This window comes from Kitasatospora sp. NPDC001159, assembly GCF_053598235.1.
This window is the reverse complement of the sequence record NZ_JBSFJV010000022.1, coordinates 1-57671: the sequence shown is the minus strand read 5'-3', so window position 1 is coordinate 57671 and position 57671 is coordinate 1. Positions and strand designations below refer to the sequence as shown.

Annotated in this window: 50 protein-coding genes and 4 pseudogenes (1 of these 54 running past the window's edge); 36 read left to right on the top strand and 18 right to left on the bottom strand. The window is 69.5% G+C overall.

Features of this window, described 5'->3' with window-relative positions:
* From ACWC9T_RS14385 to ACWC9T_RS14360, 6 genes are all read left to right on the top strand, one after another.
* Window positions 1–1610 carry the 3' portion of a Z1 domain-containing protein gene (locus tag ACWC9T_RS14385; RefSeq protein WP_449821348.1) on the top strand. 961 nt of this gene lie to the left of the window's left edge, so the window shows 1610 of its 2571 coding nt (coding positions 962–2571); its start codon lies off the left edge, out of view; the stop codon is at window positions 1608–1610.
* Complete coding sequence (locus tag ACWC9T_RS14380; RefSeq protein ID WP_449821347.1) at window positions 1607–2626, top strand: PD-(D/E)XK motif protein; 1020 nt, start codon at window positions 1607–1609, stop codon at window positions 2624–2626. Before ACWC9T_RS14385 ends, ACWC9T_RS14380 begins: the two co-directional genes overlap by 4 nt.
* Window positions 2623–4617: a hypothetical protein gene (locus tag ACWC9T_RS14375; RefSeq protein WP_449821346.1), complete on the top strand. Its 1995-nt coding sequence runs from the start codon at window positions 2623–2625 to the stop codon at window positions 4615–4617. The genes ACWC9T_RS14380 and ACWC9T_RS14375 overlap by 4 nt, the downstream gene beginning before the upstream one ends.
* Window positions 4614–5513 (top strand): hypothetical protein, encoded by a 900-nt coding sequence (locus ACWC9T_RS14370; RefSeq protein WP_449821345.1) that lies wholly within the window; start codon window positions 4614–4616, stop codon window positions 5511–5513. Before ACWC9T_RS14375 ends, ACWC9T_RS14370 begins: the two co-directional genes overlap by 4 nt.
* Window positions 5510–7399: a DUF6339 family protein gene (locus ACWC9T_RS14365; protein ID WP_449821344.1), complete on the top strand. Its 1890-nt coding sequence runs from the start codon at window positions 5510–5512 to the stop codon at window positions 7397–7399. Before ACWC9T_RS14370 ends, ACWC9T_RS14365 begins: the two co-directional genes overlap by 4 nt.
* Window positions 7400–7483: 84 nt before the next feature.
* The gene (locus ACWC9T_RS14360) at window positions 7484–8593 is read left to right on the top strand and encodes a DNA cytosine methyltransferase (protein ID WP_449821343.1); all 1110 of its coding nucleotides are present in this window, start codon (window positions 7484–7486) and stop codon (window positions 8591–8593) included.
* A 292-nt stretch (window positions 8594–8885) separates the two neighbouring features.
* Here the strand turns inward: ACWC9T_RS14360 and drmB are convergent, their stop codons facing one another.
* The 4 genes from drmB to ACWC9T_RS14340 are packed head-to-tail and all read right to left on the bottom strand — an operon-like array spanning window position 8886 to window position 20089.
* Complete coding sequence (gene drmB / locus ACWC9T_RS14355) at window positions 8886–10697, bottom strand: DrmB family protein (protein ID WP_449821342.1); 1812 nt, start codon at window positions 10695–10697, stop codon at window positions 8886–8888.
* Complete coding sequence (locus tag ACWC9T_RS14350; protein ID WP_449821341.1) at window positions 10678–13860, bottom strand: helicase-related protein; 3183 nt, start codon at window positions 13858–13860, stop codon at window positions 10678–10680. Before ACWC9T_RS14350 ends, drmB begins: the two co-directional genes overlap by 20 nt.
* 2 nt (window positions 13861–13862) lie before the next feature.
* Window positions 13863–15383 carry an NERD domain-containing protein gene (locus ACWC9T_RS14345; RefSeq protein WP_449821340.1) on the bottom strand — a complete coding sequence of 507 codons (1521 nt, stop codon included), beginning with the start codon at window positions 15381–15383 and terminating at the stop codon, window positions 13863–13865.
* Window positions 15380–20089: a sacsin N-terminal ATP-binding-like domain-containing protein gene (locus tag ACWC9T_RS14340; RefSeq protein WP_449821339.1), complete on the bottom strand. Its 4710-nt coding sequence runs from the start codon at window positions 20087–20089 to the stop codon at window positions 15380–15382. Before ACWC9T_RS14340 ends, ACWC9T_RS14345 begins: the two co-directional genes overlap by 4 nt.
* Before the next feature lie 739 nt (window positions 20090–20828).
* Between ACWC9T_RS14340 and ACWC9T_RS14335 the strand changes: the two genes are divergently transcribed.
* The 4 genes from ACWC9T_RS14335 to ACWC9T_RS14320 all read left to right on the top strand — a co-directional run bounded on the left by ACWC9T_RS14335 (window position 20829) and on the right by ACWC9T_RS14320 (window position 24784).
* Entirely contained in the window at window positions 20829–21539 is a 711-nt protein-coding gene (locus ACWC9T_RS14335) for a nucleotidyltransferase domain-containing protein (RefSeq protein WP_449821338.1), read from the top strand.
* A 956-nt stretch (window positions 21540–22495) separates the two neighbouring features.
* On the top strand, window positions 22496–23614 hold the full coding sequence (locus ACWC9T_RS14330) for a hypothetical protein (RefSeq protein ID WP_449821337.1): 1119 nt from the start codon (window positions 22496–22498) through the stop codon (window positions 23612–23614).
* A 243-nt stretch (window positions 23615–23857) separates the two neighbouring features.
* On the top strand, window positions 23858–24085 hold the full coding sequence (locus tag ACWC9T_RS14325; RefSeq protein ID WP_449821336.1) for a hypothetical protein: 228 nt from the start codon (window positions 23858–23860) through the stop codon (window positions 24083–24085).
* Between the two features lie 432 nt (window positions 24086–24517).
* Entirely contained in the window at window positions 24518–24784 is a 267-nt protein-coding gene (locus ACWC9T_RS14320; RefSeq protein ID WP_449821335.1) for a transposase domain-containing protein, read from the top strand.
* A gap of 236 nt (window positions 24785–25020) precedes the next feature.
* Here the strand turns inward: ACWC9T_RS14320 and ACWC9T_RS14315 are convergent, their stop codons facing one another.
* Window positions 25021–25473 carry a hypothetical protein gene (locus tag ACWC9T_RS14315; RefSeq protein WP_449821334.1) on the bottom strand — a complete coding sequence of 151 codons (453 nt, stop codon included), beginning with the start codon at window positions 25471–25473 and terminating at the stop codon, window positions 25021–25023.
* A gap of 888 nt (window positions 25474–26361) precedes the next feature.
* On the opposite strand from ACWC9T_RS14315, the gene ACWC9T_RS14310 reads away from it, so the two are divergent.
* Window positions 26362–27546, top strand: coding sequence for a nitric oxide synthase oxygenase (locus ACWC9T_RS14310; RefSeq protein WP_449821333.1), 1185 nt, complete (start codon window positions 26362–26364; stop codon window positions 27544–27546).
* Here ACWC9T_RS14310 and ACWC9T_RS14305 read toward each other — a convergent pair.
* Complete coding sequence (locus tag ACWC9T_RS14305; protein ID WP_449821332.1) at window positions 27517–27915, bottom strand: hypothetical protein; 399 nt, start codon at window positions 27913–27915, stop codon at window positions 27517–27519. The two genes, ACWC9T_RS14310 and ACWC9T_RS14305, sit on opposite strands and share 30 nt — an antisense overlap.
* A 61-nt stretch (window positions 27916–27976) precedes the next feature.
* Here ACWC9T_RS14305 and ACWC9T_RS14300 point away from each other — a divergent pair, with 61 nt between their 5' ends.
* On the top strand, window positions 27977–28291 hold the full coding sequence (locus ACWC9T_RS14300) for a hypothetical protein (RefSeq protein WP_449821331.1): 315 nt from the start codon (window positions 27977–27979) through the stop codon (window positions 28289–28291).
* Window positions 28292–28340: 49 nt separating this feature from the next.
* On the opposite strand, the gene ACWC9T_RS14295 is transcribed toward ACWC9T_RS14300, so the two are convergent.
* Complete coding sequence (locus ACWC9T_RS14295; RefSeq protein ID WP_449821330.1) at window positions 28341–29543, bottom strand: RICIN domain-containing protein; 1203 nt, start codon at window positions 29541–29543, stop codon at window positions 28341–28343.
* A 231-nt stretch (window positions 29544–29774) separates the two neighbouring features.
* Between ACWC9T_RS14295 and ACWC9T_RS14290 the strand changes: the two are divergent.
* From ACWC9T_RS14290 to ACWC9T_RS14200, 19 genes and pseudogenes are all read left to right on the top strand, one after another.
* A pseudogene (locus ACWC9T_RS14290) lies at window positions 29775–30423 on the top strand (response regulator).
* Between the two features lie 320 nt (window positions 30424–30743).
* Window positions 30744–30947: a hypothetical protein gene (locus ACWC9T_RS14285; protein ID WP_449821329.1), complete on the top strand. Its 204-nt coding sequence runs from the start codon at window positions 30744–30746 to the stop codon at window positions 30945–30947.
* Window positions 30948–31452: 505 nt separating this feature from the next.
* Window positions 31453–31704 (top strand): hypothetical protein, encoded by a 252-nt coding sequence (locus ACWC9T_RS14280; RefSeq protein ID WP_449821328.1) that lies wholly within the window; start codon window positions 31453–31455, stop codon window positions 31702–31704.
* Window positions 31705–31857: 153 nt separating this feature from the next.
* A complete protein-coding gene (locus tag ACWC9T_RS14275; protein ID WP_449821327.1) occupies window positions 31858–33219 on the top strand; it encodes a YcaO-like family protein in 1362 nt (453 codons plus the stop codon).
* A 36-nt stretch (window positions 33220–33255) separates the two neighbouring features.
* Window positions 33256–33918 (top strand): TOMM precursor leader peptide-binding protein, encoded by a 663-nt coding sequence (locus ACWC9T_RS14270; protein ID WP_449821326.1) that lies wholly within the window; start codon window positions 33256–33258, stop codon window positions 33916–33918.
* A 4-nt stretch (window positions 33919–33922) separates the two neighbouring features.
* Window positions 33923–35563 carry a hypothetical protein gene (locus tag ACWC9T_RS14265; protein WP_449821325.1) on the top strand — a complete coding sequence of 547 codons (1641 nt, stop codon included), beginning with the start codon at window positions 33923–33925 and terminating at the stop codon, window positions 35561–35563.
* Window positions 35560–36276 (top strand): nitroreductase family protein, encoded by a 717-nt coding sequence (locus tag ACWC9T_RS14260; protein WP_449821324.1) that lies wholly within the window; start codon window positions 35560–35562, stop codon window positions 36274–36276. Before ACWC9T_RS14265 ends, ACWC9T_RS14260 begins: the two co-directional genes overlap by 4 nt.
* A 43-nt stretch (window positions 36277–36319) precedes the next feature.
* Window positions 36320–36493: a thiocillin family RiPP gene (locus tag ACWC9T_RS14255; RefSeq protein WP_449821323.1), complete on the top strand. Its 174-nt coding sequence runs from the start codon at window positions 36320–36322 to the stop codon at window positions 36491–36493.
* A gap of 47 nt (window positions 36494–36540) precedes the next feature.
* A complete protein-coding gene (locus tag ACWC9T_RS14250; RefSeq protein ID WP_449821322.1) occupies window positions 36541–36711 on the top strand; it encodes a thiocillin family RiPP in 171 nt (56 codons plus the stop codon).
* 46 nt (window positions 36712–36757) lie between these two features.
* The gene (locus ACWC9T_RS14245; RefSeq protein WP_360427149.1) at window positions 36758–36928 is read left to right on the top strand and encodes a thiocillin family RiPP; all 171 of its coding nucleotides are present in this window, start codon (window positions 36758–36760) and stop codon (window positions 36926–36928) included.
* Between the two features lie 55 nt (window positions 36929–36983).
* Window positions 36984–37151, top strand: a complete 168-nt coding sequence (locus ACWC9T_RS14240) for a thiocillin family RiPP (protein ID WP_360261953.1) — start codon at window positions 36984–36986, stop codon at window positions 37149–37151.
* A 59-nt stretch (window positions 37152–37210) separates the two neighbouring features.
* Window positions 37211–37378 (top strand): hypothetical protein, encoded by a 168-nt coding sequence (locus ACWC9T_RS14235; RefSeq protein ID WP_449821321.1) that lies wholly within the window; start codon window positions 37211–37213, stop codon window positions 37376–37378.
* Between the two features lie 167 nt (window positions 37379–37545).
* Window positions 37546–38670: a PqqD family peptide modification chaperone gene (locus ACWC9T_RS14230; protein WP_449821320.1), complete on the top strand. Its 1125-nt coding sequence runs from the start codon at window positions 37546–37548 to the stop codon at window positions 38668–38670.
* Window positions 38667–41105 carry a lantibiotic dehydratase gene (locus tag ACWC9T_RS14225; protein ID WP_449821319.1) on the top strand — a complete coding sequence of 813 codons (2439 nt, stop codon included), beginning with the start codon at window positions 38667–38669 and terminating at the stop codon, window positions 41103–41105. The genes ACWC9T_RS14230 and ACWC9T_RS14225 overlap by 4 nt, the downstream gene beginning before the upstream one ends.
* Window positions 41102–42040, top strand: coding sequence for a thiopeptide-type bacteriocin biosynthesis protein (locus tag ACWC9T_RS14220; protein WP_449821318.1), 939 nt, complete (start codon window positions 41102–41104; stop codon window positions 42038–42040). Before ACWC9T_RS14225 ends, ACWC9T_RS14220 begins: the two co-directional genes overlap by 4 nt.
* Window positions 42041–42922, top strand: a complete 882-nt coding sequence (locus ACWC9T_RS14215; RefSeq protein ID WP_449821317.1) for an ABC transporter ATP-binding protein — start codon at window positions 42041–42043, stop codon at window positions 42920–42922.
* A complete protein-coding gene (locus ACWC9T_RS14210; protein ID WP_449821316.1) occupies window positions 42919–44136 on the top strand; it encodes an ABC transporter permease in 1218 nt (405 codons plus the stop codon). Before ACWC9T_RS14215 ends, ACWC9T_RS14210 begins: the two co-directional genes overlap by 4 nt.
* Before the next feature lie 78 nt (window positions 44137–44214).
* Window positions 44215–44484: a hypothetical protein gene (locus ACWC9T_RS14205; protein WP_449821315.1), complete on the top strand. Its 270-nt coding sequence runs from the start codon at window positions 44215–44217 to the stop codon at window positions 44482–44484.
* Between the two features lie 229 nt (window positions 44485–44713).
* Window positions 44714–44962, top strand: coding sequence for a hypothetical protein (locus ACWC9T_RS14200; protein ID WP_449821314.1), 249 nt, complete (start codon window positions 44714–44716; stop codon window positions 44960–44962).
* 37 nt (window positions 44963–44999) lie between these two features.
* On the opposite strand, the gene ACWC9T_RS14195 is transcribed toward ACWC9T_RS14200, so the two are convergent.
* The 3 genes and pseudogenes from ACWC9T_RS14195 to ACWC9T_RS14185 all read right to left on the bottom strand — a co-directional run.
* A complete protein-coding gene (locus tag ACWC9T_RS14195) occupies window positions 45000–45752 on the bottom strand; it encodes a LuxR C-terminal-related transcriptional regulator (RefSeq protein ID WP_449821313.1) in 753 nt (250 codons plus the stop codon).
* A gap of 138 nt (window positions 45753–45890) precedes the next feature.
* Entirely contained in the window at window positions 45891–47141 is a 1251-nt protein-coding gene (locus tag ACWC9T_RS14190) for a site-specific integrase (RefSeq protein WP_449821398.1), read from the bottom strand.
* Window positions 47142–47543: 402 nt separating this feature from the next.
* A pseudogene (locus ACWC9T_RS14185) lies at window positions 47544–48316 on the bottom strand (SDR family NAD(P)-dependent oxidoreductase); the annotation flags it as partial.
* An 85-nt stretch (window positions 48317–48401) separates the two neighbouring features.
* Between ACWC9T_RS14185 and ACWC9T_RS14180 the strand changes: the two are divergent.
* Window positions 48402–49250 (top strand): helix-turn-helix transcriptional regulator, encoded by an 849-nt coding sequence (locus ACWC9T_RS14180; protein WP_449821397.1) that lies wholly within the window; start codon window positions 48402–48404, stop codon window positions 49248–49250.
* A gap of 35 nt (window positions 49251–49285) precedes the next feature.
* Here ACWC9T_RS14180 and ACWC9T_RS14175 read toward each other — a convergent pair whose 3' ends face one another.
* On the bottom strand, window positions 49286–50083 hold the full coding sequence (locus ACWC9T_RS14175; RefSeq protein WP_449821312.1) for an alpha/beta fold hydrolase: 798 nt from the start codon (window positions 50081–50083) through the stop codon (window positions 49286–49288).
* A 94-nt stretch (window positions 50084–50177) separates the two neighbouring features.
* Between ACWC9T_RS14175 and ACWC9T_RS14170 the strand changes: the two genes are divergently transcribed.
* Window positions 50178–50615: a MarR family winged helix-turn-helix transcriptional regulator gene (locus ACWC9T_RS14170; protein WP_449821311.1), complete on the top strand. Its 438-nt coding sequence runs from the start codon at window positions 50178–50180 to the stop codon at window positions 50613–50615.
* 321 nt (window positions 50616–50936) lie between these two features.
* Window positions 50937–51365: an ABC transporter ATP-binding protein gene (locus tag ACWC9T_RS14165; protein WP_449821396.1), complete on the top strand. Its 429-nt coding sequence runs from the start codon at window positions 50937–50939 to the stop codon at window positions 51363–51365.
* A gap of 328 nt (window positions 51366–51693) precedes the next feature.
* Here the strand turns inward: ACWC9T_RS14165 and ACWC9T_RS14160 are convergent, their stop codons facing one another.
* A complete protein-coding gene (locus tag ACWC9T_RS14160; RefSeq protein ID WP_449821310.1) occupies window positions 51694–51948 on the bottom strand; it encodes a hypothetical protein in 255 nt (84 codons plus the stop codon).
* Between the two features lie 595 nt (window positions 51949–52543).
* Between ACWC9T_RS14160 and ACWC9T_RS14155 the strand changes: the two are divergent.
* Window positions 52544–53146, top strand: a pseudogene (locus ACWC9T_RS14155) (cation:proton antiporter domain-containing protein); the annotation flags it as partial.
* A 196-nt stretch (window positions 53147–53342) separates the two neighbouring features.
* Here the strand turns inward: ACWC9T_RS14155 and ACWC9T_RS14150 are convergent.
* The 3 genes from ACWC9T_RS14150 to ACWC9T_RS14140 form a co-directional block, all read right to left on the bottom strand.
* On the bottom strand, window positions 53343–54095 hold the full coding sequence (locus tag ACWC9T_RS14150) for a polysaccharide deacetylase family protein (RefSeq protein WP_449821309.1): 753 nt from the start codon (window positions 54093–54095) through the stop codon (window positions 53343–53345).
* On the bottom strand, window positions 54092–55252 hold the full coding sequence (locus ACWC9T_RS14145; protein WP_449821308.1) for a glycosyltransferase: 1161 nt from the start codon (window positions 55250–55252) through the stop codon (window positions 54092–54094). Before ACWC9T_RS14145 ends, ACWC9T_RS14150 begins: the two co-directional genes overlap by 4 nt.
* A 149-nt stretch (window positions 55253–55401) precedes the next feature.
* Window positions 55402–55569 (bottom strand): hypothetical protein, encoded by a 168-nt coding sequence (locus ACWC9T_RS14140; protein WP_449821307.1) that lies wholly within the window; start codon window positions 55567–55569, stop codon window positions 55402–55404.
* Window positions 55570–55573: 4 nt separating this feature from the next.
* Between ACWC9T_RS14140 and ACWC9T_RS14135 the strand changes: the two are divergent.
* Window positions 55574–55831: pseudogene (locus ACWC9T_RS14135) on the top strand (ornithine carbamoyltransferase); the annotation flags it as partial.
* Between the two features lie 27 nt (window positions 55832–55858).
* Here the strand turns inward: ACWC9T_RS14135 and ACWC9T_RS14130 are convergent.
* From ACWC9T_RS14130 to ACWC9T_RS14120, 3 genes are read right to left on the bottom strand one after another with little or no spacing between them, the layout of a single operon-like run.
* Entirely contained in the window at window positions 55859–56563 is a 705-nt protein-coding gene (locus ACWC9T_RS14130; protein WP_449821306.1) for a hypothetical protein, read from the bottom strand.
* A gap of 19 nt (window positions 56564–56582) precedes the next feature.
* Window positions 56583–57293, bottom strand: a complete 711-nt coding sequence (locus ACWC9T_RS14125) for a class I SAM-dependent methyltransferase (protein WP_449821305.1) — start codon at window positions 57291–57293, stop codon at window positions 56583–56585.
* Window positions 57294–57339: 46 nt separating this feature from the next.
* Complete coding sequence (locus ACWC9T_RS14120; RefSeq protein WP_181799220.1) at window positions 57340–57507, bottom strand: hypothetical protein; 168 nt, start codon at window positions 57505–57507, stop codon at window positions 57340–57342.
* Window positions 57508–57671: the final 164 nt, after the last annotated feature.

Genomic DNA, 57671 nt, shown 5'->3' with positions numbered 1-57671 from the left:
TGGACGGCGAAGACCCGGAGCAGGTCGACGACGGCTTCGACATGATCCGGCTGATCCCGGCTAGTGACGAGAAGCGCGTACGGCCGCTGTCGCGTCTCGACGTCGACGGCTTCGTGCCGGTCATCACCGACACCCTACGTAATGCCGTCCGGTACTTCTGGATGGTGACGGCCGCCCGACGAGTGCGCGGTACGGGCAATCCCCACAACACCATGCTCATTCACACGAGCGTCAACACCGCAGTGCACAACAGCTTCAAAGTGCCGTTGGAACACCTCTGCAGGAGTGCGAAGGAGAACCTAGGCGATCCGGTCTTCGTTACCGAGCTGCGGGCGTTGTGGGAAGCGGAGACCGCACGAGTTCCGGCGGAGGATCTCGACGAGACGAAGGTAGAGTTCGACGAGCTGCTGCCGGAAGTCCGCGGAGTGCTGGACAGCTGCCGTGTCATCATGGACAATTCCAGCAGCGAGGACCGGCTCGACTACGAGAACGGCCCTATCGTGGCCATTGCGGTGGGCGGCAACACGCTTTCGCGAGGGTTGACCCTGGAAGGCCTCTCAGTCAGCTACTTCGTCCGCGCCGTTTCCGCCTACGACACCCTGCTGCAGATGGGACGCTGGTTCGGGTTCCGGCGCGGTTACGCCGACCTTCCCCGGATCTGGATGACGGCTGAACTGGCCAAGTGGTTCCGACACTTGGCGACCGTAGAGGCGGAGATGCGCCTCGATATCGACCGTTACATGACCGAAGACGAGACACCACTCACCTTCGCCGTCCGGCTGCGCACCCACCCGGCACTACGAGTTACCGCAGCGGCCAAGATGCGGGACGCGGTTACGGCCGCCTCCTCGTACGGTGGGAAGCGTGTGCAGACACACTACTTCCACACCAATGCCGAGTGGCTGCGAGCGAACCTCTCCGCGGCACGTAGGCTCGTCGACCAGGCCTCAGCGAACGCCGTTCGGCGAGAGGAGCGACCCACGGAGGGCCGGTACATCTTCCGAGACGTTCCGCACGAACTGGTGCTGGAATTCCTGCGCGACTACCGGTTCCACGAAAAGTCACCCGAGAACGACGGCGGACTGATCAGCGATTACATCCGGAAACGCGTCCGCACCGCCGGTTCGCTGGGCCGGTGGAACGTCGCCATCGTCGGCACCCCGGTCGACTCCGAGGGCTCGAACCTCTTCGAGTTCACTCCCGGCATTGCCGTCGGACGAGTCAATCGTGCCCGACTCGACCCCGAGCAGGGCGCCTCGGAGGCCGACTTCGCGGACATCAAGACGTTGATGAGCCGGCGAGATGCCACGATCGACCTGAGCGGGGACACGTCCAAGCTCCCGGAGAAGGAAATCATGGCCGAGCGCCGGCGCCAGTTCCCGGACACCGGACTGCTAGTGCTGTACCCGATCGACAAGACGTCCGAGCCCGATCCCTCGAAGGATCGTCGCGCGGCGTTGAACGCCGAGGAGCACGTCATCGGCGTCGGCATGGTCTTCCCCGATCCGAGGGGCAACGACAGTGAGGTCGTGAAGTACGTCTCCGCCGACCTGTCCGGGGTCGACATCGAGGAGGAAGACTTCAGTCTGCTCGATGGCGAGGAAGCGTGAGGGAAACCGTCCTGCGTGACGTCGTCGACGAACACTGGTCTGCCCTTTCGGCCGAGCCGGCCTCCGGTGAGCGTCGCCTGCGTGTGTCCGAGCTCCCCGTCACCACCGTCAACGGTCCACTGGCCGCGGCGATCGACCACGACGGGCATCGCCATGTGTTGGTGCCGATCGCCTCGCAACAAAGAGTTCGACGAGGCCTGGACGGACCGGTACTCCGACTCAGTAAGCGTGCCCTGGAGGACGAGGACAGTTACCGGACGTACGCGGACCTATGTTGCCTGCGCAGCGATCTCGAGGACCTGTTCACCGTTTTGTGTGGGGACGTGCTCGCCGCAACGGCTGCTCTCCCGGACAATCCCCTGAAGGCGCTCTATCGCGTACTCGACCGCTGGAAGGCGCTGTTCCAGACGAACGGTGCGCCCCTTGGGACCGAGCAACTTGCCGGTTTGTTCGGTGAGTTGACGGTTCTTAACCGTCTACTCGAACAAGACCCGAGCGCACATCGGTCCTGGCGGGGCCCCCACGGGCACCGTCACGACTTCTCGTCTTCGCTCACCGCGATTGAAGTTAAGTCCTCCATAAGAGGCGGAGGCCGCCGCCCTCGCATCCACGGCCTTGACCAGCTCGAAGCCCCAACCGGAGGGGCGCTCCATCTCGTCTGGTATCGCCTGGAACGCGTGACTGAAACGGGCACCGCGTTCGCGGACCTGGTCAACCGCGCGCTGCGACTCTGCGACGACGAGAGTGCCCTTCTGGCTTTGCTCGCCGGGGCAGGGTACCGCTCTTCCGACCTCGATCACTATCACGACGTCCGATTCGTCATAGCCGAAGAACGCTGGCACGAAGTGGACGCCGACTTCCCGAAGCTGACGAGTCGGGATCTGGCTCGAGCGGGGATTCCCGTCGCCGCCCTCGACGTCGAGTACACCATCGACCTCTCCGGCGAAGTGCCAGCCCCGATGGATGCCGACAAGGTCACGGAGGTTCTGCGCGCTGTGATAGAGGAGTCCGCATGACCGAGCCGCGCTGGTTCTCCCAGCCTTACCCCCCGGAAGGCGCGAGCGCCGCCGAAGGCATCCGCAATCAGCTCGGCCGCCCGGAGCTCGACCTGCTCACCATCCTGGTGCGTGAATCCGCGCAGAACAGCTGGGACGCGCGGCAGACGGACTCGTCGGAACCGGTCGACTATCGCATCGACCTTCGGACGGTCGGTCCTGCCCACATAGGTGCATGGCGCGAACTGGTTCTGAACGGCGCACCCGTCACGGCACACCTGCCGCTGCGGGACTCCCTCAAGCACGGCACGGTCTGGATGATGGCGATCTCCGACCGCGGTACCAACGGCCTCGGCGGACCCACCCGAGCCGACAGCGCGATCGGCGAGGATCGCGACTTCGTCTCCTTCGTCCGCAACATCGGCGAGCCACGCAACACAGTCCTCGGCGGCGGTACCTACGGCTTCGGCAAAGGCATCTTCTACCTTCTCTCCAAGTGCGGCACGATCTTGGTACACACCCGTTGCCGCACGGGGGACGGGACTTATGAGAGCCGGCTCATCGGTTGTGCCCTATGGAAGAGCTACGTCGCCGACGAACCGACCGGAGAGCGTCGGTACACCGGTAGGCACTGGTGGGGCGACGCTTCGGGAGAGGTCATCGAACCGCTCGTCGGTGCCGAAGCCGAGTCGATGGCCCGACGTCTTGGCCTCAGGCCGTTCGGCCCACAGGAGACCGGCACCACCATCGTGGTCATCGACCCTCTACTCGAGGATCTCCAGCCGGCCCAAGCAGCGGACTATCTCGCGGAGACCGCTGCCTGGCATCTATGGCCCAAGATGATCGCCACCGGCTCGGGACAGCCCGCGATGCGCTTCACCGTCAGTTGCGACGGCAGGGACCATCCCGTCCCGGATCCGCGGCAGACCCGCCCGCTCGACATGTTCGTCGCCGCCTACGAAGCCATGATCGGACCAGACGGCACCGACGTCGAGTGCGGCAGACCCAGGAGGTTTCTCGGCAGGATGGGGCTGGTCACCCGCATCATGCTGCCTCTAGAGCCCACTCGCGCCTCTCGTATGCTCGGCATCGAGGACCTCATTCATCACGTCTGCCTCATGCGACCGGCCGAACTGGTCGTCACCTACCACCTGGGCCCCAAACCGCCGAGCGTAAACCAGGGATACGCCGGAGTGTTCCGGGGAGACCCGGGCATGGACGACGTCTATGCGAAAGCCGAGCCACCGACCCACGACGCCTGGAACCCTCAGTCGCTCGAGCACCCCGAGAGCACGTTCGTCCGGACCACGTTCCGGCGCATCCACGAGGCAATTGACGGGCTGCTCTCACTCGGCGGGACCGCCCGGTCCGGTGCAGCCAAGGTGGCGCTAGGCGCAGCCAGTTCGCTCTTCTCGGGTCTTGTCGGAGGCGCCTGGGGAATCGGCGGAGCCACCGACTACGGCAGACCCGGCAGCACGGCGACCACTTCCTCACGCGCCTCGGAGGCCGACGAACGGGAGGCACCGGAGCCGACAGGCAAGGAGCACATCCCGACCGGCACCGCCTCCGTGGCTAATCGCCCGGCGGCGGATCACGGATCGGGAGGCGGCCAAGACGTCGGTACCGTAGGCAGCACGGATACACCTGCCTACGGCGCGGGATCGACGGCTCGCCGCCGCCCACGCGTGCAGTACGTGGGCGAGCCCTATTACGACGACCTCACCGAGACGACCGTACTAGTGCAGGAGTTCAGGCTGCCCGTACCCGGACGCCAACGCGTCCGCGCTGATCTGGCCGTCACACTGCCGGGCAGCGGTGGACGCGAAATCGATCCCCCGCTCGGCGCACAGATGCCTGAGCTTCTCGGCTGGCAGGACGCCGACGGACGACTGCACGCTGGCCCGTCCTGCGAGATGGACGGAAGCGACGTCGTATGGCGAGCCGTGGTCCGTCCCGCCCCGGACACCATGACCGAGATCGACATCAAGGTTGCGGCGGTGACGACCCTGTGAGCCGCCGAGCACTCCCGTACCGGATCCCCTCCGAGAGCGTCGTCCACACCGACCCCTGGGTTCTGGTCACCGACGACGGCCAGGTTCCCATACCCGAGGCGCTGCTCGACTGGGACTACCAGATGGACCTTCGGCTACGCCGGACTGTCCGGATCGACCAAGGCCAGGCACGTACCCAGGCCGGGCTGCCACCGAGCGCCGCGCTCATGGTCGCCGCCGTTTGGACAGCCACCGGCTCCAACCTCAGCGGGCCGGCCCAGCACGTCCGCTTGACGGGCAGCGGCCAGGCCACGATCTCGCTCGACGTCCTGCTCCGAGGGGCGGACCTAGGCGGTCTGCTTCTACTGGACACGGCTCTCGTTCTCGCAGAACGTCGAGGCGACGGGCGGCCCTCATCTCCGCGCCGGGCCGGATCGGTCTTGTGGAGCGACCGCGCGTCGTTGCGCCTTCAGGGCGATGCACCGCAATTTCCCATGGCAGTGATCGACTTCGCGCGGACCTCCTTCCCTGACCGCGCGGCCTGGCACCTTCAGATCAGCGGCAACCTGGAGAGCGCCACCATGGGCTCACTCCTTTTGCTCGTCAACGAGCGGAATACGGTAGTCGCCACTGCCTTCGAGAACGCCGGCAAGCCGCGCGACGTCGACAGGATCGTGCTGTCCGCGGTGTATGCGGACACGGCGCGGACCATGATCGAATACGCGCTGTCCCATGAGGAGTTCGTCGAGAGCGCCGACTTCCCCGACGACTCACTCGGGGCAACTTTGACGGTCCTGTTCAACCAACTCTTCCCCGGGCGTGCGATCAACGACATGCGGCTACGCCGGCAACAGTCGCCCAGCCTGTTCGCCTCGGAAATCCAGGAAGCCGTCAAGATCTTCGAGGTGTCGAAATGAGCTTCCTCTACCCCCGGCTGCTCTCCGGTCAGGCTCGCCCGCTCTTCGAGGAGTATCGCCACCTCTCGCCTGCCGAACTCGCGGAGCGTGTGGCCATCACCCACTCCTCCGCCGTGTACGTCGCGACCGGCGGCGACCGGATCTCCGAAACCCGACTCAAGCGACTGCGCGGCCTGGTGGTAGACCTCGCCACAGAGGCCGGATTCCCGAACCGATCCAGTCGCACGTCGAACGCCGAGTTCGATATCCGACTGGCGGCGTTGCTGCACTCCGAGATGGGCCTGGTCCCTGCGGAGGCCGCTTCGCGGGACGTATGGGCTTTCCTGGCCCTGGTCCTGCTACCGGACGTCGCTTATTGGCGCTACCCAGACCCGCCCAGAGACCGCATCCTCGGCAGCGACCTTACCCGGCACGTCTTCGGTCGCCTGTGGTGGAGGGCCCAGCTCGTCCACTCCTCCGATGACCCCGATCCCTATGGCGCGCTCAGGATTCTCGGAGAGGCCGCTTTCGACCAGATCTATGCCCGCCGGGCTGCGCTCGGTGGAAGCCCGTACACGGTCAAGGCCATCCTGCGGGTCTGGAACGGTCTCGACCTGCGCGGCCTGAGTGAGCGCGACGCCTTGCGCGACTTCCTTAAGAGGCTGCTCCGGCTTGCCCCTTTCGTCCTGTTCGACGGCATCGAGGAGCAAGCTCTCGATGAGGAGCTCCAGGCCGTGGCACAGGAGTCGGTGACGGCGCTTTTGCAGGCGGTTTCCGCGGAGAAGGTCGAGCCGGAGCCCAAGCCGAGCGCGGTGTCGGGTTTGATCCCTGCACCGGCCCCACCACCGGCACAGTTCACGCCCCCGGCGACGGACGAAGCCCGACACGCAAGGCGACGCTTCACCTTCCTGGAAATTTGCGCCGGAGCCGGTGCCCAAGCACTCGGACTCGAGCGGGCGGGGTTCGACCCCGTCATGCTGCTCGACCACAACCGCAAGGCCTGCGCCACCATCAGCCTCAACCGCCCGCACTGGGACGTACGCTGCGAAGACATCGTCGAATTCGACCCGCTGGAGTACCCGAATCTGCTCAACGTGGACTTGATCAGCGGGGGCCTACCGCGGATCAAGTCGGCAGCCGCAGTCCGGCGGGCCGACGACACCGAGGCGCGCAAGGTGCTCGCCGCAGCCCTTCGGTTGTTGACCCTCGTCCGGCCGAAGGCACTCCTGCTGGAGAACCTCCCGGACCTCTTCGACAGCCCCGATTTCGCCGCCGACCGATCCTCGATCGAATCGGAGCTGACACAGGCCGGATACCACCCCAGCTGGACGGTCCTTAACGCTGCCGACTTCGGCGTCCCCCAGAACCGGCGAAGCGCGTTTCTCGTGGCTCTGCTCGAGCCTTATAACTCGGCCTTCTCCTGGCCGGAGCCGACCGGCAAGCCCACGCCCACGGTCGGCGAGGTGCTCCGCACTTCCATGGCCGCCAACGGCTGGCCCGGTGCCGAGCTGTGGTGCACGCGCGCCGATCAAGCGGCACCCGCGCTCGTGGGTGGGTCGGAGAACCGAGGTGGGGCGGACCTCGGCCCCACCGGCAGCAAGCGCGCCTGGGCCAACCTCGGCGTCGACGGCAACAGCCTCGCCAATGATCCCCCGGATGCCGGGTTCCCGATCGACGGGAATCCCAAGATCACGGTGCGGCAGGCGGCGATGATCCAGGCAATCCCCGACGACTGGCAACTGGCCGGCGGCAAGACCGCCGAGTACCGCCAGGTCGGCCATGCTCTGCCGCCACCGCTAGCCGAGGCCATCGGCCGCGCGCTCGCCCGCTCCCTCAGCACAGGCGAGGCGGTCCTGGGGCACCTCACGCCGGTCCCCACCCGGTCCAGCGACAGTCTCGCCGGCTAGCATAGGGGCCGACCCGAGTCCGCGACGTGGGAGAGCGGAGGGAAACCGAAGCTCTCCTCTCCCTGAGCCCCGCAAGGAAACCGCGTGTCCACGCCCTTCAAGATCATCGACCTGTTCGCCGGCCCGGGAGGACTGGATATGGCGGCGAAGGCGTTGGGAATCCCGGTTGTCACGGGCATCGAATGGGATGAGGATGCCTGTGCTACACGCCAAGCAGCCGGTCTGCCAACGGAGCCTGTCGACGTACGCAAGTACAAGCCGGCCCGGTTCCAGGACGCCAACGTGCTCGTCGGCGGGCCGCCGTGCCAGACCTTCACAGTCGCCGGTAACGGCGAGGGCAGGGCGGCGCTAGACCAGGTTTTCGAGTTCGCGAAGCGCTACGCTGCGGTGCAGCCGGGTCGGCACGACGAGGAGTTCGAGGCGATTCGGCGTGATCTCAAGCAACTCAGCGACGAGCGCACCGGGCTGGTCCTGGAACCGCTGCGATGGGCGCTTGAAGCTCTCATCGACGGAAGGCCCTATCAAGCGATCGTCCTCGAGCAGGTTCCGGCGGTACTCCCGGTCTGGGAGGCGTTCGGGGAAATTCTGAAGAGCAAGGGCTACGCGGTGGCCAAACCGGGCATTCTCCACACCGAGGAATTCGGGGTGCCTCAAACCCGTCGGCGTGCCATTCTGATCGCCCGTTGGGCGGGCGACGGCGCTCAGCTAAAGGGGGACCCGGAGCTTCCTCCCCCTTCGCATCGCCGCTACCGCAAGGGGGTTGAGCGACACGCTGGGGACTCGTGCCGTCTTCCCTGGGTGACAATGCAGGAGGCCCTCGGACGCGGTGACAGCTTCGAGGTGGTGTCCAACTATGGCACCGGCGGCGACCCCAAAGCGAGAGGCCGACGCCGGTACAACGAGCCGTCGGCGACTGTGACCGGCAAAGCTTCGCGCAACAAACTGGTGTGGGGCGAGCGGCCTCTCGGAACGTTCTGCCTGACGGAGTTGGGTGTGCTCCAGACCTTCCCCCGTGACTACCCTTGGCGACGGCACAATGGCGATGACGTCCAATCTCCAGGCGCCCGGAGCGTCATCGGCCAGCAGATCGGCAACGCCGTACCTCCGCGGCTTGGTATGCACGTCCTTGCCGCAGCGCTCAACATCTGCCGCGAAGAGCTAGAAGCCGCTGTCAAGCTCCACTACGACTACTGAGTCCGCGGGTATCGGCGACAGGCGAAACGAGGAGCACGGGGGGCGGATCAAAAGCGGGTCACTGCGTGATCTCTCGATCATCCTGATTTCACGGGTACTGGAGTCAGGAGCCGTTGTCTTGCCGATCATGCCGGTCATCGGTTCGAATGCCGACAGCAGCTCGGTCGGGTGATTTCCGGCTGGTACGCGCATGAAGGCAGGGCCTCCTGATCGGCTCGGGGTTGTCGACGTCCGAAGCCCAGGAGGCCGCGGTATCCCCTGAGCGGCTTGCAGGGGATACCGGGCCCGTCGTCTACACGATCGCCCCGCGTCGGACCTCGTCCAGGACGGTGTCGAGGAAGCCGGGCACGTTTCCTCCGCCGAGGACGAGTTGGCGGTCCAAGAGGCGGTTCGCGGTCTCGCAGGAGGTCTCGCTGACGAGGGCGCAGCCGTGGCAGGCCGACAGGTTGAGGGAGGAGGAGCCCTGGTGGTCGCTTTCGATACAGACTGGGTCGTTGGAGCAGACGTCGGCGTCGTTGAGGGCGGCGAGTAGCAGCGGGATGAGTTTGTCCGGTGCGCCGAGTCGGACGAGTCCGCCGAGGGTGCCCTGGGCGTCGCCAGCGGCGGTGTAGATGAGGATGCCGGCGGTGTGGTCGGGTCGGTCGGAGTTGGCGTAGATGCGTTCCTGGAGGGCAGCCGATGCGTAGCCGCTGGCGAAGGCGAGGCGGCGGATGAGCAGGTGGGCGATCGTGTGCAGGGCGATGAAGCGGGGCTCGGGTGCGTCGAGTCGGTGGGCCCACTGGCTTGCCTTGCGCCGTTGCACCAGGATGTCGGCCCGGCTGCGGACCTCTGGCAGGTTCTCCCATTCGGAGATCCGGTTCTCGTCGAACCGGAGGAAGATCCCTTCGCCGAACAGCTCGACGGCCGGGTGGATCGGCAGTCGCTTTCGGTCGGTTCCCAGGTGGGCGGGGATGAGGTCGGCCTCGGCGTCGTGACGCCGGAAGCCGCGTAGGGCTCTCACTTCACGGACGCGCCGGACCTGGCCCACGCCGACGAGTCGGTCGGTTAGCGCCGAGGGCCATGTGGTATGGGCGGGCATCTTCCAACCGTCGACGACGAAGTCGCCGACGCCGTGGTCCCTGCCGCCGTCGAGCTTCTTGAGGAACGCGGCCCACTCGCCGTCCTTCAGGTCGAGGAGCGGGGTGTCCGCGGGGTCGTCGCCGGCGGTTGCGATGGCGAGGACGTCCTCGGGCGTGACCCCGAGGTCGTCCGCGATCATTTCGGCGAGCATTTCCGCCTTGGGGCCGCCGTTGTCGTCGACGACCCTGGCGAACAGTTCGTGGCCGCGGATGCGGTCGGCGTTCTGCTCGGACTGTGGGCGTTCTTCTGGGATGTCGAGTGCGGAGAGGCGGTCGGCGATGTAGTTGCCGGTGGCGCCGCGTTGGACGGCGACGAGCCGGTGGTCGCAGGCGTGGTCGGGTTTCGGTTCCTCCCACGGTTGCGTGGCGGTGCAGCGGATGTTGTCGCGGTGGAGCGACTCCTTGCCGACGAGGTCGGAGAGGGGGCGGGAGCGCTTGCAGCCGTTGCATTGGACGCGGAGGGAGGACAGGCCCTCGCCGTGTTGCGAGGAGCGGACGAATTTCAGTTCCTTGTACGCGCGGCAGAAGCGAACGGTCTCTGTGACGCCCGCGTCGTGGCCGCGGTGCGCCCAGGTGAACCAGGGGATGTCCTGGATGTGGCTGCCCTTCTGGCAGACGGCGACGTAGCGCATCGGCACGAGCGCCCCGCCGCACTTGCACTTGTTGTTCCAGCGGCCCTTGTAGGTGCCGGTGATCTTCGAGAGGGTCGTGCACTGCTCGCAGAACCGCCAGGCGGGGAAGCGCCAGTAGAGCAGGTGCGCGGTGTCCTTGGCCGCCCGTCCCGAATGGGAGGGAGGCTGCCGTAGGACGCCGCCGGGGCCCAGTCGTGCGAGGAGTCGGTCGCAGCTGATCTCGGGAGCGGACTTGCGGTCCCACCACGAGGTGTCGGGCGCGATCAGCGACTCGCCGAGGACGTCGACGACGGCCCCCACGCCGAAGGGTGTGATCGTCTCCGAGAGGCGCAGATCATGCAGGATTCGTTCCACGGCCAGCTCCTTCCAAGGGCTCGCGTACCTGGACGGCGACGTTCGGTTCGACGGACCGCATCGAGTCGCCGACGAGCCATCCCTCCCTGCGCTGGCCGAACCGCTTCAGCAGCGCCTGGTCCTCCGCCTTCCGGTAGTCGTACAGCAGGGGGGTTGCGTCCTCGCGGGCGCGTTTTGCGCGGCGATCCCAGTCGCGTAGGAGCAGCCACACCTGCTCTTCGGTGTCCTCGGCCTCGATGTGCTCGGCGCGGCTCACGAGGTCGACGAAGGTCGCGACGATTCTCTCGATCGCGCCGCGCATCCGGTCGTCGTCCAGGTCGAGGCCGGCCGCGGCGTCGTTGGCAGCGAGGGTCGACAAGGAGTGGCGCAGCAGCGCCACGAGGGCGCCCGCGAGCGACCGGTCGCGGGAGGCCATTGACCACGGTGTGACGCTGGTCGGTTCGACACTGCGGTAGAGCGCCTCGTGGTAGCCGCGGAAGGTCTCGAAGTGCGAGCGGTCGCGGGCCCGGTTCGATCGGAACAGCGTCGTGACGATGCCGTTGTTCGCGCCGCGGCCGACCCGGCTGGTGGCCTGGATGTACTCGGAGGTCGTCTTCGGCTGGCCGACCATCAGCATCAGGGCGAGGCGGGGGATGTCGATGCCGACCGACAGCATGTTGGAGGAGAGGACGACGTCGACGGCGTCGTCGGTCTGGTCGGCGCTTCGGGCGAGTTCGCGTAGGTGATTGGGGAGTTCCTCGGGGCCGCGGCGGCTGGTGAGTTCCAGGACGCGGTCGGCCCGGACGCTGCGCAGCGGCAGCTCCAGTCGCTGGGCGCGGGGTTCCAGGCGGCCCTTGACGTCGTCGACCATGAGTGTTCCGGTGCGGCCGAGTTCGCGGAGGCTGTTGTGGTACATCACGGTCGTCCAGTAGGAGTCGCGTGTCGCGCCCGAGTCGGGGTGTTTGGCGAGCACCTCGGGGATCTCGATGAGGGGCGCGACCGCGGAGATGACCGCGGACACCTGTGAGAGGGACTGCGGCATCAGTCCGACGTACAGGCGGCCTTCGCCGTTTTCGACGGGGCGGGAGAAGAAGGTGCGGTCGCCGTCGAGGCCTGCCGGCGGGTACAGGGCGACGGCTCGGCCGTACAGTCCTTGGACCTGTTCCGAGGAGGCGCGGATCGTGGCGGTCGAGGCGATGATCTTGGGTGATGTTCCGCCTCTGCGTAGGAGCAGTTGGATGACGGCGTCGAAGACGGCGACGGTCGTGCCGAGGGGGCCCGACAGCAGGTGCAGCTCGTCCTGGACGATCATCGAGGGCTGTCGGTAGGCCGTGCCAAGGCCGAGGAGGCTGCCCGCCTTGGTGTTGAACTGGAGGCGGGCGAACTTGTCGACGGTCGCGAGGAGGATCGTCGGCGGCTCCTCGTAGAGGACCTCGTCGACCACGGCGACGGGGAGCTCGTCGCGGAACGGGCAGTCGCCGTCGGTGCAGTGGACGACGACGTCGTGGCCGAGGGGACGGAAGCCGTACCGGCCCCGGTCGTGGGAGGCGGCGTCGGGTACGAGCGCTGCGCCGCACCAGGGACAGCCCTCGATCTGGAACGCGTTCGCCTCCTTGGGCCTCGCGGCCTTGTGCAGGCGCTCGAGGGCCTTCTTAGCGTCCGCCCTCGTCCCCGGGGTGACCTCGTTGCCGACCCACAGGCCGATGGAGAAAGGGGCCATGCCCTTCGCCCGCCGGTCGTCGTTCCGCAGGATCTCCATCGCGCACACGAGCGAGGCGGCGCGTTGGAACTGCTGCGACGTCAGAAGGCGGAGCGTGTAGCGGGTGATCACCGCGGTGCCGGCGCCTTCCGCGCCGTGGACGAGTCGACGGCGGAAGATCTCGACGGCCGCCAGGCCGAGGTAGGCCTCCGTCTTGCCGCCACCGGTGGGGAACCAGATCAGGTCGACGAGTTCCCGGTCGTCGTGCTTCTCGTCGACCGTGGACGCCAACGCCACCAGGAGGAAACCGAGCTGGAAGGGGCGCCAGCGGGGCTCCTTCACGTTCTCCGGGGCCTGGCCGTGCCTGATCGAGCTCTGGCGCATCTGCAGTCGCATCGCGGTCATGCCCAGCGCGAACGCGGTTCGCAGCTTCTCCTGCTCAGGGTCGCGCAGCAGGTCGACGCCGGCCTCCATGCGTTCGACGGCCGTGCGCGCCCGCCTGGTGATCGATCGGGCGACCGGCGTGTCGGTCCCGAAGTCCTCGGCGCGGTCCTCCTGTTCCGCGACCCAGGCGGAGAACGCCTCGACGAACGCGTCGAGCATCGGCACGACCTCGTCTGGCCGCGTGTCGATCCGCGACAGGTTGTCGAGCAGAAGCGCCTTTGCCGGTTCGGACGCGTCGTCGAACCCGACGGTCTCGACGGCGGGGACGACGTACGACGGCACGGGGTCGAGGAGGACGCGCGTGCACGCGCCGTCCTCGACCTCCCAGTCGGCCGCCATGCCGTGGCCCACCGCGTAGACCTTCTTGTCCCGGTAGCGAAGTCGCAGCTCTGCGGACTCGTCGTCCAGGTCGAAGGACCTCGAGGCGTCGTACTCCAGGATCCGGCCGCCGGGGGCCGGCGTCACGCCGAGCGCGACCTGGAAGAGCATGCGGGCGATGTCCTGCCGGTCGACTCCCGTCGACTCGGATCGCACGCGCGCGTGAACCGTCACGAGATGGGCGTCGCCATAAGGGCGCCACCTGGATCCGATCTCGAGCGCGACGTCGCCGGCTTCGAGCGAATGCGGGGGGAGCTTCCGGGCGAGTTCCAGGCCCTTGAAGCCGAACGGGCGACGCCGCCAGCGCGGGGGCCCGTCGTCGGTGATCGGCTCGTAGGTGCCTCCCGAGAGGTCGCAGAGGACGGTGTCCTGGTCCGTGACGAAGGAGATCGCGACGGACGAGGGACGCCAATCCTCGGCGAGGGGCACGGCCGCGCCGCCCTCTTCGACGTCCCCCGGTATCACGTCCGCCTCGACGTCGTCGTCGATTCCGGTCGCGAGTTCCTGCCCGGCGTCCGGAAGGACGGGTGTGGGCGGAGGGAACAGCATGCCGACGGCGTACTGACGGTCCGGCAGGTTGAGCAGCACCTCTTCGTCCCCGCCGTCCGGTCCGACGTAGGCCGCTCGAAGATGCTTCAGGGCGCGCTTCTGCGCCTTGGTCATGCTCATTCCGTCACCAACCGCTGTCGTACGAGTTGCTGAAGACGTCGCTTGTCGTCCTTGGACGCGACGATGTGCAACGAGACGCGGGCACGGGTCACGGCGACGTAGAACGCCGCCGTCCCGGCCTCGTCGAACACCGTCGGAAGGTCGCAGACGACGACGTGCTCCGCCTCCAGGCCCTTTGCGTACCGCGGGCTCGTCACGACGACCCCGTCCGCAGTCTCGACGGGGGCGGCGTCCGACGTCGCGCTGACGATCCAGACGTCCTCCCCGCGCACCCCGTCGGCTATCAACCGCCTGGCCACGGACTCGCCCTGCTCGACGCCGGCGGCCCCGTCGAGCATGTGCCACTGGACCCTCTCCCCGTGGACGATGCCCGGGTCCCCGACGTCCGCGCCGAGGTACTCCTGCACCATGTGCACCATCGCCCGGGTGTTGCGGACGTTGAGGCTCAGGTCCACCGAGAGCGCCTCGGGCTCGACGAGGTCGAAGACGTCCCGGTCGAAGCCTCCGTCGACGTGCGCCTGGTTGTTCATGTCGAGGAACATGCGCCACCGGCCCGCGGCCCGCCCGCCCGCGACGACCGAGTCGAGCGTGTCCATCGCCTCGGCGGCCATCAGGTCCTGCGCCTCGTCGACGAACACGGCGTCGTAGACCCTGTCGGGCCCGAGCCGGTCGAACGGGACTACGTCGATGTCGCGGTCGACCACGTGGGGGGCGAAGAAGCGCAGCAGCTCGGGGGAGTGGAACGTGATCAGGACGGACCGTCCCTGGCTCTCCTCCTGCTTGGCCGCCTCGACCAGGACGAGCGACTTGCCCGTGCCCGCGCCGCCGAACACCATGACGCGGGGGTTGCGCGCCAACGAGGCGAGGACCCTGGACTGGCCCGCCGTGGCGCGGTTCTGCTCCTCGATGACCGCTCCGCGCTGGGCGTCGATCACGGGCATGCGCGTGAACTCTCCGAACAGGCGTGCCCGCAGCTCTTCCGTCCGGGCGAGCCTCCGGCCGGACGGAGGCGTCGCCGCGCCCTTCGCCACGGCATCGAGGGCGGCGGTCAGCCCGGTGACGCTCATGTCGTCCTTCGCCAGCCAGTGGGTCGGCTGCCAGTCGAGCGCGTGCGGGGGAGTCTCGGTGTCGGGAGTGACGACGAGGGCCTCGTGCGCGAACCAGCCCACCCCCTCCTCGTGGAGGATGTCCCTCAGCGAGTACATAGCGGACCGGGCCTGATCCATCGGCGACTCGGACAACGGATGCCAGTCGTCGCGCCGGTCGATGCTGTACCAGGTTCCGTTGTGCTTGCTGACCCCTCCCCCCTTCACCTCGACGACGATCACGACCTTCTTCCACAGGATGACGAAATCCGCTTCCGCCTGGCGCTTGTAGGCGTGCGAGCGCAGCTTCACCGAGTAGAAGGCGACGGCGTCGGGATCGCCCTCCACCTCCCACAGCAGGCGGGCGACCCTGCGCTCGGCGGCGCTGCCAGCGTTGCGCTCGATGTCCTTCAAATCGGGAACGATGATCACGCGCGGTGCTCCTGCCACAGGTCCTCGTACTCGCGGTACCCGAGCATTTCGGTCACGTCTCCGAAGTTGTCGGCCATGTCCACGATCAGGCACTCCTCCTTTCCACCGTTGGCGAGGCCGCGCAAGCCGCGGCCGGCCATCTGGATGTACGCGTTCGGGCTGAAGGTCGGGCGAGCGATGTAGAGCGCGCGCACGCCGGGCGCGTCGAAGCCCTGGATCAGCAGATCGCAGTTGGCCAGGACGCGGATCTTGTTGTCCTTGAACCTCTCGATGATGTCGCGGCGCTCCTGCCGGCCGGTCTGTCCGCTCACCGCGGCCGCCTCGACCTCGCGGTACCGCAGCGTGGCGGCGAGCACCTGGGCGGAGAGGACGCTCGGAGTGAACACGAGCACCGGCCAGGTCTCGTCGAGGCCCATGATGTGCTCGACGAGGGTCTTCATGCGGGCGTGACTTTGACCGATGCGGTCCATGACGGTCGGACTCAGCCTGCGCTGGCTCGTGGCCTCCGCGCGTTCGTTCGGCCGGAGCTCGACGTTGATACCGGGCAGCACCTTGTGCCGGACCCGTGCCAGCACTCCGCGTTCCACGAGCCGCTCGTAGGCGTTCTCCTCGAAGGCCTTGATCTTGTGCTTGCCGAAGCGGCTCGCGAGCGCGGCGGTGGCAGTCTCGGACCTGCCCTTGAAGGGCGTCGCGGAGAGGCCGACCAGAGGGCGTTCCCACCCGCGGCCGGCCACACCCAGCCACGTCAGGATCTCCGTGTACCGTTCGGAGTCGCCTGCGCGGTGCCCCTCGTCGACGATGACCGCCGAGGCCCTGCTCAGCCACTCGTATTCGGGCTTGTCGACGACCTTGGAGAGTTTGGCGTCCGTCGCCACGATCACGCTGAACTCGGTGTCCGGCCTGTGGACGGTGTTGCTCTCCCACAGACGCCCGATCGTCAGAGGCCGCTCGTCCCCGAGCCCCCGCCACACCGTGCTCCAGGTCTGTACGGCCTGTTCGCACAGCTCCAGCGACTGCGCGATCCACAGGACGGGGCCGCGCAGGCGTCCCTCGACGAAGAGCCTGAGCACGGTCTCCGACGCGACGCGCGTCTTCCCCGCTCCGGTCGGGAGTTCCACCATCGCCTTTCGATGACGACCGTCCTCGTCGCGCTGCGTGAGCACGTCTCCGAGCTGCCGACGGATGTCCTCCTGGAAGTCGTGCAGGGGACTGAGCCTCACCGCGCCGGGGACGACGAACTCGTCGGGCTGGTGCTCGGTACGACGGCCCGCGTATTCGGCCGGGAACCCCATCCTCCGTAGCCACGACACGGTCGCCGCGCCGCCCGCCCAGGTCGACGGAACGTCGGGGAAGCCCTGCTGCCGGAACAGGTCGGCGAGCAGTTTGACGGAGTCCGAGCCGTAGACCTTGAGGTAGAGGTCGGCGACGGAGGTCTCGCGGTTCACCAGCCCCTGCGCCGCGAGCGCCTGCCACAGTCTCTTGGGTAGGGCGTCGCGCAGGTCGTCCGAGCCGAAGTAGACGCCGAGCCGGTCCGCGTCGGTCGAGGCCGCCTTGGCCTCTTGCCGAAGCCGTTCGAGCTGATGGTCGAGGCCCGTCTTCAGTACCCCGTCGAGATCGTTGTTCGAGAGGCCCAGGTCGAAGGCCCTGTTGACGATCCGGAGGAGCTGGCGCTCGTCGGTGTCGCCGCACGCCACCAGGTCGAGCCCGTCGAGGTGCCAGTCGAGGGACTGGTCCTCGACACCGTCCTCCGTGGTCACGCGCTTGACCACCTGGACCGCCCGGGCGACCGTCGCGTTGACCAGCCTGTCGGCGACGAGCGAGTTGCGAAGTCCGGTGAAGACGTCGAGCACCTTCTCGCTCTCCTGGACCCCCTCGACGATCACCGAGAACGCGAAACTGTCCTCGAACCGGCGGCAACCCGCCAGCGCGACGAGTCCGTCGGCCTGCTCCTCTGTCACCCTCAGACAGGGGCGCTGGCGCGTCGACAGGTAGTTCTCCTGCTCGTCCGTCGTGGCGAGGTACACCGATGACGGGGAACGAGGCTCTACCATGCGCCCCACCCTGGCCGGGATGGCCGGGGGCTGGGCGTCCGGGTGAGCGATGCGGCACGCCGTCAAGATGAAGTCGACGAGTACGACGTCCGGGACGCGCGGGTTGAACACCGGTGCTTCGAGTGCCTCCCTGAGAACGCGAGCGGGCACCGCGTCGAGCTCGTCCGGAAGTTCCAGGACGTCGGCCACCTGCCGCGGCCCCTTGAACAGTGGGAGAAGGTGCTCGTACCGTACGAGAGACGGTGCGACCACGTCCGTCGGCGCGTGGAACGACCCCTTGTTCGACCGCAGCAGGCCGGCACGGTCCACCGCCCAGAGAGCTGGCGACCGGACGGCGTGTGTCCTGCCCGTGTCGAGGTCCTCGCAGGACCAGTCGGACGCGCCGGCCTGGAGCAACTCGACGGTCCAACTCTCGCGCAGTTGCTTGGATGCGCCGGCGTCACGGAGGAGGAACAGCGCGGAGAACGGGCCCGGGCCCTCCGCGGGATAGAACTCGACGTTCTCGATCGGCCGTTCGCCTGGGCCCTGCTTCGCGTTGAGTGTTGCGAGGGCCCACTCCCGGTACTGCCCGACGCAGGGCTCGTCCTCGAGGGCGTAGCCCCTCGCGGGCCGGCGAACGACCCCCAGTCCGTGGGCGACCGCCGGCATGCAGCGTCCGTGGTCCAGCGTCCTCTTCGCGTGCTCGTCGCCCAAGGACTCCTCAAGGTCGAACACCTGGTGGGGCCACGCCCACCCGCCGTCGCGCGTGGGGACCTTGACCGTTGCCGAATGCTCGGCCAACGTCTTCACCGCGGCGGGAACGGGTACCCCGAGAACGGCGTCCCACAGCTTGGAGAGATCCTCGTCGCCCGACGCGTGCGAGAGCGCGGCAAGGCGCGCGTTGAGGATCGCGAGCGGGTCCAGATCCCGGAAGCCGGCCTTCCTGAGCCCCTCCTCCACCCCGGGCTGCGCCAGGAACCCCGGGGAGACGAAGACCGCCCCCTCGATCTCGACACCCTCCTCCTGGTGCAGGAAGACGGTGCTCCTGTCCTCGAGTGCGCGCATGCCGTCGGTGGTGGGGATCACCCGGGCCCGATCGACGTCCGGCAGACCCCTGTGCCCGAGCACGAACTTGAACGCGTTCGCCGCGGACACCTCGTCCGTCCCCTCGGCCCACTCCCGCAGCCATGAGAGAAGGCCCAACTGCGGCAACGCCGCCAGGGCGCGTTTCATGTCCCTGTCGTCGTGGTCCAGGTGGCTTCGGGACACCGACGCCGCGAAGAGTTGCCGAAGACGCGTGAATCGTTGCGGGGACGTGTAACAGCGCCAGTGCGGAACCTCGTCCCCAGTGTTCGGGGACTGGATCCACGCCTGATGGACGGTCTGATCGACCTCGACCGCGAAGTCCAGCGGCTTGAGCGCGGAGGCGCTGCGCAGCGTGCCCGTGGCGTCGGGAACGAGTTCGTGCGACGCCGAGATCACCGGCACGTGAGAGCACAGCAGTCTGTCGCCGAAGGAGAGTTGCTCCCTTCCTCGCGCGGGCATGTAGTCGAGGTGGGCCGCCGGGTCGCCGGGCGTCGCCACGCGCGACAGCATGCCGACGAACATCTCCGACAGTGTCTGGAGGATCTCCCGGTTGTAGTCGTTGCCCAGCAGCGTGGTGCGGTCGTCGTTGACGCTCCACGGGGCGTTGAAGAGTGCGGACGCCGAGGTCTGGTCCTGGAGCGGGAAGTAGGACCAGAACTGCCCGACGCGCTGCCGCGCATGGCGTTTCGGAATCGCGACGGTAACCTTGACCTGGGCGCGCGAGACGGCCTCTCCGACCTGACGTCGAGCGTCCGGGGATGGTGAGTGCATCCGGTTCTCGACGATCCACTCGTCGCCGTCGCCGTTCGGGTTCTCGATCCTGAAGACGCCGCCGCCGAGATCACGGGAGGTGTGGATCGTCTCGAACGCGCTGGCGCCGAGCACCCTGAGCCTGACCTCCCGCACGGCGTCGGCGAAGAGGAGGAACTCCGAGGAGAACCCCTCGATCTCCTGGCGGATCCGGTCGAGGCCGGACGCGTTCGAAAGCTTCACGACGGTGGACGCCCAGGACGCGAGCCCCGCGAGCACGGGGTCCCCGGCGAACGCCGTGTCAGGGTCGAGGACGGTAGCGGTGCGAAGGACCGGATACCGCTTCACGGCGGGCGTGATTCTGGCGAACTCGGCGCGGGCCGCAGGCGAGTTGAACTCGAACGACACCGAGCGGCTGAACACCTGCGGGGCGTCCGAGACGGCGAGGACGGACTTGAATCCGAGCCCGAAGCGCCCGATCTCGTCGCCCCGCTTGCCGCTGAGGTGCGCGTGTGTGATCGCGGTCAGGCCGTTCTTCGAGAACGGCCGACCCGCGTTGGCGCAGTAGAGGGTCCGGCTCTCCGGATCGAGGACTATCTCGACGCGACCGGCGAACTCCTCCCGGTCCTCACCCGCCCCCGACATGGCGTCGGCGGCGTTCTGTACGAGTTCGAGGAGCGTGCGATTGGCGTACCCCCCGACCCGTATTGACTCCTCGTGGTTCGCATGTTCGGAGACGAGGTGCGGATCCTCCTGGTAGGAGGCGACTGCCCTCCTGAACTGGTCCTCTACCTCCTGAACAAGACACGCGTCCGGCGTCCACGACTGCCGCGTCGTCACAGGTGAGCACTCCTCGCGTCTGAGCAATCCGCGCTGCGGCCAGTCGCACATCTGCTCGGAGGAGCCTGAACTTTCCTGGAATCACGCAACGTCGGGCGTGAATTCACCCCCTGAGCAGGACCTCGAAACGCACCCGCCCGACGGGCAGGCATGCTCGCGCCGACCCGCCCCACGATGAGGCCGGCGGCCGTGGCCCGGCTGTACCCCAATCTTGCAGCTTCAACCCCGCGTTGTCACCGCCTGCCTGCAAACCGTGCACAGCCTGCACATATCGGGCCACACAAGACTCTAGTCGATGCGTCAGGTTCGCAGGGCCAGCCCCACGGGCAGGGGCCGACAAACGATCGCCTACGTCACGGTTGCCGCTCCGTCCTGTGAGAAGACGGGGTTCGACAAGACCTGTAGCTCCCCGGAAGCCCGCGAGAGCAAGAACCCGGGGCCCGCTGGCGTCTCGCCGTCCCGCTGGACCCGCTCAACCAGCGCCCCTCACGGCCTCGGTGACGGCGGCGCACACGGACTCGTCGTCGACGAAGGCACGCCATCTGGCAGAGCCGGTGAAAGATGACATTCACTCATGTGGCACGCCGCCCGCCCCGGAGGTGGCATGGCTCATCCCGCAGGGAGGGGCACTGCCCGCAGGAGTGCCTCGTGCGGATGAACCTCGATGGTGGCCGCGCGGAATGCGATGCGGGTCTGCTTGCCTGGTGGGGTACCGCGTCCGACCGGAGGAGGACCTTACTTGAAGCGGGACCGCGCTACCGAGTTGGTCCAGGCGATGCTGACACGGCTTGACTGCGGAGAGCGTCCACTGGACCTGGTCGAGGAAGTCTATCTTTTTGGGTCCTATGTCCGCGGTGCTCTGGACCCCCACGATGTCGATGTGGCCGTCCAGCACGCGGTGGACGAGGCGTTCGCGCGTCACCAGGTCAGTGCGATGCTCGCCGGACGGGATCCGTACGCGTCAATGAAGAAGGCGCTGGTGGGGAGCACCCGAGGCTTGTCATTGCAGTTCCAGCAGCGCGACGATCTTGTCGCGGACGGCATTGAGCTGACCCTGCTCTGGCGGCGAGGAGACACACTCGCGGAGGCCGAGCGACGCCTCGCCGCCATGAAGCCGGATCCGAAGGCTGGCTCGGCGCCGCGCGACCACATGCTGCCGGTCTTCGAAGGCCTGGAGCGCTGGCTGCCCCGCCCGCGCGGATCGATCTCTTCGGCTTGCACGCTGCCGGAGCCATCGAGATCACTGCCCTCACTCTGGACGACGCCCTACCCGCCAGCCGAGCCGCTGTGCGGTGGCTCGAGCAGCGGTGGAGCGACGATAGCCCCTTGCGCCGCGCCGCCTCGGCATCGCTGGCCTACTTGGAGACTGTCCGCGGCCTCGCCATCAACGAAATTGAACTGCATGGCCAGTCCGCAGGGCGAAACTCTGCGGAGGTGCGCTGTTTCGTAGATCTGGGTTGGCGATACTTCGACATCCTGCGAGACCGGATCGCTGATGGCCAGGAATGGTTGGAAGTAATCCGGCCGACGCGCACTCGGCCTCTCCACGCCCTGTGGATCACATCGAAGCGGTCTCATTCTATTGCCGATACGTCTGGGTAAATTATCGGCAGACCGGCAATGCATTGCCGAATGGTGGCATGTGCGGATAATTTGGCCGGAGTCGGATGTTGGCCGCGCCAGGACGGGGAGCGGAAGAGGCACTCCGGGGACGCTGATCAGCGCTACCATAGGGGTGTGAGGCAAATCACTCTCGAACTCCCCCTCGATCGCCGCCTCTCACGCGCCTCTCACGGACTGGGTGTCATGAGGTGTCATCAGGCGTCATGTGTGGCGGACGAGGTGGGCCCTGACCTGCGGGATTCGGACTGATGAACACTAGTCGGACGCCCTTTCGACCGCTGGGGGTCAAGGGGTCGCAGGTTCAAATCCTGTCGTCCCGACGTGAGTCGGAAAGGCCGTTGGCCGGGAGAAATCCCAGGTCAGCGGCCTTTTGCGTGACGCCCCGTCAGTGAAACGGGGGCCTGCAAGGACCTCTAAACGATCTTGCTGGGGACCAGATGGGGACCAGCTCCGGACACGGACCACCGCATGCGGCGTCTCCGGGGACCTGGCAGGTGGGTGCCCGCTGGCCCTGTCCGAGCCAGAATAGCCAGAACGCGCCCCTCGGAGACAGCTACCCGGGCAATTCCTCCTGCGAATTCCACGCCGTTCCGGTGGGTATCTGGCCACGCGCCAGCCGCCGCGCTCCTGACGCCGCGCCAACAAGCATCGGAAGCCGCAGCTGAGAAGCCCCTGTCGCGATTACTCAGCGGCCGTCCGGCGGCGGTTCTGGACATGGGAGGAAGTTCCACCTCCTAACGCCAGGCAGGAAAGGCGCGCGAGACGGCTTTGTAGCGTTCCCACATGCCTCGAACCGCACCGAGCGGCGCCGACCGCGAACTGATGGACCTCGCCGCAGCCGACGGACACCCCGTCAGCGCCAATCAGCTCAAGCACTGGCGCAGGAGAGGACTGCTGCCCCGCCCCGAGAGGGTGTACCTCGGTCGAGCCGGAACCAGGACCATGTACCCGCCAGGAACCCCGGACCTCGTGCGCTCCCTGGCGCGCCACGCCGGCCCGGGCCGTAGCGTCGACCTCCTGGCCTTGCTGGCCTTCATGAGCGACAAGGCGCCGGTCCCCGAGCTCGCACTCAAACGCGCACTCGCCAAGAACTACTTCCCCCGCCGCCAGAGCGATCGGGAGGCCATCACCACGGCCATGGCCGAGGTGCCGAAGGGGTTCAGCGGAGACGACGTCTACTACGACATGGCAGAGGCGGAGGCGAAGCTGGAGGTTCGCAATGGTGGGCCGATCATCCGCCAGATGCGCCACAACCTGCGCCGACGACCCGACCTGGCCAAGGCGTCCCGCGGCGAGCTCGACGACCGCCTGATCGGAGTCCTGACCAACCTGAACCGGCCCGAACTTCCTGAAGACGACCTGGAGTTCATGGCGGACCTTGAGGCCGTTCTCGCACTGGACACCGATGAATCGAGCCTCGCGGTAATCGGCGTCTGGGAGTACCTGGCCATCAGTCATGCCGGTCAGATGGCCGAGCAGACCGAGACGTCGGGCGAGGAACGGCTGGACCGGCTCTTCGCCGCGACGATGGCGGATCTTGAGAGCCTCCGCGCAGAGGTCGGTCAGAGGCAGGAGCAGAACTGGGAGAGGGCGTCGGCCGGCCTCCTGGGCGCCTTGCCGCTGGACCAGCCCCGGCTCGTGCGGCACGCCGCAGCGGAGCTTGTCGAGTGGATGAGCGCCAAGACCGTCCACCCGGCCGGGACGGTCATGGCAGACCGGTACTACATCGACAGCCTCTCGGACCTGTATCTGCGGTGCTTCATCGCCGGTGCCAAGCGCCTTGCCGAGCAGGACGAACGAGCTGCGAACGGCAAAGCCAGAAGGTCGAGCGAAGGGGAAGGGCGGGCAGCGTTCATCGCTCGCACTTCAGGGGCGACTGGGAGGCACCGTCGCGGCGGCTAGAAGGGGTGGGCCTAGTGCCCGATCACTTCGCGCTTTCGAGGCCGGAAGATCCGGCAGCGCGCTGCCAGGAGGTCCGCCCGATGAGGGGTGGCGCGCTGTAGGGCTGCCTGGGTCCCCGAGTAGTTGTCAGTGGTCTCGGTACCCACGTTGAGTGAACAAACCCGCGATGGTGGCGGCAGGGTTAGGTGCAAGCCGTATGCTCCGACGCGGGCAGCGGCACTTGACAGTCGAAGGGTTGGTACGGTGGCGGAGCAGCATGGCAGGCCGTCAGAACAAGCGGATCCGGCCGGACTCGTGCTGGAGTTCCAGCATGCCCATCGGCTGCTGGATCCGGCCGCACACGATGTGCACCGCTGGCGTGTGACCGTGACCGACGCCAATGGCGGTCAGGTCGGCCTGCTGGGTGTCAGCCGCTGTCGGCCATGGGGTGTCGGCAACTTCAGCGATCGCCGTACATGGGCAGCCCGCTGACGGAGTTGGCCCGGCTCACATCGTCCTCGCGGATGTCCGAGTGCTCAGACCGCCGACGACAGCAGCAAGTGCGCCCAGGTCTCCACCCAGGACACCGTGGTGGTCAACAGGGTCGGGATGAGCCCGATGAAGGCCTACGACAAGAGCCCGGACGTCCCCGACTCCGCGCCGTAAGCCGTAGGCCGCCCACGCGAGGCCCGCGCGGCGCCGCCCAACCCCGGGGACCGGGCAGCGGCGCCGGCCGCGTTCGGGGGGAACGGTCCAGGGCACGCAGCCACGGGCCGGGCTCGGCGGCCGGTCGGCGCCCGGTCGACCAGCGGCAGCCACCAGCCCCGGTGCTCCCGGTACCGGTCGGCAGCGGCGGCCAAGGCCCCGGTGAAGTCGACCTGCGGGCGGTAGCCGAGGGCGCGCGGCCTGCTGTTTGCTGGGGCTGTGCCGGGCTGGCGGGAGCGAGCACCGGCCGACCTCGTCGACGGGACGCTCGCTGCCACCCGCCGGGTGCAGAAGCGGGTCCGCAGGCTTCCCGCACGGGTCACGGTCTACTTCGTCCTCGCGTTGTCGCTGTTCGAGGCCGACAGCTGCTGCGGTATCTGGGCCTCGCCGGTTGCGGGGCCCAGGACACCGGCCTGCGATCCGTCGGAGTCCGCGCTGCGGCAAGCCCGGCGTCGTGTCGGCCGGGCCTCTGCGGATGCTGTTTGAGGGGCTCCGCGGTCCGCTCGCCGAGGCCGACCGCCCGGGAGCATGGGGGCGGAGCCTGGGTCTGGTGCCCTGGGACGCGCGTGGTTCTTGGCACCTACAACGTCGAAGCTGTCAGCGGCCAGCTCCGCATGGTCGCCGACTTCGGCGACCGCACTCTCACCATCGGCTGACAATCGCCCCGGCTCCGCGCTCGTGAAGCGGTCGCCGTGTTCATCCTGCTCCTTCGTTGACTGCCTTTACATCTCAGCCGCGGGAATCGAATGGACCAGGCGCGGTGCTTCCTCGGCGGCCGCTGTGTGCCGCCCGTGCCACCACGGCGCAGCCGCCGGCTTCGCCTCCGCACCCGGCATCGCGACGGACTTGATCAGCTCCCCCGCGCGCCCGCGGATATCGATGCGGACCGGCAGTGTGCGGTTCCGCACGCTGGTTCCGCCGGGCCCGACAGGGTGCACCTGCCCCAGTACCTCTGTCACGGCCTTGACGAGCGCTGCCGCCACGGCATCCTCGGTGATCTGCCCGATGTCGTCCCTGAGCCAGTGCAGGACGAGCGCCCAGTCGTCGCTTCGGGTCCCCGTGCGGGGCTGGGTGGGCTCCGCGCTGAGGCCGAGCTCCGCGAGGGCCTCGATCAGTGACTCCACGTCCTGGCCGTCGAGGTGCTGGAAGTTCTCTTCGATGAGCAGCTGTGCCATGAACGTTCCCCCATGTGATGGCCGGTCGGACACGGTCGCGGGCGGTGCGCCTGCAGGGCGTCGTCCTGCGACGATGCCGCGCCCCAGCCGACAGGATTCCGCCGGAGTTCCCTGATGATCGATCAGTGATCTCCATGAGATTGACGGCCGTTCCAGTCCACCTGGTTTCCGTTGCCGACTATCTTGACGGATTCCGTACGCACGGACTCCGGGCCTTAACGCGTTCTTGCCCTCGCCTCTGCGGGATGTTGAGTGGGGCTGCCGCGACCTCCGACGGGTGGTGTTTTGGAGGTGGGGGTCCGGCTCTGCGCTTGCCGAGAACCTCGTCCAACGAGGTTAGACGGCATGTTGGTAGGACTCCCACTGGATCGGTGCGTCGACCTGTGCCGTGCACCAGGTGCGGACGACGCCGGCGTGGAACCGCACGTCCACGCGTCGCGGCCATTGCTGCGGCCGGGGTGATCGCCGGGTAGGCGCTCTCGGAGATCGTCACCGCGCTGGTCAGGGCGGTCTTTGCACTGGCGAAAGGGCCTGCCGGAGATCGACCTGTCCAGCGTGCGACGGCGGATCAGGGACGTGGGGGAGCGGCCCGGCTCCCTCCCGCACCGTCCTGGGCCGTCCGGGCCCGGGACAGGGCCGGTCGGGTGCAGGCTCCAGCGTTGCGGTGTTGATCGGTAGCAGGTGGCCAGGGACTTGTCGGTGGCGTCCTTCGCCCACGGCGCGTCGATGTGACCTACCGGGGCGGCGGTGGCCGACGCATGGATTTCGTCAAATCGGGTTCAGGGAGGTGCGGTTCCGTCGTCCTTCTCACGTAGTGTCCGAGCACGGTCAGATGTTTCGTACGTGTGAACTGGGTTCCTACCTCTCGCCGTTGACAAGGGGCTCATCGTGAAGACCTCGCACCTGCGTGAAGCACCGTCCGTGCCACCCGTCCAGCCCATCGGTCCGGTGGCCGCCGAGGCAGCCGACCTGGTGCGACAGCTCGACGCAGAGGGAGTCCTGTCGGCCGAGGCCGCGGAACGTCGGGTCGGGGAGATCGCACAGGAGCTTGCCGTTACGGGCACCTACCGGCAGAGCGAGCAGGAGCTGCTGGTGGGCACCCGGATCGCCTGGCGCAACAACCCACAGTGCATCGGCAAGTTCTACTGGAAGGGACTGGAAGTCCGGGACTGCCGCGACATCGGCGTCGGCGGCGGCGATGAGAACGCCCTGTTCGAGATGCTGGTCGAGCACCTCCGACTGGCCTGGAACGGTGGGAAGATCCGCCTGCTGCTGACCGCGTTCACCCCGGCCGAGCCCGGCATGCCAGGGCCCAGGGTGTGGAACGACCAGCTCATTCGCTACGCCGGCTACCGACGGCACGACGGGTCGGTGCTGGGCGACCCCGAGACGGTCGAGTTCACCGAGGCCGTGCTGCGGATGGGATGGCGCGGGCAGGGTACCGAGTACGACGTGCTGCCGCTGGTCGTCCAGCGGCCCGGGTGTGAGCCGAGGTGGTTCGAGCTGCCGCCGGACGCGGTGCCCGAGGTGCGGATCGGCCACCCCGACTTCCCGTGGTTCGAGGACCTCGGCCTGCGCTGGCACGCGTTTCCGACGATCTCCAACCAGGTCCTGGAACTGGGTGGCCTGCGCTACACGCTGGCCCCGTTCAGCGCCTGGTACACCTGCACCGAGATCGGTGCCCGTAACCTGTCCGACAGCAACCGCTACGACAAGCTCCCCGAGGTCGCCCGCGGCATGGGGCTCGACACCAGCCGCGACCGCACGCTCTGGCGGGACCGCGCACTGCTGGAGCTCACCGCGGCCGTGCTGCACTCCTACGACCAGGCAGGGGTGTCCATCATCGACCACCACTTCGCCACCAAGCAGTTCGTGCGGCACGAGGAGCGCGAGCTCAAGCACGGCCGCCGCTGCCCCGCCGACTGGTCCGCCATCGTGCCGGCCACCAGCGGCTCGACCACCCCGGTCTGGCAGCGTCGCTACGAGCCGACCAGGGCACTGCCCAACTTCTCCCCGCACCAGGTGCCGTGGGCAGTCGGCAGCTCAGCTCCGGGAGCGGTCGTCGACCAGTAGCCGCGGCGGGCCCTCGACCCGCGCGAGGCGCCACTCGCGCGAGCGGGCCCTGCCGTGCGGATCCGCGTCGAGAATACGCAGCGCGTGTCCGGAGCGGGTCGATTCGGGCCCCAGTCCGGCGCCGACACGGTGCGGCAGGGTGGAGCGGACGATCTCCCAGCGGCCGCCGCGGATCCTGCCGAGCGACACCTCGCAGTCCAGTAGCGCGGCGGCCGCGGCACGGCCGGCGCAGCCGAGTACCCGCTCGGCGAGCGATGCCGATGACAGCCCGAGTGCTCGGAGCGGGGCAGCCCGGTCCCGGGCATAGCCGAACCAGGAGCCCACCCCGACGAGTTGACCCGCACAGGCCTCCGCCGGATCCTCCAGCACCGCGCCCGCCGGGGAACCCGCCGCTCGGTCGGCGGGTTCCCCGGTGTTCCAGGTAGCCCTCGTGCAGGCCGTGCTCGATCAGCACGCCGTCCTCGAAGCGCAGGGTGCCCGCGTCGGCCAGCGGGGCCGGCGGGTGCAGGTCGATCAGACGGGCCCAGCTGAACACCTCGCCGTCCTGCTCCAGGACGCCGGCGAACGCCTTCTGCGCGCTCAGCGCCAGGAGCTGCGGGCGGTCCAGCTCGGCCAGACACCTGCCGCGGACCGTCTCGGCAAGGCCCGGCGGTTGGTGCAGATCCGTGAACAGCGCCAGTCCCCGACCCTACTCACCCCAAGTCAAAGTACCTGCAACGCGCCGGGCAAGATCCTGCGGAGCTGACCGGCGGGGTTCCGACCCGGGCGGGCACCGGGTCGGGGTGAGCTGGCTCCTACTGGAGCTTCCACTGCTGGTTCCAGGCGTTGTTGCAGGTCCAGACGCCCAGGGCCTTGGCGTCCTCGTCGTAGGTCAGGCAGTCCTGGTCGGTGGTCCGGATCTGGTACTGGCCGTTGCCCTGACTGACGAGCTGCCACTTCTGCGCGTCGGCGCCGGTCCACGGCTTGGCCTCGGCGAGGTAGCTCTCGGTGTTCTCGGTCAGCGCCAGGCCGGACACGGCACTGGTGATCTCGTAGCGACCGTTGCCCACCGAGGTGAACCGCCAACCGGAGTTCTTGGCACCGCTGTTGCCGGCAACGATCGACGGACCCGAGGCGACCCCGGTGACAACCGGGGCCTGGCCGGTCTTCACCCTGGGGTAGAGCAGACCGACCGGGATGCTGCCGCCACCACCGCTACCGCCGCCCTGGTGCATGGGAACGCCAGGGGTAGCGGGCGTGCCGCCGATGGGGGTGCCGCCGCTCTTGGGGACACCCGGGACCGTCACCGGGGTGCCGGGCGTGGCGGGCGTGCCGCCGATGGGGGTGCCGCCGCTCTTGGGGACGCCCGGGACCGAGACGTCGCGGGCGGGGAAGTGGATGATCCGCTTGCTGTCGACGCAGCGGATCAGCACGCAGGACCTGGTCGTGGACACGGTCCGGTCGGAGTCGTTGCCGACGAAGGCCCAGTTCCCGTATCCGCCATCACCCTTGTTGGTGAACGTCGAGTCACCCGCGAAGACCCAGATTCGGAAGTCGTCGTAACCAGCCGGGCCGCCCTCCGAATCGTGGTGCTTCAACTTGACGGTGGTGTCGACCAGCACCCCGCTCATGTCCGCCTCATAGGTGTTGCGGAACCAGATCGTGTCGTAAAGATCGGTCCCGTCGTACTTGAACACCATGACGTTGAAGCCCGGTGCCGCAGCGCTCAGTTGGCTCGCCATCCGCTGGGTGAACGCGGCATTGTCGGCCTGCGCGGTGAGCGCCGCACTACGGAAGCCCCCGATCACGACACCGATGGAGTTGATCAACGCGCTGTAGCAATTGCCGTTGCCGATGTTGGCGGGCCCGCCGACCCCCGGCTCCATGCCCGGGCAGTCGGTCGCCGCCGAAGCCTGCTGGGGCACCGCCATCAGGCCCGTCACGGCCAGGGCCGACAGCAGGGTGCCGGCGACGACGCGTTGGGTGGATGTGTTCGTCCGGCGGGAGGAAGCGCGCATGCTGAAAGTGCCCCGATCATTCGGCGTGATGACGTTCGTCTGCGGAGAAGAGACGGTTCTTTGGATGCTAGGGCCGCTCACAGCTCCCACCCAGGGTCCCTGACGGCTCCTTGACGGAGCGCGGTGATCTTCTGCCCGAACGGGCAACCGCGACCCGCGGGCTCCGGCGGGCGGCTCGCACCTTGGCTGCTGTCAGGGCAGCTTTCCGAGGCCGAGAAGGAGGCTTTGCGGATGGTGGGGTGGTCGGCGATCCGGATCCTGCTCGTCGACGACCACCCCGTGGTGCGGGAGGGACTGCGCGGCATGCTCGACATCCAGCCCGGCCTGGAGGTCGTCGGCGCCGCGTCGTCCGGCCCCGAGGGCGTGGCACTGTGCGCGCGCCTGAAACCCGACATCGTACTGATGGACCTCAGGATGCCCGGCGGGGACGGCGTGGACGCCACCCGGCAGATCCTCGCCGCTCATTCCGGCGCCACCCGCGTCGTCGTCCTCACCACCTACGAGACCGACCGCGACATCCTGCGCGCCGTGGAGGCCGGCGCCGCCGGCTACCTCCTCAAGGACGCCTCCAGCGCCGATCTGGCCGAGTCCGTCCGGGCCGCCGCGCGCGGTGAGACGGTGCTCGCGCCCACCGTGGCGGCGGCGCTCGTGTCCCGGCTGCGCGGGGGCGAGCCGGACCGACCGCAGCTGTCCCAGCGGGAACTGGAGGTGCTGAAGCTCGTCTCGCAGGGATGCACCAATTCTGAGATCGGTCGCCTCCTGTTCATCGGAGAGCACTGTGAAGACCCACCTGCTCAGGAGCTTTGGCACGCTCGGGGTCTCCGACCGCACGGCTGCCGTCACCCGGGCGATACAACTCGGGCTGCTGTCGGCGGGCTGACCGACCGGTGAGCGGTGGGCGCTGCCGACCCGTGACCGGCGCGGCTTCGGCTTCCACTCCGCCGACGCCGTCATCGCCCTGGTCATGCTCACCCTCGCAGGCCCCCGCCCCACCCTCCCAGGACGCCAACCCGCCACAGCATTACCCACACATCAAGCAGGAGAGCCCGTTTTGCAGGTCGTAGGCCGTTTCCGCTTCTGGCGGGAGCGGCCTTTCTGGCGTTTCGTCACGTGGTGGTCGCACGGTGGTCGCACCGTTCACAGCGGAATGGGTGCCTGACCTGGGCGTTCGCGTCAGGCCCTGTGTTGACGCTCGGCGAGGTGGTCGCGGACCTGGGCGATCAGATTCCCTGGCCGGTCCGCACGTTGGGTCGTGTGGAGGGCGAGTTCGGCGCTGTCGAGGAGTCGGGCGATGGCGTCGACGGCTTCGCGTGTTGTCTGGACGACGATCACCGCATCAGCGACACCACCCGCCGCCTCCAGCAGGACCTCGACCGCGAGGAGGCCGCCCTCGGCACCCCGTGACCCCCCGCCGGGCACCGAGCAGGCCGAGCGGCGGCCGCCCGTGAAGGAGGCTCAACGACGGCGTCGCCCCGGGGACAGTGCGCTGAGCGCCGCGCACACGATCCACACGGGGCGGCGGGTGACCGGATCCGCGCGGCTGATGCGTCCAGTAGGGCGAGTCCAAGGACACCTGCTACCGGTCAGCCTCGTCCGCAGCGGCGTCCGGGTGCTCGTCATCTCCTCGGGACCGTCCGCCGCGGTCGCCAGCATCGGCATCGCGCAGGCCGTCGAGACGGCCGCGCCCGGTGGTCGGCGGCGAAGGCTTTGAGCAGGCCCCCGGCCACCCCCTGCCACAGAACCTGCGGCAGGCGAGCCTCGCGCCGGCGCCAGAGGTCAAGCCTCGGCGGGCTGCAGCTTGGTGCACCCGCCGGCTGCAGCATGCTGCACTCGAACCCTTCCCCGGGCGGTCGCCGGAGGTGGCATATTTCAAGCCGTTGAGCAACACAGCAGTAACACGGGGGAAAAGATGAAGAGCACGGTATTCTGCGCGCGGCGCGGCCGGGGTGACTCTGCCCGGACGACCGGGGCCCTGTTCCTGGGCACTGCCGCCGTCTTCACGCTTCTGGCCGCCGGCAGCAACGAGGCGGCGCAGGCCAGGACCGGTACGGGTGCCGCCCCGGCCGGTGGTGTGGCCGTTCTGCGACAGGGCGCCCAGACCGGTGCCGACGGCCCGCTGCCGCTGCACTGGTCTCCGCTCGAAACGCACGCCTGGGACTGACGGGCAACGTCGCGCGAGAACGTATTTCTCATCCTGTTCGTCATGGTGCCGAATCCCGCTTCCCGTATGCCGGAAGCATTTCCGCGTCATGTCGAATTCCTGTCCGGGAGTCCGGACTTACGAATTCAGAGTATTTTCGGAAAGGTTCGCTACATGGGGGACGTGAGCGGCGCCGAGCAGCTCGACGGGGCCGGGGAGGCTCCGGAGGCCCTGCCCGAGGGGCTGCGCAGGCTCGACGCGCTGGTGTCGCACGGCGGCGGGCTGATCGGGCGGGTGGCCCGGATATCGCAGGAGTCGTCGGGCTTGACCGTCTACAACTCGACGATGGGGGAGCTGGAGCACGTCCAGCCCAACATCCGGTCGACCAGCAGCCGTGCCTCGGGCGTCGAACTCGGCGGCGGGGGCGGCGGCACCGATCCACAGCTGGCACGAGCCATCTCCATCGCCGAGGCGCTCGAACGCTACTCCAGCTGCGTCCTGCCGAAAGACCTGGTGTGGGCCACCGCCGACGACCTCGGTGACCGGGCGGCCGATCTCGGCCTGTTCCCGCAGGCGAGCAAGGACGAACTGGCCCACCCCGCATGCCCGGTCGCGGCACCGGAGCGCGACGAGTCGATCCGCTGGACCACGGCCTGGTCGCTGACCGAGGGCCGCCCGGTGATGGTGCCGGCCGTGGCGGTGTGGCTGCATATCCCGGCTCTCACGCCGACCGAGCGGTTCACCCTGCCCATCTCTACGGGCTGTGCGACGCACACGGACCTGCACCGTGCCCTCCTGAACGGCATCTGCGAGGTCATCGAGCGCGACGCGATTGCCCTCACCTGGCTGCAGAAGCTACCGCTGCCCCGGATCGAGTTCGACACCATGTCGGACGAACTGGCGCGCTCGCTGCGCGAGGTGGAGCGCAAGGGGATCCGGACGACCTTCTTCGACGCCACCTCCGAACTCGGCATACCGACGCTGTACAGCCTCGACGAGGACCCGCGGAGCGAGCGGGTGCGCCACGTGGTCATGTGTGCGACCGACTTCGACCCGGACCGGGCGGCGATCAAGATGCTGCGGGAGACGGCGTCGTCCCGGATCGCGCTGGGCACCGCTGAGCCGGCGCCCGCCAGCGTCGACGACTTCCACAGCGTCTTCCACGGCGCGACCTACATGGGCGCGGCCGAACGCACTGCGGCTTACGACTTCCTGCGCGCGCCGGACAACGGGGTGCGGTCGTTCTCCGCCCTGCCCCGGCCGTCCACCGGCGACGCCCGGGAGGACCTGCGGCTGGTCCTGGAACGGCTGAAGGAACACGGGATGGACGTGTTCGCGGTGGAGATGACCACCACGGAGGCGCGGGAGGTGGGCTTCCGGGTCGTGCGCGTGATCATCCCGCAGCTGATGCCGCTCTCCTTCTCGTACCGAGCGCGGTACCTCGCCCACCCGCGGCTCTACGACGGCCCGCGCGCGATGGGCTACCCCGTTCACTCGGAGACGGACATCAACCCCTGGCCCCAGCCCTTCGCGTAGGGACGGCAGAGCGCTTTGAAGCGGTAGGAGCAACGAATGTTCGATCTGCATGTGCTGGCGGTCGGTGCCTTCGGCCGCGCGGTCGGGGACCGGCTGGCGAGCCGGCGCCAGGCCGTCGTCTCGCCGGAGACGGACCTGTTCCAGCCGGGCCGGTGGCCCCGGGCCCGGCTGCGGGTGGTCGCCGCCTGGCGGGAGACCCCGGCCCTCTTCGACCTGGTGGACCGGCTGGCCTTCGCCACCGGTACGCCCTGGCTGCCGGTGACGATGGGCGTCAGCGCCCTGCGCGTCGGCCCCGCGGTCCTCGGAGGACGAGGGCCCTGCTACCGGTGCTTCCTGGCCCGCCAGTACCAGCACCAGCAACTCCGTGAACTGGACCGCCGGCTGCTGCGCGCCTACGACGCCGATCCGGCGCTGGGACCGGACGGCTTCCTGGAAGCCCATGCCGTCCTGGCCGAGACCACGGCCGGCCTGGCCGCCGACGCTCTGCTCGGCGGCGAGGACCAGACCGAGCGCGGCCGGGTCCGAAGCTTCGACCTGCTGTCCGCCACGGTGTCCACCCTGACGGTGGTGCCCGTGCATGGCTGCGAACGGTGCGACCGGCCGGAGCCGGACGCCACCTGGCGCCGGCTCGCCGACGACCTGCGGGACCTCGGCGCGACGACCGCGACCGAACCGGCACTCATCATGAGGAGGGGGTGAATCCATGACCGCCCAGTTGTCCGCAGTGGACCTGGCGTACGCCACGGCCAACGATCCGCAGTTCCGCCTGCCCCCGCACCCGTCGGTGGTGCCGGGCGTGGTCCTGCACTGGTCGGAGGACGGCCTGATCGTCGAAGGCACGGGTACCCGGCGCACCCTCAGCGGCCGCTCCGCTCGGCAGATCCTCCCGGACCTGCTGCCGCTGCTCGACGGCACCCGCACGCTCGACGAGCTCTCCACCGCGCTCGGCCGGCCGGCCGCGCAGGTGCGCGCCGTCCTGCTGCTCCTGTACTCCTGCGGCCTGCTCCAGGGCGGGGTGCCGCGACACTCGGATCCGCAGTCGGTCCTGCTGGCCCGGCTGCTCGACAGCACCCGGGTGAACGCCAACGCCGACGAGGCCCAGGACCGCCTTCTCGGCGCGCCGGTCGCGCTCTGGGCCACCGGCCCGTTCGGGGACCTGCTGGCCGAGCGGCTGAACGCGATGGGCATGCGCACCGTCCACCTCGACGCCCCGGGCTCCCCGGCGGACGAGACCCCGGTGCTCGCCGTGCTCCACATCGACGCCGGCAACCTGGCCGACGCCCGTACGCTCTACCGCGCTCTGCGCCGCCGAGAGGTGCCCGTGCTGCTCACGGGGCCGGACGGCGACGGGTTCTTCATCGGCCCGTACAGCGCGAACGACCACGGCGCCTGCCCGGAGTGCCACCTTGCCCAGGTGCCGCCCACCTCGGGGGAGCTGATTACTTCGGCCATGTCGGCCGCAGCGGCGGCGCTGACCGCAGTGGAGGTGCTGGGGCTCGTCGCCCGGGTCGGCAAGCCGGCCTCGCTGCACGGCCGCACCCGCATCGACCTGCGCGCCGGACAGTCGGAGACCCGAACGCTTGCGCCGCGCCCCGGCTGCGACCTCTGCGGCGACCCTGCGGTCACGTTGCAGGACCCGCCGCCCGCCTACGCCTATGAGCACTCGGTGGCGTTCCCGCCGCGCCGGCTGGTGAACCCGAGGGACCACCAGGTCCACTTCGAGCCCTCGAACCTCGCGCTCCAGTACGACGCCAAGGAGTACCCGGACGCCGAGACGGTCGACCTGGGCGACCCGGATCTGGCCCTGCTGGACGGCGGTGCGCAGCCGCTCACCGTCGGGCTGCTGGGCACGCTGCTCGGGGCGGCCTTCGGGCTCAAGCAGCAGCCGCAGGACCGCCGGCAGAAGCTGCTGCGGTTCGCCCCGACCGGCGGAAACCTCGGCTCCCCGACGGCCTACCTCCTGGTCCGCGACGTCCCAGGGCTCCGGCCCGGCGGCTACGCGTTCCAGGCGATCGGCCACCGCCTGGCCCGGGTGGCCGAACTGCCGCCCGAGTACGCCGACATGGCTGAGCCGGTGCTGCTGGTCGTCACCGGGGCGCTGGTACGCGTCGCCCGCAAGTACCGGACCTTCGCCTACCGGGTGATCCATCTGGACACGGGTGTGGCGCTGAGTCACCTGTTGCTCGCGAGCCGACGCTTCGGCCTGCCGATGATCAACGAACCGGCCTGGGACGACGCCGCGCTGACGACCGCCCTGGGCCTGGAGCGTGAATTCGAATGCGTGACGGCCGTGGTGCGACTCGGCACCGCTGCCGGATCCCACCCCGGGGAGGGGGCACGATGAGCGACCTGCTGGATCTGATGGCCGAGCTCCGCCAGGACACCGAGCAGCAGTCCGTGGCGCATTACCGGGCCGCGATGGAGCTCGAAGTGCCATGGCGGTGGCACGGCGAGACCGGAGTCGACGCCCTGGCCGACGGCGGGCTGCTCCCAACTCTGCAGCGCCGCCGGGCGAACCGCTTCTTCGCGGACCGGCCGGTGGACGCCGAACTGCTCCGGAGGATGATCGAGGCCGGCCAAGGAGCCGACGCCGCGCTCTGGCCCGTCGAACGGGCCGCGCGACCGCTGGAGTTCCTGGTGGCGGCGCGCACGGTGACCGGGCTGAGCCCAGCCATCCACCGCTACGGCTCCGACGGTTTCGAGCCGCTCGCCGACATCTCCGGCGCCGAGGAACTGGGCTCCCTGGTGCTCCAGCCGGAGTTCGCGCTGGCGCCGGCCATCCTGCTGGCCACCGGCTCGCTGGAGGACGCGCTCGAATCGGCCGGCTCCCACGGCCACCGGCGCCTTCTGGAGCGCAGTGGCGCGGCCTGCGAAGCCGCCTGGCTCACTGCGGTCGACGAGGGTCTGTCCGGAAGCATCTTCGCGGGCTTCCTGCCGTCCGCGCTGAAGCGACTGGTGGGCATCGACGGGTTTCGACGGACGCAGTTGCTGGCCCTGGCCGTTGGCCACGCCTTCGACGCGTCCGGCGAGTTCGGCGGGGGATCGGCCAACGGCTGACCGCCCCGCACCGCTTCGATCCGACGAAAGGGGGTGACATCACATGGACCAGCTGAACGACCTTGACCTGATCATGGCCGAGGACGGCGCGTCCGGCCTGTTCCTGGAGGAGCTCCAGGACTCCGCCGCCGCCTACTCGACGATCGCGTCGGCCAGCACCGTCGGCACCGCCACCGGCTGCGCGAGCAGCTTCGGCTCCGCCAGCTCGTTCGGCTAACCGCCGACGAGCCCACGTCGAATCCGCATGGAGAGGAGGTGACATACATGCAGAACACCGAGCTCGAACTCGACCTGTTCGCGGCCGACGACGCCTCGGTCGAGATCCTCGCCGACAGCGCCGCAGCCTGGGGCACCCTCGGCACCCTCTCGTCCGCAGGCTCCGTGACCGGTTGCCTCGGCTCCGCGTCGACGGCCTCCAGCACCAGCCCCTGGTGACAGGAGCCCTGGTGCCCCCTTCGAACTGCGAAAGGAGGTGACACACATGCAGAACACCGACCTTGAGGTCGACCTGTTCGCAGCCGCCGAGGCCTCCGTCGAGGACCTGCCGGAGACCGGCGCCGCGGGCTGGAGCAGCGCCGGGACCGTTTCCTCCGCCGGCTCCGTGACCGGGACCTTCAGCTCCGCCGCCACCGTCTCCTCGTACAACAGCTGAGGACTGCGGCGTCTTGTCCCCGACGGATCGAACTTCGCGAAAGGAGGTGACAACCATGCAGCACCTCAACGAGGACGACCTGCAGCTCTTCCTGACCGACGAGCTGCTGGTCGAGGACCTGCCGGAGACGGCGGCCCTCGGTTCCTTCGGCAGCGTGGGCAGCTTCGGCAGTACGGTCGGCAGCTGCGCCTCGACCGCCAGCACCGGCAGCACCTTCAGCTGATCCGCGCGGCCACCCGCACCGGATCACCCACCACACGTACAGAAGAAGGAGGGAATCTCATGGAGAACATCCAGCTGGGCGACGACCTGGAGCTGGAGGCCTTCGTCGAGGAGCTCGACGACGCCACCAACATGTCGCTGTCCACCGCGGGCTCGCTGGCCTGCGCCGGCTCGTTCGTCGGCAGCTGCGCGTCGAGCGGCAGCAGCTTCTCGACCGCCTCTTCCTGAGACCGGCCCCTGGTGACCACCGGCGCTCGCGCCGGAACGTGACCAGGTAGGGGAGTCGCGTCGCTCCAATCGACGCGACTCCCCGTCTCCGCAGTCTCCCAGAGACCTGACCGGAGCGGACCAGTACCGATCCGGACGTGATACAGACACCGAAAGCGAGGACAACCGTGCCATCCAGCCCCGAGACCGTGGCACCGGAGCCGTGGCTCGACACTGAGCGGCTGCGCATGCGCGACGGTGTCGAAATCATCACCGGCGCCGGCGGCCGGACCATGCTGGTCTCCCCAGCCGGCCGGTACCTGAACATCTCGCCCAGCGGCCTGGCCATGCTGCGCCACCTGGGCGAGGGCATGACGGGAGCGGAGCTCATGGCCTCGCTCACCGAGCGCTACCCCGAGCAGCGCGAGCAGATCCGGGCGACCGTGCCCGACTTCCTCGCCGACCTGCGCCGTGCCTCGGTGCTCAACCTCGACCCCTTGCCGGCCACCGGCACCGAACGGGCCATCCGGTACGGGCGGCTCGACCTGGTCAAGCGCTTCCCCCTGGTACGCGACCCGAGCCGGTACGCCGACCCGGTCGCGGGCGTGCTGCGCCGCCTGCCCGTCCGGCCGCTGGCCACGCTGCTGCTGGCCGTGCCGGTGATCGCGATCCCGCTGGTGGTGCTCGCCCTCACCTCGTCGTCCGGCAGCACCCGGCCCACGGCGTGGATGGTGGTGACCGCCGTCGCGGTGATGCTGGGCGAGATCGTCGTGCACGAGTTCTGCCACGCGGTCGCCATGACCTACAACCGGATCCGGCCGAGGAACGCCGGGGTCGGACTGATGCTCTACCTGTTCCCGATGGCCTACGTGGACCGCACCGACAGCTACCGGCACGAGGGCCGGTTCGGGCGGGTGCTGATCTCCCTGGTCGGACCGATCTGCGACCTGGCCTTCGCTGGTGCCTGGTCCCTCGCGGCGCTGAACACGTCCGGCGACACTGCCCTCTTCTTCCGCATCCTGGTGGGCTTCCAGCTGATGGCGGTGACCGCGAACGTCAACCCGCTGTTCCCCAGCGATGGTTACCACGCCGTCGAGGCGGCCCTCGGCGCGATCAACATGCGGGGCCGGGCCCTGACCTACGTCCTGCACCGGCTCACCCGCAAGCCGCTCCCGCTCTACCTGCGGTCGATCTCCGGCCGGGCACGGGCCGGCTACGTCTGCTACTTCGCCATCAGCCTGCTGTACACCCTGCTCGCCGCCGGCCTGATCCTCTTCAACCTGCTCTCTCTCGCCATTGGGCTGATGTCGTGACCGACCCCAGTACGAAGCTCCGAACCGACTCCGCACCGGTCCTGCACGCGGCGTTCCGCCTCGACCGGGTCGCCGGACTCCCCGCTACGACCCTCACGCTCAGCGAGCCGATCCGGGAACAGCTCGACCGCCACGCCGAAGCCGAGGCGGAGCTGGCGGCGGCCGGGTCTGCGCTCGGCGACGCGATCTTCCCGCTGGTGCCCGAGGCGGACCAGAGCGCCCGGCGCAGGCTTCTGAAGACCAGGAGGATCGCGCACCGCGGCGGCGGACTGAGCGCCGAGGACCTGGCCTTCCTCGGCGAAGCAGGCGTTCCCGCAGCCGTCACCGAGCGCTGGCGCGGGGCCCAGGAGACGGTCACCCGCCGGCTGGGGGAGCTCCAGGACGCGGTCGCGGCCTGTTCGGCCCGTACCGCCGCCACCCTGCGCACCCACCTCGGTTCGGGGCCACTTGGCCTGTCCCTCCCGCTGGTTGCCGCGCATCTGCCGGAGAAGGTCGCCGACACGGAGCTGGAGCCGGGCGCCCGCACGTCCCGGACTCTGCTGAGCTACCTGGTCCGTACGGCACTGAAGCCGAGCCCACTGGGCCGGCTGACCACGGTCGCGCTGCACCCGCTGCCCGGGACGGAGCGGACCGGGCGCACCGAGACGACGATGCCGGTCGGCTTCGTCCACAGCCTGTTCACCGAACTCGCCGCCACCCCGCGGTTCGCCGACGCGTTCACCTACGCCCCCGCCCACCCGGTCCCGTCCGCGGACGGCCGTGCCTCCGTGGTGCTCACCTCGCTCACCGACAACGGAGGCTTCCTCTGGTCGACCGAGCGGATCGCCGACGCGGGCCTCTACCAGAAGGAACTCGACGAGGTGCACGCGTCCTCCGCCGCCCTCGCCCCGGGCCGGCTGGTCCGGTACGTGCGCACCGGGCTGCTCGTCCCGGTCGTCCCCTGGGAGGCGGGCAGCCCGAGCCCCCTGCTCGACCTGGCGAACGCGCTGCTCGACAGCACGGCCGCGGACGCCTTCGAGCTCGCCGGTCGCATGACCGTGCTCGACGGAGAGGTCCGTGCCGTCGCGGCGGCCGGGCCCGCCGACCGCCGACACCTGCTGGCCGGGATCCGCACCCGGGCCGACGAGCTCGCCGACCGGTGCGGAGCACCGCGCTGGACCGCGCAGCTCGTCCACGAGGACGGCGCCGGTCCCGACGTGGTCGGCCCGCTGCCCGACACGGTCGAGACCGACCTTCGGACCGTCGCGGGCACCCTGCGCCCCTACGTGGTCCGCTCGCACGTCTACGACGCCGTCCTGGACGCCTTCCGCTCCCGGTACGGAGCCGGCGGGCGCTGCGAGGACGCCGCCGGGTTCTTCATGCAGCTGCACGCCGACAGCACGTTCAAGGCCGCCTTCCACCGGGCGCGGATCAGCGACATGACGGTCGCCGCCACCGAGCTCGACGGGCGCGCCCACCTCCCGGTCGGGCGCACCTCGGCCCCGCCGTCCACCGCAGTGCTCTACCAGCTCGCGGCGAACGACGCCGAAGCGGCCCACCGCGGCGACTACCGCATGGTGGTCAACCAATACGGCAGTGCGCTCGGTGGCCTGGTCACCCGATTCGGGAGCCTGCTCGGCGAACAGGCGGTCGCGGACGCCCAGCTCGGCTGGCTGAGCTCGCTCTTCCCCGGCTGCGAGGTCCGCACCCTCACGTTCGCGAGCCAGGTCAACAACCTCCAGCACGCCGGGGCCGGCTACCTGCCGCAGATCCACTGGCCGGCCGAGCGGCAGCACCGCAGCGCCGACTCACTCGGCTTCGACCGGCTCGCTCTGCGGCACGACGCCGCGACCGACACCCTGGAGTTCGAGGACTCCACCGGGCGCCCGGTCGCGCCCGTGTACACCGGCATCGTGCCGGCCCACATCGCCACCGGAGCCGCCCGGCTGGCGCTGGCCGTCATGGACCCCTGGATCGACCGCTCGCCGCTCACCGGGGACAACCACCCGTTCCTGCGCGCTCAGGCACTGGCCGCCAGCGGGACCGAGGCCGTGGCCACGCCGCGGGCGACAGCGGGCCGCGTGGTGCTGCGACGGGCACGCTGGGTCCTCCCCGCATCCGCCTTCCCGGCGCCCGAGCGAGGCGAGTCCACAGCCGACCACCTGATGAGGCTGGACCGCTGGCGCCGTGACCGGAAGCTGCCCCGCGAGGTGTTCTTCCTCGCCCTGGGCGACGACCCGCTCGACGCCAACCGGCGCAAGCCCATGTGGCTCGACCTCGCCTCACCCCACTCCGTCGCCACCGCTCTCCCACTGATCGCGGGGGCGCACACGCTGCGCTTCGAGGAGGCGCTGCCCAGCCGTGAAGAGGCCTGGGTCGCCGGGTCGGACGGCCCTCGGATGTGCGAACACGTCAGCTTCCTGGCCTGGGACCGTCCCTCCGGAGATCACCGATGACCGCCACGACCGCTGTGCCGGACCGCCGCACCTGGCTGTACCTCAAGCTCTACCCCGGCCGCCTCGACCTGCTGGACGCGACCCTGATCGAGGTGGTGGCGCCGCTCGTCGAGCAGGTCGCGCCCTCCGCCACGCGCTGGTTCTACCTGCGTTACCTGGACGGCTCGGGCCCGCATGTCCGCCTCCGGTTCCACGTCGGCCTCGGCCAGGCCGACGCGCTCGTACTGCAACGGTCCGCGCTGATGGAGCAGTTGAGCCGCCTGACCGGCAGGCCCGGGCGCGCACCGCTGCCTGTCCTGCCCGTCCTCCCGACCGGCGAGGCCCGGTCGCGGATCGACGTCCGGTTCGACCTCTACGAGCCGGAGTATGCGAAGTGGGGCAGCCGTCAGTACCTGGAGGTCGCGGAGCGCGTCTTTCAGGCGTCCAGCTCGACGGCACTGCAGTTGCTCGTGGCCTCGGACGGCACCGTCGAACACCGGCTCGCGGTCGGCCGCCAGGTTGCGATGCAGTTCCTCGACCGTCTCGGCCTGGCCGAAGCAGAGCGCGACAGCTTCCTGCGGACCCACTACACCTGGTGGTCCGGTCTGAAGCACGCGGCACCCGCCGACGGCGCCGCCCGCGATGCCAACCTGCGGACAGCCCACGAACAGGTGCGTCCCGCAGTGCTGGAGAAGTCCGAACGGCTGGTTGAAGCGGGACATTTGATCGATATGGTCAACCGGTTGTGCGCCGATATGCTGATCGGTATCGAGAAGCGGGGGGCGCATCAGAAACCGCTGTACCTGGCTTTCCACCACCTGCACCTGACGCTCAACCGGCTCGGGATCGCACCCATGGAGGAAGCCCTGGTTTCCCTGCTGGCCGGGCCGGCGCCGGAACCCGGCGCCGCGAAGTCCGTCCGGAATCCCTCCGCGTTCCCCTCCGAGGAGTCGTAAGTGCTGGAACTTCACCAGGTCAGGAAGGCCTTCGGTGACCGTCAGGTCCTCCACGACGTGTCGATGGCCCTGGCACCCGGGAAGCTGACGGGCTTCGTCGGCTCGAACGGCGCGGGCAAGACGACCACGATGCGCATCATCATGGGCCTGCTCGCGGCGGACGCGGGAGAGATCAGCTGGCAAGGCTCGCCCCTCACGACCGAGCAGCGCCGGAACTTCGGGTACATACCGGAGGAGCGCGGGCTGTACCCGCGCCAGCCCGTGCGTGAGCAACTCGTGTACTTCGGCTCCCTGCACGGCATGACACAGCGTCAGGCCACCGCGCGGGCGAACGAGATCCTCGACATCCTCGGCCTCGCCGAGCGGGCCGCGGACAAACTGGAGGACCTCTCGCTGGGCAACCAGCAGCGTGCCCAGATCGCGGTCGCCCTGATGCACCGGCCCGAACTCCTGGTCCTCGACGAACCGTTCTCCGGCCTGGACCCGGAGGCTGTCGAAGCCCTGGGCGGCCTGATCCGCTCGTGCAGCGACGACGGCGTCCCGGTGCTGTTCTCCAGCCACCAGCTCGACCTGGTGGAGAAGCTCTGCGACGAGCTGGTCATCCTGTCCGGCGGCCGGATCGTGGCCGGCGGAACCGCCGCCGACCTCCGGGCGCGGCACGACTCCGTGATCCGCATCGACGCTCCGGCCCTCGACACCTGGATCCGCGACATCACCGGGATCAAGGTCCTGTCGGCGGACGGCGATTGTGCCCGGTTCACGCCGGTCGACGCAGGAGCGGCGGATACGGTGCTGCGCACGGCGCTGTCGCGCGGTCCGGTGTCCCACTTCGGCGAGGCGCCGGTGCCGCTGTCGGAGATCTACAAGGAGGTAACCCGATGACCGGGGCCCAGCAGAGGGAGCGGACCTCGCCGGTCTGGCTTCGTGTGGCACAGCGCGAGATCCGAGTCCGTACCCGGAGCAAGGCACTGTGGATATCGACCGTGGCGATGGTCGTCCTGATCGTCGGCGGGGTGATCGCCCTGCACGTCTTCTCCGGCCGCACCACGAACTACCAGGTGGCCGTCACCTCTCCGGCAGCCGCACAGGCCGTGTCCGCGGCCGCCCAGGCCACGTCGGAGGCCAAGATCGAGGCCCGGAACCTGGCCGACCGGGCAACTGCCGAGCAGGCGGTCAAGAACGGGGACGCCGACGCCTTCCTGTTCCAGGACAACACGGCCGGCGGGCCTGCCTGGAAGCTGGAGGCAAAGGGCAAGCCCGCGGCGGAACTTCAGGGCTACCTCGCCCAGGCGGTCGCGGCCCAGACCATGCAGCAGAACACCCAGACGCTCGGCGTCTCGCTGCCGGACGTCATGCGCGGCGCGGAGCTGACGCCCGTCGAACTGGACACCACTTCCGACCAGGCCGGCTACCAGTACGGCGTGACCTTCGTCTTCGGGCTCCTCTTCTTCATGTCCTGTCAGCTCTTCGGCACCACGACGGCCAACAGCGTGGTGGAGGAGAAGGAATCGCGGGTCGTCGAGGTGCTGCTCGCCGCGATCCCGACCCGTTCCCTGCTCATCGGCAAGGTCGTCGGCAACTTCGTACTCGGCATCGTTCAGATGGCCGCGTTCACCGCCTCGGGTGTGGTCACGGCGCTTGCGGTCGGCGGCGTGCCTCATCTCGGCTCGATCGCCGCCTCCAGCGGCTGGTTCCTCGTCTTCTACGTCCTCGGCTTCGGCACGGTCTGCTGCCTGTTCGCGGGGCTGGGCGCGCTGGCCTCCCGTACGCAGGACGTGCAATCCGCCACGGCGCCCCTTCAGATGATCATCATGGCCACGTACATGGTCTCGATCGTGGGTAAGGGAGCCGTCGTGACCGTCGCCTCCTACGTCCCCATCGCCTCCACCGTCACCATGCCGGCGCGGATCTTCGCGGGCACTGCTGCCTGGTGGGAGATCGCGACCTCCCTGGTGATCGCCGCGCTGTTCGCGGCGCTCACCGTCCGGATCGCCGCGCGTGCCTACCGCTCGTCGGTGCTGCACACCGGCAGCCGGCGCTCGCTGCTCGCCTCGTTGCGCGCGGACCGCGCCGAGGCCCGGCCGACGGGCGCGTAGCCCGCGCGTTCGGTCCGCCTCCGTCACCGGCCGGCACCTGACCGACCGGCCGGCCCAGAAAAGAAATGGAAGGAAACCATGAGCGACCACGTCGTCGTGGCCGAGATCGGCCTGACCAAGAACCGGTACGGCGCCGAGATCAAGACCTCCGAGCCGATGTCCCTGGAGCAGGCGCGAGCCTTCGCCCTGGAGGCCGCCCGCGGCGGCCACCCCGACTTCGCGCCGGCCGCGAAGGATGCCCGGGTGCTGCGGGTGGCGGCGGACCAGTACCTGGTGGTCGAGGGCCACCGGCTGAGCCCCGACAGCCTCAACCGGTTCACCGTGACCGAGGTCGTCGACCACAGCTGACCACCCCGACGCCAGAGCACCGCCGTTGATCGTCCCCCCGGCCGTTGACCGAGGGGACGATCGATCTGTCTGCGGACCTGGATCCGGGTGGCGTGATCTCGGTGAACGGCCGCCGACCCGGCGAAAGTGTGAGGCAGTCAACTGCTTCACACGATCGAACATCTGGCAAGATCGTGAGCGGTATGGTCGGTGCCTCGTTCGGCGGGGTGACAGCACCAGAGGAAGTCCCATGGTGACTCTGAGGATTCGGGGCTCGGCCGACCGGACCGCAGGGGATTGCCTGCGTCTGCCGGAGACGGCCTGCATCAGGCTCGTCGCCCTGCTGCCACCGCAGTGGCGGTGGCAGCAGACGATCGGCGACGGCTGTTTCACACTGGACGTACTGCTCGACGAACAGAGCGAGCTGGTCCCCGCACGCCTGCTCGTCGACCGCGCGTTCCGGGATCCCGGCCTGCGCGGCTGGACCTGGACACGCTAGCGCTGCCCGCAGTCGCGGCCGGCTCGGCGGGCGGAGCTCAGAGCCACCCCCGGTCGCGGGCGGCCAGCACGCCCTGGGCGCGGTGAGTGGCGTTCAGACGGCGCAGGAGGTGGGCGATGTGACCTCGGTAGGTCCGCACGGAGATGCCCAGCTCGCGAGCGCCCGCCTCGTCCTTCTCGACCCGGACCATGGTCTTCAGCACCTGCCGTTCGATCTCGCTCAGGTGCTCCTGGCCAAGGTCCTCGGCGGCCATCCAGAACCGCTCGAAGAGGGTGATGAGGCTGGAGATCATCCCCGGCTGGTGGACGATCAGCGCCCCGCGGCCGCTCTCCTGGGGGTCGATCGGCACCAGTGCGGTTCTCCGGTCGAAGATCAGCATGCGCTCCAACGGGCCGTCCAGAGTGCGGATGCGCGCACCCCGCGTACTCAACTCGGTGAGGTACTCGGCTGTTTGAGGGTCGTAAAGGGCATCGGTCCGCATGATCGTCCGCATGGCCAGACCGCGGCGCAGCGCCCGTACGTCGGCCTCCTGCGCGCCTTCGATGGCGGCGGTGGACAGCGGGCCGTTCGGCTGGACGGAGAGCAGCTCGTGGTGGGCGAAGAAGGCCAGTTCGTCGATGCGGGCCCGGACGCGGTCGGCGCCCTCGACCCGCTCCACGCCGTCCGGCGGGGACTGCCGCCGGCCGTCCCGCTGGTCGTCGAGCAGGACGTTGACCACGTGCCGGGACGAAATGACGCGCTGGATCTCCGCCTGGAGCTCGGTGAGCCTGGACTCGACCAGTCGTTCCATGACCAGGAACGGGTCCGGACGGGATCGCGAACCCGGGAGAGTGGCACAACGCTTCGGGCTTGGAGCCCGCCGTGTCCGGTCCGGCTCCAAGCCCGGTACGAGAGAAGCGATGGCGCCCGAAAGCCGGGACCTCCGTGGTTAGGCGGCGCGTCCGAAGCGGTCGGGGCGGCCCGATTCGAGGTCGGCCTCGGCAAGCGCGAGGGCGTCGGCCAGGGCGTGGACCGCCTCGTCCGCGGCGTACTTGAGCAGGTGCCCGTAGATGTTGATGGTCGTGGCCAGGGTGGAGTGCCGCAGGGTCTTGGAGACCACCGCCATGGGCACACCGGAGGTGATCATGATGGTGGCCGCGGTGTGCCGCAGGTCGTGCACCCCGATCCGCGGCAGCCCGATCTCGGCCGAGCGCCGGCGCAGCTCCTTCAGCACGTGCTGGGGCCGCAGCGGCGCGCCGTCCACCCCGGCGAAGACCAGTCCCTCCAACGGCGCGCCCGGCGGGAGCAGCGACTGCTGGTGGTCGGCCTGTCGCCGCAGGGCGTCCATGGCCCGCGCATTGAGGCTGACCCAGTTCAGGCTCGCCTTGGTCTTCGGCGGCCCCAGGTGCAGCTCGTTGTTGTTGACCGCGGACAGGGTCCAGCGGACGTACATCTTGCGCTCCATGAAGTGCACGTCCGTCCAGTGCAGGCCCAGTGCCTCACCGCGCCGCAGACCGGTCCCAAGGATCACCTCGAACAGGTCCCCCAGCTGGTCCGCGTAGTGCCGGGCGTTGTGGCGGAGGAACGCGGCGGCCTGCAGCGGGGTCCAGCACAGGCGCTCGGGCGAGGCCGGCCGCGCCGTGATCGCCCGCCGGGCCGGGTTGTAGGTCAGGCGCTTGCCGCGCACGGCCTGGCCGAGTGCGCTGCGCAGGGTCGCGCCGGCCCGGTAGACGGTGACCTGCCCGCGCCCGGCGGCGCGCTGGTCGGTACTCCACTTCTCGATGTGCCGGTCCTTCAGGTCGACAAGCCGCATCCAGCCGAAGGCGGGCAGCAGATCGTTGTGGACGTACGCCCGGTAGTTCGCGTAGGTGGAAGCCTTGAGGGTCTTCTCCTTCAACGCGAGCCACTCCAGCAGGTAGGCGCCGACGGTGATCTTCGGGTCTTCGAACACCCCGGTTCGCTCCGCGCCCAGTGCCAGCTCCAGTTGGTGCTGGGCGTCCTCCCGTGAGCGGTATCCGCTGCGGCGGCGGGTCTTTCGGTCCTCCTCCAGCCCCGGCAGGTCAACGGCGTACGCCCAACTACCGTGCCCTTCCTCCGCGTTCAATCGTGGGCAGGACGCTCCCAACTGCCGTCGACTCTCGTCGCGGCAACCACAGCGGCGGTAGACACGGCCCCGCGCGGCGAGCGGACTGTCGGTCATCAAGACTCCTTCGCTCAGGTGATCCTGAATCGACAAGTGCCCACCCGCCGCCGATTCCTTGGGAGTCGAGGAGCGGCGGGCGAGGCGTGCGGCGAGCGCGCGAAGCTCGCGACGGGGGCACGGATCCGGGGTGTGTAGACCGAATGCACCCGTCCGGCGGCAGGGCACACATCGCCTGGCGGCCGGGCAATTCGGCGGTCGATCGGCGATGTGCCGCAGCTGATCGACGGAAGCTGGCAGCTTTGCCGGGCTGCCGACGGGGCCGGCGGAATGCCACCGATGCGGCACGGGTATGCCAGTGGGCGTTTTCAACGCGATCACCGATCCGAGCCGCCCTGGCTGGGTGAGTTCCCGGGCTTCAAGGGCAAGGTCAAGCGTCACCCAAGTGGGCGGGTCAGGCGCGGCTCCGCCGTCGACCGGCAGGATGGCGCCGGTGACCATCGACGCGCGGTCGCTGAGCAGCCAGGCGGCGGCTTCGGCGACCTCGAGGGGCTCGGCCATCCGGCAGAGCGGGATCGACGCATTGATCCGCGCGACGACGCCGGCGGTCGCCGCCTCCCAGGTGTCGATCATCTGCGTGGCGGTGCCGCCGGGGGTGATGCCGTTCACCCGGATGCTCTGGGGGCCCAGGTCACGGCGGCGGTCTCGGTGATGCTGTTGAGCGCGCGCTTCATGGCGCCGTATGCGGGAAGGGCAGGGTTCGCCCGGCGGCTGCCGATGCTCGAGGTGTTCACGATCGCCCCGCCGCCGTTGCGGCGCATCAGCGCGGCCTCGGCCGTCATGGCGGTCCAGTGGGCCCGGAAGTTCACCGCGAACTGCTCCTCGACGTCCTCGTCGCTCGTGGTGTCGAGCGCCCCGGGCTGCTGGATGACCGCGCCGTTGTTGAAGGCGCCGTCGAGGCGTCCGTGCAGTTCCTCGACGCGGTCGACGGCGGCGCGGATGCTCGCACGGTCGGCGAGGTCCACCGGTACGGCGTCGGCGACGCCGCCCTCGGCGCGGATCCCGGTAACCAGGCGGTCGAGGGCGTCGGTGCTGCGGGCGGCGAGCACCACGGCGGCGCCCTCGCGGGTGAACAGCCGAGCCGCTGCCGCGCCGATGCCGCGGCCGGCGCCGGTGATGAACACGACCTTGCCAGTGAGAAGGCCGATGGGGGCGGTGGTGGTTTCGTACGTCATGCTGACAGCATCGACCGGCCCGGAATCCGTAGGCAGGCACAAGCAGTACCAGGATCCGCCGCCCCGAGGCGCGCACACTGGGGGCATGCACAAAAAGGAACTCGGGGCGTTCCTCCGCAACCGACGCGAGCGTCTGCGACCTGAGGACGTCGGCCTTCCCTCGGGTCCGCGGCGCAGAACCCCCGGGCTGCGCCGGGAGGAGGTCGCGGTCCTCGCGCACATCTCCACGGAGTATTACGTGCGGCTTGAACAGGGCCGGGCGCCACGCCCGTCAGGTGAGGTCCTCGCGGGAAGCGCAGGAGCGCTGCGGCTCAGCGAGAGCGAGTCCGACCACCTCCATGTCCTGGCAGGCACCTCGCCGATCCGGACCGGACGGCATTGCCGAGAGGTCCGCCCGAGCATTCTCACGCTCCTCGAACGGCTCCCGCAGACCGCCGCGTTCGTGACGTCCGCTGTGTTCGAGGTACTCGCGTGGAACGACCTCGCAACGGCGCTCATGGAGGACTTCGCCCGACTCGGTCCGGAGCAGCGCAACCTGGCCCGGAAGGCGTTCGTCGGGCCCGGCCGCGCCCGCGCCCCGCTGTACGGCGTCTCCGACGCGGCTGAGTTCCGGCACCACGTCGTCATGCGGCTGCGGACTGCCCTCGCCCGATATCCCGCAGACCCGGCGGTGGCCAGCCTCGTTGAGGAACTGCTCGACGGCAGCGCCGAGTTCGCCCGGCTCTGGGAGCGGCAGGACCCTCAGGCGGCGCCGATGCTCACGAAGTCGTTCCGGCACCCGGCCGTCGGAGAGATCACTGTCGACTGCGACTCCCTCGACCTCACCGACTCCGATCAGCACCTCGTGCTGTACACCGCACCGGCGGGATCGCCCAGTGCCGAAGCCATGGCGCTGTTGAACGTCCTTGGCCCCGAGAGTGTCGGCAGCGGGTGAGCTCGCCGTCGGTCGGTCAGGTCCGTCCGGTGGGGTCAGCGGAGTCCGAGGACCGCGTTGAGCAGTTCCTCGGGCGTCTCGACCTGGGGCAGGTGGCCGGTGCGGGGCAGCAGCGTGAAGGTGGCGCCCGGGATCGCAGCCGCGTAGGCCTTCCCGTAGTCGGGGTCGACGATGCAGTCGCTCTCGCCCCACAACACGTGTACCGGGAGAGCGAGTTCGCCGAGCCGCCGGAGCAGGGTCGGGTCGGTCATCGCGGGGCCGGCGTAGCCGACCAGGGCCCGCACGTCCGGGCTCGGCCCGGTGCCGCCGGCCGGTGGCCGCGGTGCCCTGCTCGGGTCGTGGAACGAGTACGTCTGGATCTCGGCCACCGACATGCCGCGGACGTCGGTCATCGGGTGGCCGTCGACCTGGATGCCGATGCCGTCGACGATGACCGCGTCGCTGACCCGGTGGCCGGCCCGGAGGGCGATCTCGGCTGCCAGCCAGCCGCCGAAGGAGTTGCCGATCAGGGTCACGTCGGTGAGGTCGAGGGTGTCCAGCAGTCGGACGTACATCTCGGCCAGTTCGGCGACGCCGGTCAGGCCTGTTGCCCTCGGGGTGCCGCCGAAGCCGGGGTGGGTGGGAAGCAGGACCCGCCTGCGGGTGCGCTCGGCGAGCAGGTCGGCGAAGCCCGCCATCGTCGGCACTCCACCTCCGCCGTGCAGCAGCAGAAACGGGTGGGTGCCGTCGCGATCCTGGACGGTCAGTTCGACGGTGCCCGCCGAGGCGACGTCGAGCCGGTGGGTCTCGGTGCGGGTGGGCGGGAGAGTGTCGGTCGGAACAGGGGTGGTCATCAAGTCCTCCAGAGACAGCCTGCGCAATGAGCAAGGAAGCTTATATAAGCATGCTTATGTAAGCAGGTTGAGTCAATGGGATAGGCTGGGGGGTATGAGACACCGCCCCGCCGAGGTGGGCCTTGCGGTCAAGCGGCTCCAGCACCGGCACCACCGAGCCCTCAACCGTGCATTGGCGCCCCTCGGGCTCTCCCTCGTGCAGTGGGACACCTTGCGCCACCTGCACGAGAACCCGGACGCCTCCCTGCACGACCTGGCGGTGCTGACCTTCCAGACCGATCAGTCCTTCGGTTCGCTAGCGGGCCGCATGGTCGACCGAGGGCTGATCGAGCGACTTCCCGGGCCGGGTCGCGCGGTGAGGCACCGGATCACGGAGGAGGGCGCGCGACTGCGCGCAGAAGGCCAGGCCATCGCGGATGCCCTGCTCACGTCCTCGTTCCAGAACCTCTCGGCCACCGAACTCGACCAACTGGGCGCACTGCTGGACAAGGCTCTCGGCTCCGACCCGGCGGGCGGTGCCGCGCACCCGTAGCCACGCATCGGTCGGTGGCCGGGACCGGGACGCCATCGGGGTCATGAGCGTCCTGGGATCTGTCCGGGCCGTGTCGGCTGCGCGTTTCGAGCCGGGTCTGTCCTTCACGCGGACGTGGCGCGAGAGCACCACGGCTCCCTGGGCGTCCCTGCGTGGGCGTGATCGGGAACGAGTTCGTGTTCGGACAGTGGCTTGTCCGGCTATGGGTCGCGGCCGAGGTGTCGGAGGGTGAGCTCGGGGAATGCGACGCCGCCGAGCTGCCCGGCGGGTCCGTGGACGGCAAAAGCCTGCACGGCGCCGCCAGGGTGAAAGGGCCGCAGGATTCCACCTGCTTGCCGCCGCGGAGCACGCCACCGGCCTGGCCCTGGCCCAGCTGCAGGTCTATCCCATGACCTGCCGTCCGCTGGCGGTGAAGGACGTCCTGACCGGCAGGCCCGCGAGCGTGCCCGCGGACTGCTCACGGCAGTCGGTCTCGAAGGCCGCGAACACGCGCACCCCGACCAGCTGTCCGGCGGCCAGCAACAGCGGGTGGCGCTCGCCCGGGCCTTGGCCGTCCGGCCCCGGCTGCTGCTCGCGGACGAGCCCACCGGCAGCCTGGACTCCACCACCGGCGCACAGATCACCGAGCTGATGCTGAAGCTGGCCGCGGAGCACGGCACAACCGTAGTGATCGCCACCCACGACGACGGAGTCGCAGCAGCCTGCGACCGCATAGTGAGGGTCAACGACGGTCGACTGGCCCTCTCCTGATCTGAATCAGCGCGCCGTTCCTGACCCGATCGGCACCCTCTCGCGCTACGCGACACGTTTGCCACCTCTCACGCGCCTCTCACGGACTGGATGTCATGAGGCGGCATTGGGCGTCACGTGTGCTGGACGCCGTAGGCCCTGACCTGCGAGTTCTAGACTGAGCGGACGGACCATCACCCCCTTTCGACCGCTGGGGGTCAAGGGGTCGCAGGTTCAAATCCTGTCGTCCCGACTTGCATAGCCGCAGGTCGTAGGCCGTTTCCGCTTCTGGCGGGAGCGGCCATTCTGGCGTTTGGTCAGCTGGTGGTCGCATGGTGGTCGCGTCCGATCACAGCGGGATGGGCGCCTGAGCTGCGTGTTGGTGGTGGTTCCTGCGTCGGCGGCCGGCGAGGTGGTCGCGGAACTGGTCGATCAGGTTCCTTGGCCTCTCTGCGCGTTGGGTGGTGTGGAGGGCGAGTTCGGCGCTGTCGAGGAGGCGGGCGATGGCGTCGACGGCTTCGCGGGCTGCTTGGCGGGTGAGGTGGCTGTAGATGTTCGCGGTGGTCGACAGCGTGCGGTGGCGCAGGGTCTTGGAGACGACCACGAACGGGACGCCGGCGTCGAGGGCGAGGGTGGTGGCGAGGTGGCGCAGGTCGTGGACGGCGATGCGGGGGACGCGGCCTGGTCGCAGAGCTTGTGGAAGCGGTTGAGGACGTAGTGGGGGTCGAGCGGGCGACCGTGGCGTTGGAAGACGTAGCCGTGGGCGGGGATGGCGAGGCCGAGGAAGTGGTGGTCGGCCTGGTCTTCGAGGGCTCGGCGGGCGCGGTCGTTGAAGCGCGGCCAGTGTGAAAAACAGGGGGAGGGGCACGCGGCGATGCCAGCGGGAAGATCGAGCGGTACGGCAGTCGTGGAGAAATCGGTCGCGTCGGAGACGGCGCGACCGGAGACGGCCGTGCCACTTCCTGCGCTGCGTGCCCCCGATCACCGGCTCGGCCGTTTCTGGCGCACCCGGGCGTGGTGGAACACCCCGCGCCTGGTGCGTGGGCTGGCCGGGCTGTGCCTGGTGGCGCTGCTCGGCGCCGGCACGGCGACCGCCACCGTTCTGGGCGGCGCCCGCGACGGCACGGACGTGATCGGACACCAGGCCGCCCCGCAGGTGGTGCGCTCGGCCGACCTCTACTTCGCGCGCGCGCTTCACGGCGGTCACCGTCGCCGGGCTGCCGCCCGCGATGATCTTCGTGCTGGGTGCCGTGCTGTCCAGCACCGACCCGGTGGCCGTCACGGCGCTCGGGCGCCGGCTGGCGCTGCCGGGGCGCGTCCAGGTGCTGGTGCAGGCGGAGAGCCTGTTCAACGACGCCACCTCGCTGGTGCTGTTCAAGGTGGCCGTCGGCATCGCCGTGGTGGTCGGCACCTCGGTGAGCGTGCCGGCGGCCGGTGGGGAGTTCCTGCTGCTCGGGGGCGGCGGCAGCCTGGTCGGCGCCGCCATCGCAGGCCTGGTGTGGCTGGTGCGCCGCCGCACCACCGACCCGGTGCTGGAGACGGTGGTCGCGCTGGTCACTCCGTACGCCGCCTACGTGCTGGCCGAATCCGTGCACACCTCGGGCGTCACCGCGGTCGTGGTCGCAGGGGTGCTGCTCGGCCGCTCCGGCCACCGCCTCACCGACGCCCACATCCGCCTCCAGCTGGGCGCCGTGTACGCCGTGGTGGTGTTCCTGCTGGAGAGCGTCGTCTTCTCGGTCGTCGGCCTGGAACTGCCCACGCTGGTCCGGGACCTGCCCGCGGGCATCAGCCTGTGGCCACTCCAGTCGTCGAGGAGATCGGCTCGGATATGATCCTTCACTTTTGCATTCAGCCCGGCGTGACTACGTTTGTCTATCCGCCTGCCGACCTCGCAATCCCGGCGTACAAGGACAGGGACTCCTGCTGATTCTCCGCCTGGAAATGGCTGACCGGGGCGCCGCCTGAAGAGGTGGCGCCCCGGTCGGTTCGTTTAGGGGTTTACGGGCGGGCTCTCGCTGGAAGGTGGTCGCGCAGCGGGCCGACCGCCAGTCCTTCTCGGGCACAGCGCTCCAGGAGCCGGGGCAGTGCGCCGAGGGTGGCCCGCCAGGAGCCGGGAGCGGAGGTGACGTCGGAGTCGTGCAAGAGGACGGTGCCTCCGTCAAGTGGGGATCGGGTGACGGTCCGTAGCACGGATTCGGGGGTGGCCCTGGCAGTCCAGTCGCGACCCCAGTGGCTCCAGAGGACAGGAGTCAGCCCCAACCGTCGGGCGGCTGAGAGTGCGGAGAGACTGAACACTCCGTATGGCGGGCGGTACCAGCGTGGTGCGGTCCCGGTCAGGTCGGCGACGAGGTCTCGGGCGCGGCGGACGTCGTCCCAGGCGTAGTGTGGGGAGCGGAGCAGCATCGGATGATGCCGGTAGCCGTGGACGGCGACCTCGTGGCCGGCCTCGACGAGGTCGCGACCGATCGATGGGGCCCGGAGGAGCATCCGGCCGAGTAGGAAGAACGTCGCCTGGACGCCTGCGCGTTCCAGCTCTGCCAGGAAGAGTGGTGTGGAGCGGGGATCCGGGCCGTCGTCGAAGGTGAGGGCCACATGACCTGGCTGGCCCAGGCCGCTGAGGCAGGGGGCGAGGTAAGGGCGCAGCGGGCCCACCGCAGTGAGGGCGGGCAGGCTGTGTGCCGCGATGGCGCCGGCGACCACGGTGGCGGAGACGGTCAGAGCACGGCTGGCGGTGGTGGGTGGGCGGTTCACTCGGCGGCGTTCAGGCTGAGTGCGGGCGGCTCCGGTGCGAACGGTACGAGCTGAGCCAGCTGGCCGGGGCCGGTGTGCCCGGGGATGGGGCACGGGTTCACGAGCCGTGCGATGGTGTGGTCGGGTGTCGGCCAGGCGGAGAACGCCTTCAGGGGGCCGGTCGCCCACCGGCCGGGAGCTTCGAGCACGGCCCGCAAGGTGGCGGCGAGCGCGGTCTTGTCGCGGATCCACACCGCGAGCCCGGCCTCGTTGAGCGCGGCCGCATTGCTGACTCCGTGACCAGGCAGGCATCGGTAACTCACCACGGGGACACCGCTTGCCATCGCCTCCAGGGAGGTGAGGCCACCGGCGTTCTGGACGACGACATCGGCGCTACGCAGCAACGCGGGCATGTCGCTGACCCAGCCAAGCGGCACACCGACACCGGTCTCGAGCAGGTGGTCGCGCAGAGCGGTGTTGCCACCGCAGGCGATGACGGGTATCGCAAGGCGGGTGACGGCGATCTCCCGAGCCGTCTTCTCCACGTCTCCCACGCCCCATGAACCGGCTACCACCAGGGCCAGTTGAGGGCCTATCGGCAGTCCAAGGCGGGCACGCTCGCTGCGGCGCTCCTCCTCACTCGAGGACGGGCGGAACGCGGGCGGCACGAGTGGTCCGGAGACGACGACTTCAGCCGCTCCGCGACGGTCGGCCTCGGCGGATGCGACGGGGTGCAGGGCGAGGTGGAGGTCGACTCCGTCGGCGACCCAGAGCGGGTGGACGGACATGTCAGTGAGGAAGGTGGCCACCGGGGCGGTCAGTCGCCCGGTGCGGCGCAGTCTTCCGAGCGCCTGGCTGGCCAACGGGTAGGTGGAGACCACCGCAGCGGTGTCCGGACCCGTCACCGCGACGGTGCGGCGGGCGGCCAGCCGCGCGAACATCCCGCCGACGGCACGTCCGAGGCGGCCGTGCCGTTCCAGGGCGCTCAACATCCACCCCCATGCCCATGGGGCGGCGTGCAGTTCGAAGGCATAGGCGTTGCGAAGCACTCGGCCGAGGCGCGGCGACAGCAGATTGAGGAAGTCATGGCGATCGACCTCGTAGCCGGCATCCGTCAGGCGGCGGGACAGTTCGTCGGCCGCCCCGTCGTGACCGGCTCCGATCTCGGCCGAGATCACGACGATTCGCCTCGGTGGTGATGCCATCTGAAGTCCTTTCGGCGCGGCTAAGCGCGTCAATGTGAAGCGGCCCGGCAACGCGCCAGGGCGCGTTGCCGTCCGGCAAGGGGACGTCTCCCCGGTGTGCGTCGTCCTGGCGGGTGGGGCCGTCAGTGGATGCGGATGCCGCCACTGGCGGTGGTCACGGTCAGGGAATGGGCCGCGTTGCGATCGTTCGGCACATCGACCTGCGGTGTCGTGCCCGTGTTGCGGGTGGTGACGTCGTAGCCGGCGGCTGAGGGGACGGAGAGGTCCACCGCGCCGTCCTTGGCGGTCACGTTCACCGGCACCAGCAAGCCCGACCCGAACTGGCGGGAGGTCTTCGCGCCCTTCCAGGTCAACGCCGAGCTGATGGCCCGCTACCCGGCGGCGGTCTTCATGCACGACCTGCCCGCCCACCGCGGCGAGGAGGTCACCGCCGATGTGCTCGACGGCCCGTCCAGCATCGCGTTCTGGCAGGCCGGTCACAAGCTGCACAGCGCCATGGCGGTGCTCGAGTGGTGCCTGTGCGGTCGGGGCGAGCCAGCCGGCCGGGCGTGAGCGTCGCCGCCCCGGTCGCCGGTCAGGTCACCGCGGCCGGGGTGCCACGGCGGCGGAGCCGTGCGCACCGCGGGCGGCCAGCCTGCGGGCGACCCCGTCCGCGAGCAGCAGCAAGGCGGCGGTCACCAGCGCGGCCATGTGTTCGTAACCCGCCAACTCCGGGTCCACCGCCGTGATCGCGGCCGTCAGCAGCACCACGCCCAGCGCGGTCCAGCGCGCCCCGAACCGCCAGGCGACCAGCAGGCCCAGCCCGATCACGGCCGCCGACGGCCCGGTGTCCCGGACCTGGGCGAATGCGGCGGGCAGGTGGAGCAGGTGGCCGGGCGGCCGGGACACCCCGAAGCGCGCGTAGCAGGTGCCCACCAGCGAGCAGGCGTACCCGACGGCGAGCGTGCGCCACGGGCCGAGGGTCAGCTCGGCGATCGCGAAGACCACGAACACCTGGGCCAGCGCCCCCCAGACCGGCAGGCCCAGGGCCGGCACGAATATCGAGACCGGGAAGCGCAGCAGCGCGACGTCCCACGGCTCGGTGGCCCGGACCACGCCTATCCGGGAGACGAAGGCCGCTCCGCTCGGGAACTCGTCGACCGCCGCGAACAGCAGCACCAGGCAGCTGGAGACCACGGTGAGGGTCAGTGCGGCGGCGCCCCTGGCCCGCAGCCGGGCGCGCGCCCGGCGGTAGAGCAGGCCCCACTCGCTCTCGGCCGCGCGCCGGATGCCGGGATTGTTCACGACGGTCCTCCAGTCCCGATCAGGAGTCGATGGTGGCCGCACACCGGTCCGCGGCACCGGCGTGCGGCCGGCCGTCGGAGCCCGAGGTGCACGGCCGCAGCAGCGCGAAGTAGGCCAGGTCCGGTCCGGACTGCCGGATGACGTGCAGGCCGACGGCGTTGGCGTGCCGGGCCAGGGTCGCCGGGCGGATCTGGTGGCGGTCGAAGAACTCGCCGACGACCAGGCGACCGGTCGGCTTGAGGACCCGGCGCAGCTCGCTCAGGGCGGCGGGGACGTCCGGGATCTCGCCCAGCGCGGTGACCAGGTAGGCGGCGTCGAACGTGGCGTCATCGAAGGGGAGTTCGCGCGCGTCGGCCAGGGTGGGGACGATGGTGTCGAGGCCGGATCCGGCGGCCCGGCGCATCACGTGGTCGAGCATCTCCTGCTGGATGTCGACGATGTCCAGCCGGCCGTCGGTGCCGAGCCGGGGCGCCACCTGGAGCGACTGCAGCCCGGTGCCGGGACCGATCTCCAGCATCCGCTCGCCCGGCAGCGGCTGGAGCTGCTCGGCCAGCCGCTCCCAGGACAGGAACGGCAGTGGCAGGTCGAGCAGTCGGTGCTGCGCGTAGGGGTACGGCGCGGAGTCGGTCACCCACCAGGCGGTGGCCGCTGCCGCGACCGAGGCGCCCGCAAGGGCCCAGATGCCGGCCTTGCCGAACGGGGCGCGCAGGGGTGAGGAGGGGTGGCGCATGGTTCTTCTCCAACGTTGGTCGTCGGCGTGGGGCGGTGGTGCCCGATCAGTGAATGTGGATGCCGCCGTTGGAGGCGGCCACGGTGAGGGAGGCCGACGCGCCGTCGGAGTTCGGCAGGTCGATCTGCGGCGCGGAGCTGCTGCTGTGGGCGTCGATCCGGTAGCCGGTGCTCGAGGGCACCGCGAGGTCGACCGCGCCGTCGCCGGTCGTCATGGTGCACCGTCGGGCGGTGCGGCTTGGGGTATTGATCGTTCCACTCCTCGTTCTCGGGAAGGCCGGTGGCCTTCACCGGTGGTTCGCGGTGGCGGTGCGGGGCGGCGCACGCCGACCGCCACCTGGACGCGGCCGGCCCGCGCACCTGTGTGCTCGTCCTCGGC

Excerpts from the sequence above, each read along its gene's own strand:
- ACWC9T_RS14170 (WP_449821311.1), top strand. The coding sequence starts at position 50,178 with ATGAGACACCGCCCCGCCGAGGTGGGCCTTGCGGTCAAGCGGCTCCAG.
- ACWC9T_RS14280 (WP_449821328.1), top strand. The coding sequence starts at position 31,453 with ATGAAGAGCACGGTATTCTGCGCGCGGCGCGGCCGGGGTGACTCTGCC.
- ACWC9T_RS14245 (WP_360427149.1), top strand. The coding sequence starts at position 36,758 with ATGCAGAACACCGACCTTGAGGTCGACCTGTTCGCAGCCGCCGAGGCC.
- ACWC9T_RS14270 (WP_449821326.1), top strand. The coding sequence starts at position 33,256 with ATGTTCGATCTGCATGTGCTGGCGGTCGGTGCCTTCGGCCGCGCGGTC.
- ACWC9T_RS14330 (WP_449821337.1), top strand. The coding sequence starts at position 22,496 with ATGCCTCGAACCGCACCGAGCGGCGCCGACCGCGAACTGATGGACCTC.
- ACWC9T_RS14220 (WP_449821318.1), top strand. The coding sequence starts at position 41,102 with ATGACCGCCACGACCGCTGTGCCGGACCGCCGCACCTGGCTGTACCTC.
- ACWC9T_RS14125 (WP_449821305.1), bottom strand. The coding sequence starts at position 57,293 with ATGCGCCACCCCTCCTCACCCCTGCGCGCCCCGTTCGGCAAGGCCGGC.
- ACWC9T_RS14275 (WP_449821327.1), top strand. The coding sequence starts at position 31,858 with ATGGGGGACGTGAGCGGCGCCGAGCAGCTCGACGGGGCCGGGGAGGCT.
- ACWC9T_RS14265 (WP_449821325.1), top strand. The coding sequence starts at position 33,923 with ATGACCGCCCAGTTGTCCGCAGTGGACCTGGCGTACGCCACGGCCAAC.
- ACWC9T_RS14255 (WP_449821323.1), top strand. The coding sequence starts at position 36,320 with ATGGACCAGCTGAACGACCTTGACCTGATCATGGCCGAGGACGGCGCG.
- ACWC9T_RS14190 (WP_449821398.1), bottom strand. The coding sequence starts at position 47,141 with ATGACCGACAGTCCGCTCGCCGCGCGGGGCCGTGTCTACCGCCGCTGT.
- ACWC9T_RS14175 (WP_449821312.1), bottom strand. The coding sequence starts at position 50,083 with ATGACCACCCCTGTTCCGACCGACACTCTCCCGCCCACCCGCACCGAG.
- ACWC9T_RS14365 (WP_449821344.1), top strand. The coding sequence starts at position 5,510 with ATGAGCTTCCTCTACCCCCGGCTGCTCTCCGGTCAGGCTCGCCCGCTC.
- ACWC9T_RS14195 (WP_449821313.1), bottom strand. The coding sequence starts at position 45,752 with ATGGAACGACTGGTCGAGTCCAGGCTCACCGAGCTCCAGGCGGAGATC.
- ACWC9T_RS14260 (WP_449821324.1), top strand. The coding sequence starts at position 35,560 with ATGAGCGACCTGCTGGATCTGATGGCCGAGCTCCGCCAGGACACCGAG.
- ACWC9T_RS14295 (WP_449821330.1), bottom strand. The coding sequence starts at position 29,543 with ATGCGCGCTTCCTCCCGCCGGACGAACACATCCACCCAACGCGTCGTC.
- ACWC9T_RS14200 (WP_449821314.1), top strand. The coding sequence starts at position 44,714 with ATGGTGACTCTGAGGATTCGGGGCTCGGCCGACCGGACCGCAGGGGAT.
- ACWC9T_RS14315 (WP_449821334.1), bottom strand. The coding sequence starts at position 25,473 with ATGGCACAGCTGCTCATCGAAGAGAACTTCCAGCACCTCGACGGCCAG.
- ACWC9T_RS14240 (WP_360261953.1), top strand. The coding sequence starts at position 36,984 with ATGCAGCACCTCAACGAGGACGACCTGCAGCTCTTCCTGACCGACGAG.
- ACWC9T_RS14205 (WP_449821315.1), top strand. The coding sequence starts at position 44,215 with ATGAGCGACCACGTCGTCGTGGCCGAGATCGGCCTGACCAAGAACCGG.
- ACWC9T_RS14120 (WP_181799220.1), bottom strand. The coding sequence starts at position 57,507 with ATGACGACCGGCGACGGCGCGGTCGACCTCGCGGTGCCCTCGAGCACC.
- ACWC9T_RS14375 (WP_449821346.1), top strand. The coding sequence starts at position 2,623 with ATGACCGAGCCGCGCTGGTTCTCCCAGCCTTACCCCCCGGAAGGCGCG.
- ACWC9T_RS14235 (WP_449821321.1), top strand. The coding sequence starts at position 37,211 with ATGGAGAACATCCAGCTGGGCGACGACCTGGAGCTGGAGGCCTTCGTC.
- ACWC9T_RS14180 (WP_449821397.1), top strand. The coding sequence starts at position 48,402 with ATGCACAAAAAGGAACTCGGGGCGTTCCTCCGCAACCGACGCGAGCGT.
- ACWC9T_RS14250 (WP_449821322.1), top strand. The coding sequence starts at position 36,541 with ATGCAGAACACCGAGCTCGAACTCGACCTGTTCGCGGCCGACGACGCC.
- ACWC9T_RS14210 (WP_449821316.1), top strand. The coding sequence starts at position 42,919 with ATGACCGGGGCCCAGCAGAGGGAGCGGACCTCGCCGGTCTGGCTTCGT.
- ACWC9T_RS14350 (WP_449821341.1), bottom strand. The coding sequence starts at position 13,860 with ATGACCAAGGCGCAGAAGCGCGCCCTGAAGCATCTTCGAGCGGCCTAC.